Here is a 40,542-nt window from a genome sequence, read left to right on the forward strand (position 1 = left end):
CGCGAGAACGCGTACACACCCGGACCGTCGTCCGCGTACCGCTCCTCCTGCACACCGTCACGCAGAGCCGGGTGACGCTTCGTCAGTTCCGAAAGAGAAGCGATCGTCTTGTACAGCGGATGCGCCGGGTCGTACGCGTCCGAGGCATGCGTACGCTCCGTACCGATCTGGTCGTCGTCCAGGTACTCCGGAACCTTCGACGCGAACAGCGTCTGCCGAGCGTACACATCGTCCGCCGATCCGGTGAAGCCCTGCTCGTCACCCGCGTAGATCACCGGATTGCCACGGGACAGGAACATCAGCTCGTGTGCGAACCGGTCCCTGCGCAGCAGCTCCGCGTCGCCCGCACCCGGGTTGTCCTGACTGACGAACCCCCCGATGCGCCCCATGTCGTGACTGCCCAGGAAGGTCACCTCGCCGTAGGCGTTGGCCTTGTCCGTGGTGTAGCGGTGGTCCTGGGCCAGGACGTGCGTGAGGTCGCGCGCGGGACCGCCGCGCGACGCGTAGTTGCGGAGCGCGGCCTGCAGCGGGAAGTCCAGGGTGGCGTCGAGCCTGCCCTTGATCAGGTAGGGCGCCATGACGACGGGGTCGGCCGAGAATGCCTCCGCGAAGATGAAGAAGTCCCGCTTCCCCCGCCGGGCCGCGTAGGCGTCCAGCGCCGTGGCCCACTGCGTCCAGAAGGCCATGTTGACGTTCTTCGCCGTGTCGACGCGGAAGCCGTCGACGCCGAAGTCCTTGACCCACGTCTCGTATATCCGCCGCATGCCCTCGACGACCTCGGGCCGTTCGGTCCACAGGTCGTCGTTGCCCTTGAAGTCGCCGTACAGGGCGCTCTCACCGGCGAAGGTGGAGTCGCCCCGGTTGTGGTACATCGTGGGATCGTTGAGCCACGCCGGCACCTTGGCGTCGTGTTCGCCGGGGCGGGGGCGCGGCGTGTACGGGAAGCCGTCCTCGTCGACCTCAGGCATGCCGGAGCTGTCGTCGAAAGGGCGGCCCTCGGCGTCCAGATAGGGGAACGCTCCCTTGGAGCGGTAGCCGTACGTCTTCTCCGCGTAGTCGACTGTGTCGGCGGTGTGGTTGGTGATGACGTCGAAGAAGACCTTCATGCCCTTGGCGTGGGCCTTGTCGACGAGTTCCGCCAGTTCGGCGTTGGTGCCGAAGTGCGGGTCGACCCGGGTGAAGTCGGTGATGGAGTAGCCGTGGTAGCTGGCCATCTCGGTGCCGCTCATCGTCTGCACCGGCCGGTTCTTGAAGACCGGGGCCATCCACAGGGCGGTGGTGCCGAGGCCCTTGATGTAGTCGAGCTTCTCGATCAGGCCCCTCAGATCACCCCCCTGGTAGAAGTTCTTGTCGGTCGGGTCGTAGCCGGTCTGCGAGCGGCCGCCGGTCAGGCCGCCCTCGTCGTTGGAGGTGGTCCCGTTGGCGAAGCGGTCGGGCAGCACCAGGTAGAACTGCTCGCGCGACGGGGCCGGGCGCGCCGGTGTGCGGGCGAGCGCGTGATCGGACGGCGGTCGCGGGGTCGCGGCGTCCGCGGACGGGGTAGTGGACGGAAGGGCCGGCAGCACGGACAGGAACAGTGCGACGGCCGACAATCGGGCGGTTGTGCGCCGGGCCGGTAAACCGGTCATGGGGCGTTTCTTCTCCTCGCCGGTCGAACGGGATGGGCTGCCTCGTGCGCGCGGCGGGCGCCGGCGCGGACAAGGCGGGCCGCCCGGTCCACCCTCGGGGCGGACCGGGCGGACCGGGCGGTCCTTCGGTCGGCGAGACGAGCGTTTCCCTGGTTCAGCTGCGCCAGGTGTCGCTCAGCAGTGTCTTGCCGCTGGTCGGGACGGTGGCGGTGCGGTTGGCGCCGCCCTCCCAGGTGACCTTGCCGGAGGCGTCCTTGCGGAGGTACTTGTACTCGAAGGAGGTGCCGGCGGGGAGGGCGACGTCGAGCTTCCACACGGGGTAGCTCGCCGGGTCGAGCTTGAGTGCGGCGGCGGGGTTCCAGCTGCCGAGCGCGGCGTTGTTGCCGGTGACGTAGAGGTTCTCGCCCCAGGCGGTGGTGGCGTCGACGCTGAACGAGGCGCCGGCCTTGGTCTCGGGGTCCGGGTTCGGGCCGGGGCCGGTGTCGGAGCAGTTGGTCGCCCCCGTGTGCAGGGCGAGGGCCGTGTTGCCGCCGAGGGTCGCGGTGAACTGCCCGGAGCCGTTCACGGTGACGGCCTTGCCGCTCTGGACGTCGCAGTAGGTGCCGGAGGGCAGCGATGTCTGGAAGGTGTTGGTCAGCGAGCCGGACTCGTGGTTGATCACGACGTAGGCCTTGCTGCCCCGGCCGAAGGCGATGGCGTTGTTTCCATTGTCCCACCAGTTGGTCACGCCCGCGCTGCCGGCGGTGTTGCGGAACTTGACCATGCTCGCGATCTCGCGCCAGGCGTGCTGGCACTTCCACCCGCCGGTGTAGCAGGCGTCGACCTGGCCGTTGTTGGGTCCGCCCGCGTCGCGGTCGCTGAACTCGTAGCCCGACTGGACGTCGGGCGAGCCGTAGGGCCATGCGAGGCTGAAGACCTGGGCGAGCGTGTAGTTGGCACCGTCCTTGTAGGACAGCGTCGAGCCGTTGCGCTCGGTGTCGTGGTTGGCGACGAAGGTGGCGGCCCTGCCACTGGAGATGTATCCCCAGGCCTCGCCGAAGTTCTTCAGGTACGCCAGCTTCTCCCCGGAGAAGATCCGCTTCAGGTCCCTGCCGTAGCCGAACTCCTGGACATCGCCCACACCGGTGTACTCGCCCGGCTGTACGGCCTCGCCGGCGGCCCCGATGGTCTCCAGCTTCATGTAGACGCCGGGGTTGCTGAGGCGGCTCTTGATGTTGGCGAGGTCGTCGACGGCGATGTGCTTGGCCGCGTCGACGCGGAAGCCGTCCGCTCCGAGGGAGAGCAGGTCGTTCATGTACCCGGCGATCGTCTTGCGGACGTATTCCTCACCGGTGTCCAGATCGGGCAGGCCCGAAAGCTCGCAGTGCTGGACGTTCCAGCGGTCCCCGTAGTTGTCGATGTCTCTCGTGCAGTCGTCCAGGTCGGACTTGGAGTACAGGCCGGGGTAGTCGTACTTGCTGTAGGGGGAGCCCGCGGTTCCGGTGCCGGCGCTGTTGGCCATGTGGTTGATGACCGTGTCGACGACGACCTTGACGCCGGCGGCGTGGCAGGTGCCGATCATGTTCTTGAAGGCGGCGCGGTCGCCCAGCCTCGTGCCGATCTTGTAGCTGACGGGCTGGTACGCGGTCCACCACTGCGGGCCCTGGACCCGCTCGTTCGGCGGCGACACCTGCACGTACCCGTACCCGGCCGGCCCGAGGTCGTCGGTGCAGGCCTTGGCGACGGAGTTGAAGTTCCACTCGAACATCACAGCGGTGACGTCCTTGTCGCCGGGCGGGTCCGCCTGCGCGGTACCGGGTGCCGTGACGACCACAGCGGCTCCCGCCACGAGGGCGAGTGCAGTGGCCACGGTCTTGTTGGCCATAGTTCCTCCTGATCCACCTGATGCGGATGAGAGGCCTTCACGCAGCAACGCGCCTTGCCCGGCAGGCCTGTGGGGGGTCTTGCTGAAACGCGTCAGCAAGTTGTTGCGATCGAGACCGTACGAGCCCCCTCACCATCGGTCAACCCTTCTCGACAGGACTCCTGCTTCTCCCGCTGGAAACCGCAACATCACTGACACTGAGGCGAATTGGTCCTCTGCAACGACTTTCGCAAGCGTTTCAGAGGTGTTACGTTCAATCACCGTCCGGTCCGGCGTTCCGGAGGCTCCGACATCTGTCCGGGCCCACGCGCCCGGCCCGTCGGACCGGACCCCAGCCGGGGCTCCGCAGCCTTCACGCCGCCCCGCAGCCCCGACCAGGGCCGGCTGCGGAGCCTCTCCCCGGGCCGGTGCGCTCATCCGCAGCGCCGCGCCGTGGAACCGCGCACGACCAGCTCCGGCTGGAAGACGAACTCGGTCCGCTGCACGGGGGTTCCGCCGACCTCCTCCAGCAGCGCCCCCACCGCCGCGGTCGCCATCGCCTGCACCGGCTGGCGCACGGTGGTGAGCGGTGGGTCGGTGAACGGGATCAGCGGCGAGTCGTCGAACCCGATCACCGAGACGTCGTGCGGAACCGTCAGGCCCAGTTCACGCACCGCGCGGATCGCCCCCAGGGCCATCAGATCACTGCCGCAGACCAGGCCGGTGCACCCCCTGTCCAGCAGCGCCGCCGCGGCCGCGTGGCCTCCCTCCACCGTGAACAGGGTGCGCTCGATGTGCGCTTCGGCCTCCCCCGCCCGCATCCCGCAGAAGGAGCGCACGGCCGCGAGGAAGCCCTCGGCCTTGCGCCGCGACGGCACGAAACGGGTGGGGCCGACGGCCAGTCCGACCCTCGTGTGCCCCAGGTCGGCCAGGTGCCGCACCGCCATCCGTACCGCGGACCGGTCGTCGGACGACACGAAGGACGCCGTGATCCGCTCGTTGTAGCCGTTCACCAGGACGAACGGCGTTCCTCGGGAGGCGAGTTTGTGGTACCGGACCGGGTCGGCCGTCGTGTCCGCGTGCAGCCCGGACAGGAAGACGATGCCCGTGACACCCCGGTCCTCCATCTGCTCCACCAGTTCGTCCTCGGTGGACCCGCCGGGCATCTGCGTGCACAGCACGGGCGTATAGCCGTGCCCGGCCAGCACCTGCTCGATGACCTGGGCGAAAGCCGGGAAGATCGGGTTCGTGAGCTCCGGGATCACCAGCCCGACCAGACCGGCGCTGCGCTGGCGCAGCCGTACGGGCCGCTCGTAGCCGAGTACGTCGAGTGCGGCCACCACCCGCCGCCGGGTGGCGGGGGCGACGCCGGGTTTCCCGTTGAGCACGCGGCTCGCCGTGGCTTCGCTCACCCCGGCCTGCGCGGCGATGTCGGTGAGCCGCGGGGTGCCGTGCTCGGCACCCCGCGTCAGGGAGAGCGTCACACCGTCCACCAGACGGTGCTGTCCGCGGGAAGCTCGGCCGCGTCGCCCTCGGTCACCGGCTCGCGGCTGCTGAGCAGCGGCCGCCCCTGCGGGGTCCACCGCACCGGCGCACCGGTCAGGTTGACGGTGCAGACCAGGTCGCCGTCCCGGGCCCGGCCGTCCGGGTCCCGCGCGGTACGGCGGAAGGCGAGCACACCCTCGGGGGCCTCCAGCCACTCGACTGCGTCGCCGGCGCCCAGGGCGGGGTGCTCCCGGCGCAGTGCCAGGGCCCTGCGGTAGAGCTCCAGCGTCGAGCCGGGGTCACCTGACTGCGCCTCGACCGACAGGTGCCTCCAGCTCTCCGGCTGCGGCAGCCAGCTCGGTCCGCCCGCCACGGGTCCGAAGCCGTACGGCGCCTCGGTCCCCGACCACGGGACAGGTACCCGGCAGCCGTCCCGCAGCCCGTCCTGCCCGTTGTCGCGGAAGAACGAGGGGTCCTGCCGCACCTCGTCCGGCAGGTCGGTCACCTCCGGCAGGCCGAGTTCCTCACCCTGGTAGAGGTAGGCGGACCCGGGCAGGGCCAGCATCAGCAGCGTCGCCGCGCGGGCCCGGCACGCCCCCTGCTCGGGACTGTCCACGGCGAGACGTGTGGTGTGCCGGACGACGTCGTGGTTGGACAGCACCCAGGTGCTGGGCGCGCCCACCGGACGCATGGCGTCGAGACTTTCGTCGATGGCCCGGCGCAGGGCGCCGGCGTCCCAGCCGGCTCCCAGGTAGTGGAAGTTGAACGCCTGGTGCAGCTCGTCCGCCCGCAGGTAGTTGGCCGTGCGCTCGGCGCTCGGTGTCCATGCCTCGGCGACGCCGATGCGCTCTCCCGGGTACTCGTCCAGGATCCTGCGCCAGGACCGGTAGATCTCGTGCACACCGTCCTGGTCGAAGAAGGGCAGTGACTGGGTGCCCAGCAGCTGCAGCTGCCCGGTGCGCCCCATGTCCGGCAGCCCCGCGGCCTTGACCAGGCCGTGGGCGACGTCGACGCGGAAGCCGTCGACGCCCATGTCGAGCCAGTAGCGCAGGACGGAGCGGAACTCGTCCCGCACGGCCGGGTTGTCCCAGTTGAAGTCGGGCTGCTCGGGAGCGAAGAGGTGGAGGTACCACTCCCCCGGTGTGCCGTCCGGGTTCTTCGTGCGCGTCCAGGCGGGGCCGCCGAAGATGGACTCCCAGTCGTTGGGCGGAGCCTCACCGGCGGTCCCGCGTCCCGGCCGGAAGTGGAAGCGGTCGCGCAGCGGGGAGCCGGGGCCCTCACGTAAGGCGCGCTGGAACCAGTCGTGCTGGTCCGAACAGTGGTTGGGGACCACGTCCACGATCACGCGCAGTCCCAGGGCGTGCGCGTCGCGGATCAGTTCGTCGGCGTCGAGCAGCGTGCCGAACACGGGGTCGACGGCCCGGTAGTCGGCGACGTCGTAACCGCCGTCGGCCTGGGGCGAGACGTAGAAGGGGCTGAGCCAGACGGCGTCGACGCCGAGGTCCCTCAGGTACGGCAACCGGGAGCGGATGCCCTGGAGGTCGCCCACCCCGTCGCCGTCGCTGTCGGCGAAGCTGCGGGGGTAGACCTGGTAGATCACGGCGTCCCGCCACCAGCCCGGGCGCTCGCCGGGACCGGAGGGTCGGGTACGGGTGCCGGGTTCGGCAAGGTACTGGGTCATGGTTCTCCTGCCTGCGTTGGGGGACGGTCAGGACTTGGTGGCGCCTGCGGTCAGGCCGGAGACGAGGTGCCGCTGGACGAGTCCGAAGACGATCGCGGCGGGGACCGCGATGATCACTGCGGCCGCGGTGAGCGCGCCCCAGTCGCTCGTGTACTGGTTGACGAACGTCTGGAGGCCTCCGGCGAGCGTGAGGTTCTCCTCGCCGGTCATGAAGGCGGACGCGTAGGCCACTTCGGCCCAGCCGGTGATGAAGGTGTAGAAGGCGGTGACGGCGAGCCCCGGCTTCGCCAGGGGCAGCACCAGCCGCCAGAACGTGCCGAACGGGTTGAGTCCGTCGACGCGGCCGGCCTCGTCGATCTCGACCGGGATGCCGTCGAAGTAGCCCTTCATCATCCAGGCGCAGAACGGCACGGCGACGGTGAGATAGGTGACGACCAGTCCGATCGGCTGGTTGAGCAGCCCGAGGCCGGCGAGCAGGTTGTACAGCGGCACGATGAGCACCGCGACCGGGAACATCTGGGTGAGCAGGAGCATCCACATCAAGGGCCGCATGCCGGGGAAGCGGAAACGGCTCACCGCGTAGCCGGTGGTGGCGGAGATGAAGACGCCGATCAACGTGGTCAGTCCGACGACGATCAGTGAGTTCTGCAGCCAGGACAGGAAGTCGGTGTCGCGGACGACATGGCTGTAGTTGCCGAACGTGAAGTCCTTGACGAGCGAGGTGTCGAACGCCTCGGTCTTCGGCTTGAAGGAGGTGACCAGCAGCCACAGCGGGGGGAAGACCGCGACGACGGAGGCGGTCAGCATGGTCAGGTGCAGTCCGAGCGAGGCCAGCGGACCGCGCTCGCCGCGCCTGCGCGCGGGGGACGGGGGCTCGGTGCCCGTGGGGGTGCGCGTGATCGTGTCGGTCACCAGGTGTCTCCCTGCTTGCGCAGTGCGCGGCGGTAGGCCGCGGTGACGAGTGCCAGGAGGAGCAGGATCAGCACGCCCCAGGCGGCGGACGTGGAGTAGTCCCGCGGGCTGATGACGAAGGACAGGCGGTAGGCGTACGTCACCAGGATCTCGGTGGCGTCGCCCGGGCCGCCCCGGGTCAGCAGGAAGATCACCGGGAACATGTTGAAGGTCCAGATGGTGCTGAGCAGGACGACCGTGCTCGAAACGGACCGCAGCCCGGGCAGGGTGATGTGGCGGAAGCGCTGCCAGGGGCTCGCCCCGTCCATCTCCGCGGCCTCGTAGAGGTCTCCGGGGATGGACTGCAGGCCACCGAGGAGGGCGATGAGCATGAACGGCACGCCCACCCAGACGTTCACCGCGATGACGGAGATCTTCGCCCAGGTGGGGTCGTTCAGCCAGGAGATCCGGTCGAACCCGGCGCCGGTGAGCAGTTCGTTGAACAGGCCGCTGCGTTCGTTGAACAGCAGGCGCCAGGTGAACACGGAGACGAACGCCGGTACCGCCCAGGGCAGGACCAGGGCCGTGCGGTACAGGGTGCGGCCCTTGAAGGTGCGGTTGAGCATGACGGCCAGGGCCAGCCCGAGGGCGAAGGAGAGCGCCACACAGCTGACCGTCCACACCACGGTCCAGCCGAGCCGGTCCCAGAAGACCCCGTCACTGAGGATCGCCCGGTAGTTGGCGAGTCCGACGTGTTCGTACGTCGCGGGGATGTGGTTGACGCCGATGGTGCGCTCGACGTTGGCCTCGTTGGCGTCGGTGAAGGACAGCCAGACGCCGCGCGCGAGGGGGTATCCGATGATCACGCCGATCACGGCCACCACGGGGGCGACCATGCTCCAGGCGTACCAGTGGGTGGCCAGAGCCCTGCGCAGACGTCCCGGGGTCCTGGGGTTCTTGTGGCCGGTGCGGTGGGCCCGGCCACGGGCACCCTGGGTGCCCGCGGCCTTCGTCACCGAGTGGCCGGTCTCGACAGCCATGGGTCGTCGGTCCGCCTTCCCGTGGCCTACTTGTAGTCCTTGAGCAGCTTGCGGTAGGCGTCGCCGGTGCTCGACGCCGCCTTGTCCGGGCTGGTCTTGCCGGCCAGCACGTTGGCCATCTGCAGCCGGATGGGCTCGAAGAGGGCGTTGCCCTGGGCGATCCACGGCCGCTCCACGGCCTTGTCGACCGCCGGCTTGAAGAACTTCACCATCTCGTTGTCCGCGACGGCCGGAACCTTGTAGACGGAGGTGCGGGTGGGGAGCAGGCTCAACTTCTCGGTGGTCTCCTGCTGCACCTCGGCGGAGCTCATGTACTTCACGAAGGCGTAGGAGGCGTCGAGGTTCTTCGAGCCGGCGTACACCGACAGGTTCCACCCGCCCTGAGGTGATCCCTGGCCGGCGCTGCCGGCCGGGACGGGGGCCACTCCGAGGTTGGCGGGATCCTTGAACCGGGCTCCCGCCCTGACGTCCTCGATGGCCCACGGGCCGTTGAGCATCATGGCGGCCTTGCCCGACTTGAAGGCGTTCTGCATGTTGTTCCAGCCGTCGGACGCGTCCGTGATGGCCGCTTCGCTGTCCAGGAGGTCCTTGAGGACCCGGTACGCCTTCACACCGGGCTCGTCGTCGATGGTGACGGTCTTGTTCTTCTCGTCGACCAGGTCGCCGCCCTCACCGTAGAGGTAGGGCAGGAACCAGTACGGGTCGTCGCCTCTCAGGTAGAGGCCGGTCGCGCCGGTCTTCTCCTTGATCCTGGCGGCGGCCGTCTTCAGCTCGGCGACGGAGGCGGGTGCCTGGACGCCGGCCTTCTTCAGCAGTTCCTTGTTGTAGAAGAGCGCCAGGGTGTCGATCACCTGCGGGACCGCGTAGGTCTTCCCCTCGTACCTGGTGCTGGCCGCGGCCTGCGGAAGGTAGTCCGACGCGTCGTCGAGGGCGGCCGTGCCGTCGAGCGGGGCGAGGTAGCCGATGCTGGCGAAGTCCGCGACCCAGGCCACCTCCGTGCGCATCACGTCCGGGGCACCGGAGTTGCCGCCCGCCGCGTTCTTGAACTTGGCGTTCGCCTCGCCGAACGGCACGTTGACGTACTTGACGTCGACCTTCGGGTGTTCCTTCTCGAAACGTTCCGCGAGGGCCTGGTACGTCGCCTTCTCCGCCTCGTTGGAGGTGTCCCAGAAGGTGACGGTTCCCGACAGCTCCCCGCCGCCCCCGCCGGCACCGTTCCGGCCGTCGTCGTCCCCGCCACATGCCGAAGCCGTCATGGCCAGAGCCGCGACCAGCGCGGTGGCCGCAATGCCACGCCGCATTGTGAACTCCCCTGATTCTTCCCGGAATTGGGCGGAGGCATCGGGGCCTCACGCCAACCGCTCCTACGCGGCGCCGGGGTTGCCAGGAACGTAACAGGGGCGAAAGGAGGGCGAAAGACGTTGCGGCAATTTGCTGCAAGCAGTTTCAGCCATTGTGCGGGCGACGGACAGGCGTACTGCGCAGCCCCGTCGTTCTCCCCACGCAGTGGGCACAGCGGCGGCCGGCGGGTAAAGTGCCCTGCCATGACCATGCGGCTCGCCGACATCGCAGCCCAGGCGGGCGTCAGCAAGGCCACGGTCAGCCGCGTGCTCAACGGTGCGCGCGGTGTGGCCACGGACACCCGCGACTCCGTGCTCGCCGCACTCGACACGCTGGGGTACGAGTACCCGTCACGGCAGCGCCGTGCGGAGCTGGTCGGCCTGATCACACCGGAGCTGGACAATCCCGTCTTCCCCGCGCTGGCCGAAGTGATGGGGCAGGCGCTCACGCGTCGGGGGTACACGCCCGTCCTGGCCACGCAGACGCCAGGGGGTTCGACCGAGGACGAACTCACCGAGATGCTCGTGAGCCGCGGGGCGGCCGGCATCGTCTTCGTCTCCGGGCTGCACGCCGACACCACCGCCGACACCGGACGCTACGACCGGCTGCGCCAGCAGCGAGTGCCCTTCGTGCTCGTCAACGGGTTCTCACCCCGCATCGAGGCGCCCTTCGTCTCCCCGGACGACCGGGCCGCCATGCGTCTGGCCGTGGCGCATCTGGCCGAGCTGGGACACGAGCGCATCGGGCTCGCGCTCGGGCCGGAGCGCTTCGTGCCGGTCCAGCGCAAGATCGAGGGCTTCCGCGCCGGTCTGCACGAGCACCTGGGGCTGGCTGCGCAGGAGGCCGGGGAACTGATCCAGCACTCGCTGTTCTCTCTGGAAGGCGGCCAGGCAGCGACGTCCGCACTGATCGACAAGGGATGCACGGCCGTCGTCTGCGCCAGCGACATGATGGCCCTCGGCGCCGTCCGGGCCGCGCGCCAGAGGGGCCTCGCGGTTCCCGGTGACCTCTCGGTCGTCGGCTTCGACGACTCGCCGCTCATCGCCTTCACCGACCCTCCGCTGACCACGATCCGACAGCCCGTCAAGGCGATGGGGCAGATCGCCGTGGACGCGTTGCTGGAGGAGATGTCCGGAACGCCGCCGCCGCGCACCGAGTTCGTCCTCATGCCGGAACTGGTGGTCCGGGGGTCCACCGCCGCCGGTCCGCGGGACGGCCGGCGCTGACCCGCCGGCCACCACCCGGGTCCGGCGCTGCGTCATGCGGACGCGAGCAGCGGACGCCACCAGTCCGCGTGGCGCTCGTACCACTGGGCGGTCTCGGCCAGGGCGTCCGCGAAGTCGGTGCGGGGCCGGTATCCGAGTTCGGCGGTGATCTTGCCGTGGTCGACCGCGTAGCGCCGGTCGTGCCCCTTGCGGTCCTCGACGTGTTCGATCCGCTCCGGGCCCGCGCCGCACAGCGCGAGCAGCCGGTGCGTGAGCTCCAGGTTGGACAGCGAGGTGCCGCCCCCGATGTTGTAGGCCTCCCCCGGCCGGCCCGACACGCGGACGAGCTCGACAGCCCGGACGTGGTCGTCGACGTACAGCCAGTCGCGCTCGTACCGTCCGTCGCCGTAGAGCGGGACGGTGCCGCCGGACAGGATGCGGGCCAGGAAGCGCGGGATGAGCTTCTCCGGGTGCTGGTGGGGCCCGAAGTTGTTCGAGCAGCGGGTCACCCGGACGTCCAGTCCGTGCGTGCGGTGGTGGGCCAGGGCGATCAGGTCCGAGGCCGCCTTCGACGCCGCGTACGGCGAGGTGGGCCGCAGGGGATCGCTCTCCTTGGCGGCGCCCTGGGGGAGGGAGCCGTACACCTCGTCGGTGGAGACGTGCACGAAGGTGCGCACCCCGTGGCGGAGCGCGGCGTCGAGCAGCACCTGGGTGCCCAGCACATTGGTGCGGGTGAAGGCACCGCCGTCGGCGATGGAACGGTCGACGTGCGACTCCGCGGCGAAGTGCACGATCTGGTCGTGGCGTCCGGCCAGCGCGTCCACCAGGGACGCGTCGCACACGTCGCCCTGGACGAAGGTGAGGTCGGGGTGGTCGCGCACCGCGTGGAGGTTCGCGAGGCTGCCGGCGTAGGTGAGCTTGTCGAGGACGGTCACCGCCGTGCCCCCGGGTCCTCGGGGCGACAGGAGGTGGCGGACGTAGGCGGAGCCGATGAAACCCGCCCCGCCGGTGACGAGGATCGCTGCGTTCATGAGGTGAGGTACACCTTGCTGTGGTCGCCGATCACCAGACGGTGAGCTCGCGGATGACGGGGGGCCGGGCCCACGACGGCGCCGCGGCCGATGAGGGACCCCTCGATGCGGGACGCCCCCTCGACCTGCGCGCCGCGCAGCAGGACGGAGTACTCGATGGCACTGTCCTCGACCCGGCACTCCTCCCCGATGGAGGTGTACGGGCCGACGCTGGAGTTGCTGACGACGGCGCCCGCGCCGATGACCACCGGGCCGACGACGCGTGACCCGCGCACGACCGCGCCCTCGGCCACCCGGACCCGGCCGATCAGCGTGCTGTGCGCGTCGACCTTGCCCTCGATCCGGCCCTCCAGCCCGTCGAGGACGTGGCGGTTGACCTCCAGCATGTCCTCCGCGCTGCCGGTGTCGCGCCAGGGCCGGGTGGTGGTCTCGGCGCGCACGCGCAGCCCATGGTCGACCATCCACTGCACGGCGTGGGTGATCTCCAGCTCGCCGCGTGCGGAGGGGGCGATGGCGCGCACCGCCTCGTGCACGGCCGGGCTGAAGGCGTACACGCCGATGAGGGCGAGCGCGCTGCGCGGAGTGTCGGGCTTCTCCTCCAGGCGCAGCACGTTCCCGTCGGTGTCGACCTCCGCGACTCCGAACGCGGAAGGGTCCGCGACGGGGGTCAGCAGCAGCCGGGCCGCCGCGGCATCGGCGGCGGCGAGACGCACGAAGTCGGTGACCCCCTGTGGGAGGTAGTTGTCGCCCAGGTACAGCAGGAAGTAGTCGTCGCCGAGGAAGTCGCGGGCGATGCGCACCGCGTGCGCGAGGCCGAGCGGTCGGGACTGTTGCAGATAGGTGATGCGTAACCCGAACTCGGTACCGTCACCGGTCAGTTCGCGGATCTCACGGCCGTGCGACCCCACGACGACGCCGACTTCCCGGATGCCCGCCGCGGCGAGGGAGTCCAGCGCGTGGAACAGCACGGGTCTGTTGGCGATCGGGAGCAGCTGCTTGGCGCCGGTGTGCGTGAACGGCCTCAGTCTGCTGCCGGTTCCACCTGCCAAAACCAGGGCCTTCACCTCGGCCTCCGCGGCGGCGGGCTGGTCTGGGGGCGTTTTCTCACAGGTCTCTCCTCGCATGAGAGGCGTGGCGTCGCCGTGGGCACACCGACTCAAGCAGACTGCCGCGACCGCTCGCAACAACTTTCTGAAACGAACCGCAAAGCCTTGCAGCCATCTGCGTTCAAGTGTTTGACTCAAGCCGAACCGCCAACCGTGGTGTGTCACACCGCAGTTCGCCGGCGATCGCGTACAGCCGGTCCGACGAGCAGGGACAGCGATGACAGGTTTACGGCAGACCCAGCACCTGGCACGGGAGGCCCGGCACCTGGCGCCGGGCGCTTCCGAGGAAGCCGTCCACGGACGCCGGGTGTTCGCCGAGGGGGACGGTCCCGTGCTGACCGACCTCGACGGCAACCAGTACCTCGACTTCGCCGCCGGCACCCTCACCCAGTCCCTGGGCCACGGGCACCCGGAGGTGGTCGAGGCGCTCACCGCCCAGGCCCAGCGTCTGTGGAACGTCCACGACAGCGCCACTCCGGGCCGTGCCGGCCTGCTGGACCTGCTCGCCAGGCTGCTGCCCGAGCGGCTCGACACCTACGCGTTCTTCTCCACCGGCGCCGAGGTGGTCGAGGCCGCACTGCGGGTCGTCCAGGCGACCGCGCCGCCGGGACGCAACCGGATCGGCGCCCTGCGGCACGGCTTCCACGGCAAGACGATGGGCGCCCGGATGCTCGTGCACTGGGACATCGGCCACCAGGCGTTCAGCGGCAACAGCGTGCTGGGCTACAGCCCGTACTGCTACCGCTGCCCCCTGGGACTGGAGTACCCGTCGTGCGACGTGCGCTGCGCGACGCTGGTGCGCCGGCACATCGCCGAGAAGCCCAACGTCTCCGCGCTGGTCTTCGAACCCGTCCTCGGCGCGGCGGGGGTCATCGTGCCGCCACCGGGTTACTGGGAACGCGTCGCGGACGCCTGCCGGGAGGGCGGCGTCCTGCTCGTCGCGGACGAGGTGCTCACCGGCGGCGGACGCACGGGGGCCTTCCTCGCCAGTGACCTCTTCGGCGTCGAACCGGACCTGGCGATGCTGTCCAAGGGCACCGCGAGCGGGTTCCCCTTCGCCGTGCTCGCCGGCCGTGCGGAGCTGCTGCGCAGGCCGGAAGCGGCCACCTCGGGGGCGTACGCCTCGACGTACGCGAGCAACCCGCTGGGCATCGCCGCCGCCCGTGCCACGCTCGAGGTCGTCGAGCGCGACCGGCTGATCGACCGGGTACGCGTCCTCGGCGAGATCATGGAGGACCGGCTGCGCGTCCTGGAGTCCCGCTTCGGCCGGCTGGGCCAGGTACGCGGCCTCGGCCTGCTGTGGGGCCTGGAGTTCGTCACCGACCCCGCCACCCGCACCCCCGCACCGGAGACGGCCCGGGCCGTCTACACCACAGCCCTCGACCTGGGGCTGCGCACCTCCCTCGGAGGCCACATCCTGCGCCTGGCACCGCCGTTCACACTCGACGAGGCCCTGCTCGAGGAGGGTCTGCGGCTGTTGGAGAAGGCCCTCGAGCGGGTGATCGCGTGATCGTGGCGGAGCGACTCGTCAAGGAGTTCCGGCTGGCCGAACGCAAACCCGGCCTGCTCGGCAGCCTCTCCACCCTCCTCACCCGCCGCCACCGAGTGGTGCGCGCGGTCGACGACGTCTCCTTCGAGATACCGGCCGGCACCAAGACCGCCTACATCGGCGCCAACGGGGCCGGCAAGTCGACCACGATCAAGATGCTGACCGGCATCATGACCCCCACCTCCGGCCGTTGCACGGTCGCCGGGCTGGAGCCGTACCGGCACCGGCAGCGCAACGCCCGCACCATCGGCGTCGTCTTCGGCCAGCGCAGCCAGCTGTGGTGGGACCTGTCGGTGCCGGACTCCTTCCGCATCCTGCGCCGCATCTACGACGTCCCCGAGCCGGTCTACCGGCGCAACCTGGACCTGTTCCGAGAGCTCCTCGACATCGACGCGCTGGGTTCGACACCCGTACGGCAGCTGAGCCTCGGCCAGCGCATGCGCGCCGAGATCGCGGCGAGTCTGCTGCACGACCCCGCCGTCCTGTTCTGGGACGAGCCCACCATCGGCCTCGACATGGTGCTCAAGGACGCGGTGCGCCACCTGGTCAACCGCGCCCACCGGGAGCTGGGCACCACCGTGGTGCTCACCAGCCACGACATCGCCGACATCGCCGCGATCTGCGACAGCGCCCTGGTCGTCGACCACGGGCGGGTCGTCCATCAGGGGACCCTGAAGGACCTGCTGCGCACCGCCGACCACCGCTCGGTCGTCTTCGACCACCGGGACGGCACCGCGGCCGGTGGCGTCCGCGCCCGCATCGAGGCCGGTCTGCCGGGCGTGCTCGCCACACCGGACGACGGCGGCCGCATCCGCGTCGACTACCCGGCCGGCCGCTACACCTCCCGGCAGGTCCTCACCTTCCTCCTGGACCACTTCGACCTCGCCGACTGGTACGCCCCCGAACCCGGCCTGGAGGACGTGCTCCGCAGGATCTACGGCCGTGCACGCGTTCCCGGCGGCACACCCGACGGGACCGGTCGCGCACCCGACGGTGCCGCATGACCGCCCGCCTGCGCCGCTACACGCCGTTCGCCACCAGCGGCCTGCAGTCCCTGCTGCAGTACCGCTCGATGTTCGCGATGACCGCGGTGACCGCGGCCGCCGGCGCGGCGGTGACCGTCTTCCTGTGGCGCGCCGTGTACGCGGGCACCCCCGGCCGCGGACCCGGCGGCTTCACCGTGGAGGACATCACCACCTACCTGCTGGTGGCCCAGATCCTGCAGGTGCTGCACACCAACCGGGTGGACGACGAGGTGGCGGCCGAGGTGTACCGGGGGGACGTGGCGGTCATGCTGGTGCGCCCCGTCAGCTACCCGGTGATGCGGTTCTTCGCCTGTCTGCCCGTGGTGGGGGCCAACGCCGTCCTGGTCGGCCTGCCGGTCCTCGGCCTGTTCGCACTGCTCGTCCCGCTCACCGCGCCCCGGCCGGCGGACCTGCTGCTGTTCGCCGTCTCCACCGCCCTGTCGGTGCTGCTGGCGTTCTGCGTGAACCTGCTGACCGGCATGACCGGTTTCCTCACCACCAACACCTGGGGCGTGCGGATGGTCAAGCAGAGCGTCGTCGCCTTCTTCGCCGGACAGCTCGTGCCCCTCGCGCTGATGCCGGGTCCGCTGGCCGCGCTCGCGAAGGCCCTTCCCTTCCGCGGCATGGTCGACGGTCCGCTGACCCTGCTGCTCGGCCGCTACGACGGCTGGACGGACGCCGCCGGAGTGCTCCTCCAGCAGGCGGCCTGGGCGGCCGGGCTGTCGCTGCTGTGCGCCGCGTTGTGGCGCGCCGCCCTGGGACGGCTGGAGGTGCTCGGCGGATGACGCGCACCATGACGCGGTACCTGCGACTGGCCTGGTTCCTGGGCGGGGTGGGCCTGCACAGGCTGGCCGCGTACCGCACGGACTTCGTGCTCGGCGCCGGCGCCTTCCTGGTGCGGGTCGGCATCCAGACGGCGGTCGTCGGCCTCGTCTTCCGGCAGGTCCCCGCCGTGGGCGGCTGGTCGTACCACGAGGTGCTGTTCCTGCTGGGGTTCTCCCTGCTGCCGCGCGGGCTCGATCACCTCTTCACCGACCAGTTGTGGGAACTGGGCCGCAAACTGGTCCAGCGCGGGGAGTTCTACCGCTACCTCGTCAGGCCGGTCGACCCACTGTTCTCCCTGCTGTCGGAGCGCTTCTTCCACCCCGACGGACTCGGCGAACTCGTCGTCGGAGCCGTCCTGGTGGGATACGCGGGAAGCGAGCTCGGCCTGTCGCTCAGCCCCGTGCAGTGGGTGCTGGCGCCTCTGCTGGTGCTGTGCGGGGCGCTGCTGCACACCTCGGTGAAGCTGTTCTTCGCCTCCCTGACCTTCTGGACGGTGACGAGCATGCCCGCGATGTACGCGGCCAGCCAGGTGTCGGAGTTCTCCGCCTACCCCCTGGACATCTATCACCCCTCGCTGAAGGCCCTGCTCACCTGGGTCCTGCCCTTCGCCTTCACCGCCTATGTGCCCTGCGTCTACCTGCTGACCGGCGGGACCGGCCTGCTCGGCTGGCTGCCCGTGGTGACCGCCGGCGCGCTGGCCCTCGCGCTGACCGTCTGGCGCCGCGGCGTCAACCGCTACGAGATGACCGGAAGTTGAGCCTGGCATGATGAGAAACGACGATCTGGGCCCCTTACTGCGGACCGCCCCGTGGATGCCCGAGGACGGCCGGCGGGCCGAGCGCTTCGAGTGCGTCGACCACGCGGACCTCGGCGCCACCGCCCGCCTGCTGGTCGTGGCCGCCGTCGGCGGGCCGGCGTCCGGACGGCGCTACTTCGTGCCGGTGCGGTCCACACCCACAGGGCACGGCGCCGAAGAGGCGCACGGCAGCCTCGAGTTCGACTCCGCCGTGCTGGACGCGGTCTGCGCCGGCAGCTCGTTGCCCACCGCCCGCGGCGGCCGGGTCCTCTTCCGCGGCGCGGGACTCACGGCGCGCTCGGTGCGCCGGCTGCCGTTCCAACGGGGCTGGTCCTCCAACGTGCTGTCCCTGGTGGAGAACGACGGGACGGCCTACGTCCACAAGACCTACCGGCGGCTGGACGAGACCGTCCGGGAGCCGGAACTGCTGCGGCTGATGAACGGGACCGGCCGCACCCCCGACTGGGCGGGCGACTACACCTACGTCGACCCCACGGACGGCACCCACCGCCCGCTGGGCGTGTTCTACCGGTACGCCCCCGGAGACGGGATCGACCTGCCGCTGCGGCACAGCATGCGGTCCCTGTGGCCGAAGGTGACCGGCGGACGGGCCCCCGGCTCACTCGACGACGTCGTGCGGGAACACCTGCGCCCGCTCGCGGACAACCTGCGCGACGCCGGGAGCTTCCTGGCCGGCTTCCACCGCGACCTGGCCGGCCGGCTCGGCCGCGGTCCCGTGCCCCCGTACCCGGTACGGGAGATACTGGCCCGGGCCACCGCCCGCACGGACGCACTGGCCTCGGCGGACATCGACCTGCCCGAGGCCCCGCGCAGAGCCGCCTTCACGGCCCTGCGGCAGGAGACCGCCGCGTTGCAAAGCGCCTTCGACGCCGCCCCGGCGGGGTTCCCCTCGGGGCCGTGCCACGGCGACCTGCATCTGTCCCACGTGCTGTGCCGGCCGCGCGACGACGGAGGCTGGTCGATGAACGTCATCGACATGTCCACCCCCGCCCTCGGTCCCGGCGAGGCGGGCTGGGCCGCGCAGTCGCCGGTCCAGGACCTGGTCGCCGTCCAGCGCGCTCTGGAGTACTTCACCGCCGACGAGGCGGCCTTCGAGAGCGCGCGGCGTCTCGGCGTCGACTCCATGGAGACGATGCGGGGCGCGCTGGACGGCGCCGGCGACCGGCCGCCCGGGCAGCGCGCCGTGCTGCGCCCGGTCTTCCACGCCGCCGACGTCTGGCGGGCGCACGTACTGCGGCTGCTCCTCGGACGGACGGCGAACGACCCCCTGCGCCGGCTGCTGTACCTGGGGCGGCTGCTGCACGAACTCGCCTACAACACCGACCACGCCCGCCCCTATCACGCGGCGATCGACCTGCGCCACGCCCTCGCGCTCGGCGCCCACACACCGGCCCCGGCCCTTCCAGCAAGGACGTGAACGTGACCGAGCCTCCGATGCACATCATCGAGACCTACTTCGAATGCTGCGGCTTCGACCACACCTTCCTGCAGGGCGGCACCTCGGTGTACCTGTGGAACCTCTCCCGGGAGTTCGCCGCCCGCGGGCACCGGGTCTCCCTCGTCACCCCCGCGCACGGCAGACTCGACGACCTGCGCGGCAGGTACGAGGTGGAGGACCTCGGCTACTCGGACGAGTACCGACTGCCGCTGGTCCTGGACCCGGACGTGTGGCGCGGCTTTCCCCCCGAGGTCGAGCTGCCCGTACGCACCACCGCGCACCGTATCCGCCTCGACGGTGTGGACCTGTACTTCCTGTCCAACGAGCACCTCGACCGGCTCCCGGACACCTTCTACCCGCCGTACTCCGCCAAGGGCCGGGACCTGGTCTTCTTCAAGCCGCTGGTCTTCCAGGTGGACAGCGTGCGCTTCCTGCGCCACTGGTTCGGCGGGGAGCGGGCGATCGTCCACGCCCACGAGCCCTTCTACCACTACCTGCTGCCGGCCGCGCTGCGCGACGACCCGACGAAGCACGTCGTCAGCACGGTGCAGAGCAACATGCCGATCACCAAGAAGGTCTACGCGCCCGAGGTCCGGCGCCTGCTCGAGCTCCTGGGCACACCGGACGGCCTGCCGCGGGAGCAGCACCCGCCGGCCGAGCCGGACCTCGAAGCGGTGCGCCAGTACCAGCAACTGACCCATCTGCACTACGAGTACCCGCCGGACCACGTGGCCGTCTACCAGTTGGTCCTGGAGAACGCCGACCTGATCGACTTCCTCTCGCCCGGCCAGCTCGACTTCTACGCCTCCTTCCGGGACACGCCCTTCGAGGCGCTCTTCGCGCACCTGCCCCTGGCGCAGGCCGTGAAGGAGAACGCGCACAAGATGTTCGTCGGGGGCTGCGCCATATCCGACCAGTGGCTCGCCTGGGACGTGGGGGAGGTGGACCGGTCGGCGGTGCTCGAAGGGCTGGGACTGGATCCCGCGCTGCCGACGTTCTTCCACAACGCCCGCTATGCCCTGCACCACAAGGGCCAGCTGGAACTGATGCGCGCCGTCGACCGGGTGCTGGGCGACGGCCTGGCCGCGAACTTCGTCGTGCGCTGCATCTCCGGCGCCCCGCTCGACGACCCCTACTTCCGCGAGGTCGCCGAACGGCACCGGGGCCGGCTGCACCTGGAGTCGGAGCGGGTGGACGAGCGGCGGGTGTTCGAGTACGCGTCGGCCGCCGACTTCTGCCTGTTCCCCTCCAAGTTCGAGATGGACACCTTCCTCATCGCCCAGGGCGAGGCGATGGTGTGCGGGGCGGTGCCCATCGCGACGGCGCAGGAGGGCATGGCGCACTTCCGGCACGCCCGGCCCGAGCCGGAGGCCACCGGCCTCGCCGTCAACCGCTCCTTCGCCGAGGACGACCCGCTGCTCACCGCCGCGCTCGCCGCGCGCATCCGGGAGGCGGTGGCGCTGTGGTCCGGCGACCCGGCCCGCCACCGCGAGCTGTCCCAGCGCGCGGCGGCGGTCGCCCGGCGGTTCACCTGGGAGCACTGCGCGGACCTGCATCTCGCCGCGTTCGGCCGCCTGTGGCGGGGCGAGCCGGCCGAGCTGCCCGCCGAACGCGCCCTGCGGCACGGCTGGTTCGACCTGCTGAAGGACGAGGAGATCACCGAGGAGGCGGCCCTCGCCCACGGCGACCCGGTCGCGTACGCGCGCCGCGCCCCCGTCGACGCCACGGTCGCCCGGCGGTTCTTCCACGCGGCCTGGGAGCGGGCCGACTTCGGCACGTGCGAACGGATCGTGGACCGCTACCCGACCGCGGTGACCGCCGAGGAGGTGCGCGCCCTGCGGGAGCGGTGCTCGGCCGGCGGCGACGGCGGGCTGGTGTACCGGCTGCCGCACGCCGAGCGGGTGGAGCTGGTGACCCCGGCCCCGCGTGGCCCGGCGGCCCGGGCGCTGCCAGGGGTGCGGGAGCTGCGCCGTACCGCGCCCGGCGTGTTCGAGGGACCGCCGCCAAGGCCGGAGGCACGGCTGCTGCTGACGCTGTCCTCCGGCCGGGTCACCTGGGACGAGGCCCGTCATGGCTGAGCGGGGAGGGGTGCGCGCGGTGCTGCTGGCGGGCGGCGAGGGGCGGCGCATGGGGCCGCTGGGCGAGGGGCGCCTGAAGCCGCTCGTCCCGTACGGAGGCGCCTGCCGCCTGATCGACTTCAGTCTCGCCAACGCGCGCGACTCGGGGCTGGGGGAAGTACTGCTGCTGTCCCAGTACGAGGAACGCCGGCTGATGGACGACCTGCACCGGGTGTGGAACCGCGATTCGGACTTCCGGGTGCACTTCGGTCCGTACGACGACGCCTACCGGGCGGCGGGCGCCGGACTCCCCCGCGAGCTGCCCGCACGTACCTGGCCGGCCGAGCGCGGTACCGCGGACGCCCTGATCCGCAAGGCCGGGCACGTCTTCGGTGGTGGCCGCGAGCAGGTCCTGGTGCTGCACGCGGACCACGTCTACCGCTTCGACTACCGGCCGTTGATCGCGGAGCACCGGGCCTCCGGCGCCGCCCTGACCGTCGCCTACCAGCGGATCGAGCGGCGCTGGGTCCACCTGTTCGGGATGGTCCGCTTCGACCGGGCGGGCCGGCTCACCGAGTTCACGGAGAAGCCGGCCGAACCGACCAGCGACCTGGTGTTCGCCGCGTTCTGCGTCTTCGACGCCGCGGTGCTGCAGCGCTACCTGGAGAAGCTGGACGGCACCGGCTGGCAGCACGACATCAGCCGGGACGTCATCCCCGCGATGCTCGCGGGCGGCGAGGACATCCGCGGTCACGAGGTCGCCGGCCACTGGGAGGACATCGGCACCGTCGAGCGCTACCACCGGGCGCACCTGATGCTCGCGGCCGGCGGGCCGCGGGCCGGGCTCCCGGTCGAGCGGATGCCCAGGACCGTCCGGCCCGGGGTGGACCGGGGCTGGGTGGCCGACTCCTCGGGCGTGGTCGCCTCGTTGGTCCCTGCGGACCTGGTCAACGACGGCCGGGTGGAGCACAGCGTGCTCTTCCCCGGCGTCACCGTCGGGGCGGGCGCCCGGGTCCGGCGCAGCGTGCTGCTGCCCGGTGCCACGGTCGGTCCCGGTCGGGACATCGACTCGGCGGTGGTCCTGGAGAACGGACAGGTGCAGCAGGTCGCGGACGCCGCGGCCGTCACGGAAGGAACCCGTACATGAACCCGTCCCCCTACGACGTCCTGGTGGTCGGCGGAGCCGGCGTGGACACCGTCGTCCGCGTCGAGAAACTGGAGGTCCCCCCGGGTGACTCGCTGCACGTGCCGCCGGTGTACGACTACGTGGCGCACACCGGCAACGGCGTGGCGCTCGGCTGGCACGCCCTGGGCCTCACCACCAAGTTCATCGACTTCCTCGGCGACGATCCCCAGGGGCACGCCGTGCTCGCCGCGTACGCCGGGCACGGTCTGGACTTCGGCCACGTGGTGTCCCCGCACGGCACCCCGCGCGGCGTCAACCTGGTCGACGCGCAGGGCCGCCGCTTCTCCTTCTACGACTCCCGGCACCCCGCGGACCTGCGGCTGCCGCGCGCCTTCTACCTGCCCCACCTGGAGCGGGCACGCCATGTCCACCTCTCCATCGTGGGGCACAACCGCGACCTGTACGAGGACGTCCACCGGCTCGGGGTGACCAGCTCCACCGACCTGCACGACTGGGACGGGCTCAACCCCCACCACCGCACCTACGCCCTCGCCTCCGACTACGTCTTCATGAGCGCCGCGGCCGTCCACGACCGGCTTCCGGAAGTCCTGCACGGCATCGTCGACGAGGGCCGGGCCCGCTTCGTCGTGGCCACCGACGGCGCGGACGGCTGCCACGTGCTCGTGCGGGGCGAGGCGGAGGTGCGCCACTTCCCGGCCGTGCGGCCGGAGCGGCCCGTCGTCGATTCCAACGGGGCCGGCGACGCCTTCGTCACCGCCTTCCTCCACGCCCACTTCGAAGGGCTGCCGGTGGAGGAGTGTGTCCTGGCCGGATCGGTGTCCGGGGCCTTCGCCTGCTGTGCCGCCGGCACCCACACCGAGTTCATCGACCTGCCCGGCCTGCGCGCGGCCTGCGCCCGCGCGCAGGCCGCGGCGGAGTGAAGGAGCCCCGCGCGTGCACATCGTCACCTTCTCCTTCGAGTGCGGCGGCTTCGACAACCGGCTGATGCGCGGCGGGCTGTCCCCGCTCGTGTGGAACCTGTCCCGCGAGTACGCCGCACGCGGCCACCGCGTCTCGCTGGTCACGCCCGCGCACGGTCACCTCCGGGCCCTGCGGGAGCGGTTCGACGTACGGGAGCTCGACTACCGCGACGAGCACACGGTGCCGCTCGTGCTCGACCCCAAGACGTGGCCCGGCCGGCCCGCCGAGACCGGTCTCGCCCTCGACACCCGCGCCCACCTGTTACGCCTGGACGGCGTGGACGTCTACCTGCTGTCCGACGCCTTCCTGGACCTGCTGCCGGACCGGCTCTATCCGCCTCCGGCCTCCGAGGGCCGGGACCTGGCATACCTCAAGCCGCTGGTCTTCCAGGTCGGCGGTCTGCGCTTCGTCCAGCGCCACCTGGCGGACGGCCCGACGGTCGTGCACGGCTTCGAGCCCTACTACCACTACCTGCTGCCCGCGGTCCTCGCCGGCGACGACCGGTACCGGACGGTGAGCACGGTCGCCGCGAACGCCCCCGTCACGCAGAAGGTGTACCGGCCGCAGGTGGAACGGCTGCTGGAGCTCTTCGGGGTCCGCGGACCGGACCTCGACGCGCTGGACGGGCCACCTCCCGCCGAGGACTCCCCCCTGGCCGTCATGGCCCGGGCACTGGCCGGCACCCGTATGCACGCCGAGTACGGGCCGGACCACGTCGGTGTGTTCCCGCTGATCGCCGACCGCGCGGATCTGGTCGACTTCGTGTCCCCCGGTCAACGCGACCACTACGTCACCTGGCAGGACACGCCGCTCGAAGCCCTGTTCCAGTCGTTGCCCGTGGCGCGGCGGCTGCGGGAACGGCCGGACCGGCTGCTGGCCGGCGGCTGCGGCATCGCGGACAGCTGGCTGGCGCGCGATCCGCAGGCCGTGGACCGGGCCGCGGTGCGCCGGTCGCTCGGCCTGACGGGCACCGGTCCGGTCTTCTACCACGCCGCCCGCTACGCGGTGCACCACAAGGGCCAGCTGGAGCTGATGCGGGCCGTGGAGGAGGTGCTGGCCGCAGATCCGGAGGTGGGTTTCGTGATCCGCTGCTCGACCGGGGGCGGCGGTGACGTGCCGGCGGCGGTCGCGAACGCCGCGTTCCAGCGGCTCGCCGACCGCTTTCCGGGACAACTCCACCTGGAATGGCGGCTCGCCGACGAGGACACGTTGTTCGAGCAGGCGGCGAGCGCCGACTTCTGCGTGTATCCGTCCAAGTTCGAACTGGACGGCTTCCTCATCGCCCAGGCCGAGGCGATGGCCTGCGGGGCGGTACCGATCGCCACCGCCCAGCGGGTGACCTCCCACTTCGGGCACGGGCGGCCCCTCGACGACCCGGACGCGACGGGGTTCTCCGTGCCGGGTTCCTTCCGCGACGACGACCCGGGGCTGGCCCGGGCCCTGGCCGAGCGAATACGCGAGGCCGTGACGGTCTTCCGCACGGCACCCGACACCTACGCCCGGCTCTCGGGCAACGCCCGGCGCCTGGGCCGCTCGTTCACCTGGGCCCGCAGCGCGGACCTGCGCCTGGCCGCCTACGAGCGTCTGCTGCGCGGCGAGCGCGCACGGCCGCCGGCCGGCGAACTGGTCGAGCGGGGCTGGCTGGAGGCGCTGCCGTCCGCCGCCCATGCCGAGCATCGTGAGCTGATCACGCGGGCGGCGACGGAACGCGGTGACGCCACCGCCCTCACCCGCGCTCTCGGGTGCGGCGTCGACGACCTCGGAGCGGACGACTGGGAGCGGTTGTTCGCCTCGGCCGACCGCCGGGGGGACTTCGCCCGCTGTGCCGAACTGGCCCGGCGGGCGGGCCTGCCGGACCTGTGGGCCCGGCAGGCGGACCGCTTCCGGCTCGCCGCGGCTCCGGACGGCACGTGGCGCGTGCGGTACGCGCACGCCGAGGCGGAACGGGTCGAGCTGGTGGTCGAGGCGCCCGCGGCGGCCACGCCGCGCCCGGAGCCGGTTCGCACAATGCCGTCGGCGCCGCGTCCTCCGCTGGAGTCGGTCACCGAGGCCCTCGCCTCCGACGAGCCGGATCCCGCCCCCGGCGGTGCCCTGCTGCGGCCGCTCGCCGGCGGCGACGGCGTGTTCACGGCGACACTGGACGGGCCGCCCGTCGGAGGACACGCCGTCGCCATGGTGACCCTGCGCTCCGGCCGGGTGGTCTGGGACACCGTGCCGACCCGCGCCCCCGCGTTCCGGCTGGTGGCGACCGATCTCGACGGCACGCTGCTGCGCAGCGACCTGACCGTGTCGGCGCGCACCCGCCGGGCGCTGGAACGGGTCGCCTCGTCCGGCGCCCACCACCTGGTGGTCACCGGACGCCCCGCGGTGGCCTGCAGGCAGCTCCTGAACGCCCTCGGCTACCGGGGTCTGGCCGTCTGCGGCCAGGGCGCGCAGCTGTACGACGCCGGTGCGGACCGCCTGCTGTCCTCGGTGTCCCTGGACCGTGATCTCGCCCGCGGCGTCGTCGCGAAGGTCGAGGCCGAGCTGGGCCGGGTCGAGCTCGGCGTCGTCACCTCGCCGCCGGAGAGCCGGTTCAAGGTGACCCCCGGCTTCGGGGAGCGGGTCCGTCACGGCTGGGACGTGACGACCGACCCGGGCCGGCTGTGGGCGGCGCCCATCGACAAGCTGATCCTGCACCACCCGCACGTCGACGAGGACCGGCTGGCCGCCGTCGCGCAACGGCTGACGGGCGGTGAGGTGACCGTCGTGCACTCGGTCAAGGGCATGGTGGAGGTCCTGCCCGCGGGCACCGACAAGGGCACCGGTGTGGCCCGGGCCGCCGAACTGCTGGGCTTCACCGGCGCCGACACCGTCGCCTTCGGCGACATGCCCAACGACATCCCGCTGCTGGCCTGGGCCGCTCACGGCGTGGCGGTCGCCAATGCCCACCACGACCTGCGGGCCATGGCCGACGAGGTCGCCCCGGGCAACGACGAGGACGGGGTCGCCGTCGTCCTCGAACGCCTCTTCGCGCCGGAAGGGGGACGTCCGTGACCCGCCCCACCGCGCCCGGCGCGTCCCTGCGGGACCTGGCCCGCGCGCACGGCGTGAGCACCGAGTACGTCACCGACCGCGGTGGCCGCGTCACCGTGGCCGCGGACACCCTGGTCGCGGTCCTGGCCGCGTGCGGCGTGGACGCGAGCACCCCGGACGCCACCCGGCGGGCCCTGGCCGCCCGGTGGGCGGCGGACGCCGACAGGCTGCTTCCGCGCTGCGTGGTCGTCCGTGCCGGATCGGCCGCGAGGCTGCGGCTGCCGCCCGGCGCCGAGGCCCGCGTCGTCCTGGAGGGCGGTGGCGAGAGCGGCCCCGGGGACCCGCTGCCGCCGGGCGCGCACGTCCTGCGGGCCGTCGCGGGCCGGCGGCGGGCGTCCGCTCCGCTGCTGTCGGTGCCCGAGCGTATCCCCGTGCCCGAGCGGCGCGGCTGGGGCTTCCTGGTCCAGCTGTACTCGGTGCTCTCCCGCAGGTCCTGGGGCATGGGCGACCTGGCCGACCTCGCGGAGCTGGCCTCCTGGTCCGGCCGCGCGCTGGGCGCCGGCTTCGTCCAACTGGGGCCGCTGCACGCGGTGGAACCGGGCCCACTGCCCGACCCGTCGCCGTACCGGCCGAGTTCGCGGCGGTTCGCTGACCCGATGCACGTCCGGGTGGAGGAGGTGCCGGAGTACCGGTACCTCGACCGGGAGGCCCGTCGCGCGGTGGACTCCTGCGCCGCCCGGGCGCGGGCCCTCAACGAGCGCGTGCTGAACGGCGGGACGCTGATCGACCGGGAGGCGGTGCGTGCGCTCAAGTTCGAGGCGCTGCGCCATGTGTACCGGGTGCCGGCCCCGCCCGGCCGCCGTGCGGCTCTGGAGGCGTTCACCGCCCGCGAGGGCGGGGACCTGACGGACTTCGCCACCTGGTCCGCGCTGGCCGAGGTGCACGGCGGCGCCTGGCGGTCGTGGCCCGAGGGGCTGCGCGACCCGCGGTCGCCGCGGGTGGCCGAGGCGCGCGAGGAACTGGCGGAAGCCGTCGCGTTCCACCGCTGGCTGGCGTGGATCACCGACGAGCAGCTCGCCGCCGCGCAGCGCGCGGCGAAAGACGCGGGCATGGACATCGGCCTGGTGCACGACCTGGCGGTGGGCGTCGCCCCCGAGGGGGCCGACGCCTGGGCGCTGCGGCACTGCCTGGCCGGCGGGATGAGCGTCGGGGCACCGCCGGACGACTTCAATCCGCTCGGTCAGGACTGGGGCCAGCCGCCCTGGAGGCCGGACGCGCTGGCCGCCGAGGGGTACCGGCCGCTGGCCGGGCTGCTGCGCGCCGGCATGCGGCACGCGGGGGCCCTGCGGGTCGACCACGTCATGGGGTTGTTCCGGCTGTGGTGGGTGCCCGAGGGCCGGCCCCCGTCCGAGGGCACCTACGTCCGCTACGACGCGGAGGCCATGCTCGGCGTGCTGCTCCTGGAGGCCCACCGGGCCGGGGTGGCGGTGATCGGCGAGGACCTCGGCACGGTGGAGCGCGGCGTCCGCGAGGAGCTGGCCGCGCGCGGCGTGCTCGGCACGTCGGTGCAGCGCTTCGAGTACCTGGGCGGTTCCGAGGGACGGCACGGTCCGCTGCCGCCGCGGCAGTGGCGCCGGAACTGCCTGGCCACGCTGACCACCCACGACCTGCCGACGACCGCCGCGTGGCTGAGCGGCGAACACGTCGACCTGCGGGCCCGGCTGGGACTGCTGACCCGCCCGGAACCGGAGGAGAGGGCGCAGGCGGCGACCGAACGGGACGGCTGGCTGGCGGAACTGCGCCGGCAGGGCCTGCTGCCCGACGCCGACGGCGAGCTGGTCGCCCTGCACCGTTTCCTGACCCGCACCCCGTCCACCCTGCTCGGGGTCTGGCTGCCGGACGCCACCGGCGACCGCAGACCCCAGAACCTGCCCGGTACCGCCGACGTGCACCCCAACTGGAGGCTGCCGGTGGCGGACGGGCACGGCCGGCCGGTGCCCTTGGAGGACCTGCCCGGCCATCCCCATGTACAGGCCGTCGCCCGCGTGTTCGCCGACGGCGGCGAACCGCACGGAACGAAGACCGAGGAGAGAGATGTCAGGCCAGGCCCTTGATCGGCTCGAGGGAGTCCGTGAGGACTCCGAAGGCTTCGACCTGCTGGCGCCGGACGGCACGCGCTACCGCGTGGACGTCACCGACGGAGTGTTCGACCCCCGCAACCCACTCCTCGCGGGCCATGTGGCGGGACGGCGCGTGGTGGCCTTCGTCGGCCCCACGGTGGACCGTCTCTACGGCGACCGGCTGCGCGCCTACCTCGGCGCCCGGCTGGAGCCGGGCAGCTGGAGCGTCCACACCATCGACAGCGGTGAACGGAACAAGACCCTCGCGTCGGTGGAGCGGGTGTGCGCCCTCGCCAAGGCGTCCGGCCTCGACCGGCACGGGGTGATGCTCGCCGTGGGCGGCGGGATCGTCGCGGACGTCGTGGGCTTCGCGGCCTCGATGTACGCCCGCGGCATCCGCTACATCAAGGTCAACACCACCCTGGTGGGGCAGGTGGACGTGGGCGTCGGGGTGAAGACCGGCGTCAACGCCCTGGATTCCAAGAACATGTTCGGCGCCTACCACCCCGCGCACGCCTCGCTCAACGATCCCGCCCTGCTGGCCACACTTCCGGCCCGGGAGATCCGCTGCGGCCTCGCGGAGATCGTGAAGATGGCCGTGATCCTCGACTCCGACCTCTTCCGGGCGCTGGAGAAGCACCCCGACGCCTTCCAGCGTTCCTCCGACGGTGCGCTGGAGACGTACGTGCTGCGCACCTCGATGCGGCTGATGATGGAGGAGCTCTGCCCCAACCTCCGCGAGCACGACCTCGCCCGGCTCGTCGACTTCGGGCACACCTTCAGCCCGGTGATCGAGACGGCCGGCGGCCACCGCCTGGAACACGGCGAGGCGGTCGCCGTCGACATGGCCCTGACGGCGCATGTGGCCCGGCTGCTGGGGCTCCTCGACGCGGAGAGCTGCGCGCGCCTGGTGACGCTGCTGCGCCGCATCGGCCTCCCCGTGTTCGACCCGGCCACCTGCACACCGGAGCTGATGACGCAGGCCCTGCACGCCTCCTGGCAGCGGCGGGGGCGCAGACTGAACCTCGTCGTGCCGACCGGCGTCGGCAAGGCGGACTTCGTGGAGCGGCTGGAGGACCTGCCCGCCGACGTGCTGCGGGCCGCCCTGGACGCGCTGGCGAGCGACGGGGGCACGGAGTGACCGCCCGCGACGTGGTGAACCTCGACACGCTCCTGCGCGGCAAGGAGCACGACCACGGCGGGCTGGGCACGATTCTCGCGCACCGCCTGTTCGCCCGCGCCGAGGGCGGCGTGGGAGCGGAGTTCGTCGACATCGCCGTGCTGCCGCCCGGCACGTCCATAGGGCGCCACCGGCACGCCCGGGACCGTGAGACGTACGTCGTGCTCAGCGGCAGCGGGTTGATGTACCGGGACGGCACCGAGTTCCGCGTCGGTGCCGGGGACGTCGTCGTCAACCGGCCGTACGGCGAGCACGGCCTCGTCAACGACTCGGCCGCCGATCTGTGGCTTCTGGTCTTCGAGGAGGAGCTCCGTGACCATCCCGTGGTCTGACCCTCTCGCCGCCGGTCCGGCGCACCGCGCGGACCCCTGGCGGCCCCACGACGTCTTCACCGTGCTCGACGTGGGAGGCACGACGCTGCGGACCGGGAGCTACGACCCGGTGACGGCGGCCGTCTCCCGCGTGCGCCGGGTGCCGGTCGAGGGCATGGCCCGTCATCCGGGGGACCCGGTGGCCGGTCTGCAGCGCCGCGTCGTGGACCAGATCGTCCACGAGGTCGGCCGGCACGCCGCGGCAACGGCGCCGCGCGCCGTCGGCGTGGCCTTCGCCGGGCCGATCTCCGCCGGCGGTCTGGTGCTGGCCGCTCCCACGGTGTGGGGGCGGCGCGGTGACCCGCTGCCGCTGGGGCAGCTCCTGACGGAACGGACCGGCGTGCCGGTCGTGGTGGTCAACGACCTGACCGCCGCGGCCTGGCGCTACGCGGCGACCGAGACGGAGCCGTTCTGTCTGATCACCGTCAGTTCCGGCATCGGCAACAAGGTCTTCCGAGGCGGGGAGGTGCTGCTGGACGCGGACGGACACGGGGGCGAACTCGGGCACTGGGTGTGTGATCCGTCCCCGGGGGCGCCGCTGTGCGACTGCGGTGCTCGCGGCCATCTCGGTGCCGTCGCCTCCGGGCGGGGGGTGCTCGCCGCGGTCCGCCGTGCGGCGGACGCCGACCCGGCCGGCTTCGCCCGGTCCCGGCTGGCCGCGCGCTGCGGCGGCCGCGTGCCCGGCATCGACAACCCGTCCGTCGCGGCCGCGGTGCGGGAGGGCGACGCGTTCACGACGCGGGTGCTGCGCGGCACCCTCACGCATCTCGCGCAGGCGATCGGTGCCGTCTTCACCTCCGTGGGGGTGTGCCGGTACATCGTGATGGGCGGCTTCGCCCTGGCGGTCGGCGAACGCTACCGGGAGCTGCTGGTGGGCGAGTTGGTGAGACTTGGGTGCTTCGGCCTGGACGCGGACGCGGTCGACGCCATGGTGTCCCTCGGTGAACCGGACGACGACCACGGCCTGATCGGTGCCGGCAGACTGCTGGCCGACCGGATGTCCCGGCCGTCCCCGGCGGGTGCCCGATGAGCGCCGTGGGCACCCTCGTCGTGGGCAGCGGTTTCGTCGGCACGGGCATCGCGCGACGGCTGGCGGCGGCCGGTGAGCCGGTCACCGTCACCTCGCGCCGCCGCCCCGAGCGCCTCCCGGACCTCCCGGGGATCCGGTGGCAGGCCCTGGACGCCACCGATTCCGCGGCGTGCGGCCGGCTCGTGGCCCGGCTGAACCCGCGGAGCATCGTCCTCGTGCACGGCCCGTCCGACGTCACGTGGTGCGAGGAGCACCCGGACCCGGCCGTCGCGGCGCACACCGCAGCTGCCGCCCACTTCGCCGCGCTGGCCGGGGACGCGAGGCTGCTGATGATCTCCACCGACAACGTCTTCGACGGGTCCCGGCCCGACAACCCCGAGGACGCCCCGGTCTCCCCGGCCAATGCCTACGGCCGTGCGAAGCTGCGGGCGGAACGGATGGTGCTTCGCGCGGCGGCGGACGCGGTGGTGCTGCGGGTCAGCCTCGTCTACGGGCACGAGCGCGCGGACGCGGGCAAATGGCTCAACTTCTTCGCCGCGTGCGCGCACCGGCTGCGGCGCGGCGAGCAGGTCAGGGTGCCACGGGACCAGTGGACGACCCCGGTGCTGGTGGACGACGTCGCGGAGGTGACGGCGGCCCTGCTGGGCGCCGACGCGCCCCTCCCGCCGGTCCTCCATCTGGGTGGGCCGGACCGCGTGAGCCGTGCCGCCTGGGCCGCGGTCGTCGCCGAGACGCTGGGGGCGCCCGCGCACCTGGTCGTGCCGGTGCCGCGGGCGGCCACACGGTACGCCTCCCGACCGGAGAACGCGTGCCTGACCGGCTCCCGTCTGGCTCGGCTGCCGGCCACCGGGGCGATCACCGTCCGGGGCGTGCGGGAGGGCGCCCGGTACCTGGCCCCGGCGTTCACGGCGGCACGCTGAGCCCCGGTGGCCTTCCCCGCTCGTGGTCGGGGGCAGGGCGGTGCGGACACCCTTTACGGGTCTGTCATGTACGAGTAACCTCCGGGTGGCTGCAAGGTGTTGCTGCAAGTTTCCGAGATGCGGCGCATCACAGGCACGGGCGCAGGAGGCCTCGAGGCGCGTCAGGGTCTCCGGGGCGTCCGCACGACAACCGGCCCTCCCCACCGCATCCTGGAGACGCGCATGAGACGCCGCCGCTCCCTCGCCCGCCCCTGGGCGGCAGGAGTTCTCGCCGCAGGCATCCTCGTCCTGCCCCTGACCACTCCCACCACGTCCGAGGCCGCCGCAGCGCCGGCCTCCCCGACCGCCGCCTCGGCCACCGTCTTCTACTACACGAAGACGAAGAACTGGACGGACCACTATCTCCACTACGCCCCCGACGGCGGAAGCTGGACGACCGCCCCCGGCACGCGCATGGAAGCCGCCTGCACGGACTGGGTGAAGCTCACCGTCGACCTGGGATCCGCCGCAGGGCTGAAGGCCACCTTCAACAACGGCAAGAGTGTCTGGGACAACAACGGCGGCCAGGACTACGCCCTGGGCACCGGGAACATCACGGTCAAGGACGGCGTGGTGGCGCACAGCGACCCCTGCGCCGGGACCGGAGGACCCGGCAACGAGGCGACCGTCTACTACTCGACCCAGACCCTCGGCTGGACCACCGCCAACCTGCACTACCAGCCCGCCGGCGGCTCCTGGAGCGCCGTGCCCGGCGTGGGCATGGAGGCCGCCTGCGCCGGCTGGTGGAAGCGGACGGTCGGCCTGGGCTCCGCGACCTCGCTCAAGACTGCCTTCAACAACGGCAACGGGGTCTGGGACAACAACAACGGCTCGGACTACACCCTGGCCTCCGGGACCAGCACGGTGAAGAACAACACCGTCACCACGAACGCGGAGGACCCGTGCGCCGCCGGGGAACCCGACACCGAGGCGCCCACCGTCCCGGCCGGCGTCCGGGCGAGCGCGACCGACACCTCCGTGGTCCTGTCCTGGAACGCCGCCACCGACGACACCGGCGTGACCAAGTACCAGGTCACCCGGACCGGCGGCACCAAGGGCACCACGGTCACCGACGTGACCTCCACCGTGCACTCGGACACCGGCCTGGAGGAGAACACCACCTACACCTACACGGTCAAGGCCGTGGACGCGGCCGGCAACGCCTCGGCCGCCTCCGCCCCGGCTTCGGCCACCACCGGGAAGAAGCCGCCGGCGCCTCCCACGGGCGCACCGCTGGGCACGGACCCGCGCAAGGACCCGATCTACTTCGTCATGACCGCCCGCTTCAACGACGGCGACAGCTCCAACAACCGCGGTGGCAACCAGCACGTCAAGTCCGGCAACGCGGCGAACAACGACCCCATGTTCCGCGGTGACTTCAAGGGCCTGGTCGAGCGGCTCGACTACATCAAGGCCCTCGGCTTCTCCGCGGTCTGGATCACGCCGGTCGTCCTCAACCGCTCCGACTACGACTACCACGGCTACCACGGCTACGACTTCTACAGGGTCGACGCCCGCCTGGAGTCGGCCGGCGCGACCTACCAGGACCTGATCAACGCGGCCCACGCCAAGGGCATGAAGATCTACCAGGACGTCGTCTACAACCACAGCTCCCGCTGGGGCGCCAAGGGCCTGTTCACGCCGACCGTGTACGGCGTGCGGGACAACCAGTGGAGCTGGCTCTACGACGAGAAGAACGCGGGCTTCGAGTACGACGGTCTGACCGTCGAGACCAAGTCCGGCAAGTCGTACTACAACGGCGACCTCTGGTCGACCGCCGAACCGACCGGCAACACCTGCCTGAACTGGGGCAAACCCACCGGGACCAAGAGCCCCGAGGGTTACACGATCTACAACTGCCAGTGGCCGAACCCCACATCGGGCATGTTCCCCAAGGCGTACTACCACAACTGCTGGATCGGCAACTGGGAGGGCGAGGACTCCCGCTCCTGCTGGCTGCACGACGACCTCGCCGACTTCAACACCGAGTCGGCACCCGTGCAGAACTACCTGATCGGCGCCTACAACAAGTACATCGACATGGGTGTCGACGGCTTCCGCGTCGACACGGCCGTCCACATCCCCCGCGTCACCTGGAACCGCCGCTTCCTGCCGGCCATCCATGAGCGCGTCACCCAGAAGTTCGGGGCCGAGGCCGCGAAGAACTTCTTCGTCTTCGGCGAGGTCGCCGCCTTCGTCAACGACAAGTGGAACCGGGGCTCGGTCAACCACTCGGCGCAGTTCTACACCTGGAAGGAGCGCAAGGAGTACAGCGCCGACGACGGCAAGGCGGCACTCGAACAGTACGACTACGAGAACGGCCAGGGCACAAGCAACCAGCCGACCTCGAACAACGCCTTCCTGGACGGCAACACCTACCACGCGCCCGACCACAGCAAGTTCTCCGGCATGAACATCATCGACATGCGCATGCACATGAACTTCGGTGACGCGTACAACGCCTTCGGCAACGGCAAGGACTCCGACGACAGCGTCAACGACGCCACTTACAACGTCGTCTACGTCGACAGCCACGACTACGGACCCAACAAGAGCAACGAACGCTACACGGGCGGCACCGACGCGTGGGCCGAGAACATGTCCCTGATGTGGACCTTCCGCGGCATCCCCACCCTCTACTACGGCTCGGAGATCGAGTTCCAGAAGGGCAAGAAGATCGACTGCGGCCCTACCTGCCCCCTCGCCACGACGGGACGCGCCTACTACGGCGACCACCTGGCCGGCTCTGTCACGGCCTCCGGCTTCGGCACGGTGGAGTCCGCGAGCGGCAAGGTCGCCACCACCCTGGACCAACCGCTGGTGAAGCACCTGCAGCGACTGAACCAGATCCGCCGGGCCGTCCCGGCCCTCCAAATGGGTCAGTACTCCACGGAGGGCATCTCCGGCGGCATGGCCTTCAAGCGCCGGTACACCGACGGCGGCACCGACAGCTTCGCGCTGGTCGCCGTGACCGACGGCGCCACCTACACCGGCATCCCCAACGGCACCTACCGGGACGCGGTCACCGGCGACACCCGCACCGTCTCCGACGGCAGGCTCACCGTCGGGGCGCCCGGAAAGGGCAACCTCCGCGTCTACGTCCTCGACGGCCCCGGCAAGATCGGGACGGGAGGCCCCTACCTGAAGTAGGAACCTCCCGGTCGAGCCGGCGGATCACCGGGCGGAGCCGCCCCACCCACCCGGCCGGAAGACGAAAGCACCGTTCCGAGGTGCCCACCGCGATCCAGCGGCGGGCACCTCGCCGCACACCACCCATCAGCTCGACGGACGCGGGAAGGGTTCCGGCCTCCGGCAGCGGTGTCCACGTCCGGCTCTCCCGCGAGGCGGAGTTCCAGCACGGGTGGAGGATCATCGCTCAACTGGGGACGGAGCCAGAGCCTCGGCGTCCCGCTCGTCCGCCGTGGCGGCATGGGCCGGGACAAAGACATGGCCGATCCTCTGGGCAACGCGGCTTACGGACGCCGACCAGACCAGGGCCACTCCTACGTGGCGTCTGACGCGACCATGCAGCGCAATGCGCGGTACGCGGCGGCCGTCCGGCGGGAGGCCCTTGGGGACACTCCTCGCTCTCCCTGTTCGTTTCCAGGAGCCCGCTTCTCCTCAGGCTCCCCCCGAGGTGACCCATGCGTGTGCTGCTCGTCCATCCCAGCGCCCTGATGTACTCCGAGATCTTCCTGCGGCTGGAGCCCCTCGGCCTGGAAAGGGTGGCCGGCGCCGCCCTGGAGGCCGGCCACGAGGTGCGGGTCGTGGACCTCCAGGTGCTGCCGGTGACACGGCTGCGCGACGAGATCCGGTCGTTCCTGCCCGAGGCCGTCGGCTTCTCACTGAACTACCTGGCGAACATCCCAGAGGCGATCGACCTGGCCGCGAAGGTGAAGCGAGAGGTTCCGGGCTGCTTCGTCTTCTTCGGCGGACACAGCGTCTCCTTCGTCGCGGAGGACGTACTGGAGCAGGCGGCCGGGGCGGTGGACGCGGTGGTCCGGGGCGAGGGCGAGCCGGCGATCACCCCACTGCTGGAGGCGGTGCGCGACGGCGGGGTGGGCGGCGTCCCGGGCATCATCACCGCCGCCGGACGCGGACCCGCGCCGCTGATGATGCACGGCATCGACACGCCGCTCCCCGCCCGCGACCTGATGCGCAACCGCCGCCGCTACTTCATCGGCGAGCTGGACCCGTGCGCCTCCGTCGAGTTCACGCGCGGCTGCCCCTGGGACTGCTCGTTCTGCTCCGCCTGGACGTTCTACGGCCGCAGCTACCGGAAGGCCTCCCCCGAGGCGGCGGCCGAGGACCTGGCGCGGATCCGGGAACCGAACGTGTTCATCGTCGACGACGTGGCCTTCATCAAACCGGACCACGGCAACGCCATCGCCGCCGAGGTGGAGCGGCGCGGCATCCGCAAGCAGTACTACCTGGAGACACGCAGCGACGTGCTGCTGCGCCACCCCGAGGTCTTCGAAAGGTGGGCACGGCTGGGCCTGCGCTACATGTTCCTGGGCATGGAGGCCATCGACGCGGAGGGACTGGACCTGTTCCGCAAGCGGATCAGCCCTGACGAGAACCTCCGCGCCCTGGAAACGGCCCGCCGCATGGGCATCCAGGTCGCCATCAACCTGATCGTCGATCCCGGCTGGGACGAGGAGCGCTTCCGGGTGGTGCGGGAGTTCGCACTCTCGGTCCCGGAGATCGTCCACTTCACCGTGATGACGCCCTACCCCGGCACGGAGATCTGGCACACCGAGTCACGCAGGCTCACCACCCGCGACTACCGGCTCTTCGACATCCAGCACGCCGTGGTGCCCACCACGCTGCCGCTGGCACGGTTCTACGAGGAACTGGTCCGCACGCAGGCCGTGATCAACCGCAAGCACCTGGGCCTGCGCACCGCCTTCGGCGCCGCTCGTATCCTGGGGCGCAACCTGCTGCACGGGCAGACGAACTTCGCGCGCATGCTGTGGAAGTTCAACCAGGTCTACAACCCCAGCCGCCAACTGGCCGACCACGCCCGGCCGGTGCGCTACGAACTTCCCCTGCCGCAGCCGGTCGACGTCGGCGACCGGCGCCGGCTGTACGTGCACACCCGTGGCGGCGTCCAGGGCGCGACCGCCCGCCGGACGGACGACTGACCGACGAATGGTCCGGGTACCCAGGGGCCCGATCGATGTCGCCGACCTGACCGAGCGGGTAGAGAGCGACGGCTTGGTCCGCCGGAACGCGGCCACGTCCTGTCCGGGAACCCTGGCGGCGCCGGGCGAGGCACTCGTGCACTGCGAGGAGAGGGCCCCGCCCTGCGCTTCGGCGAGGGCCGCCGCCGGCTCGGCGGCGGCCCTCGCGGGCATCGGCGGTCTCTTCGTGGCCGGCCTCGTCAGGCGCGGGTCCAGCGCTGGTTGCTCCCGCCGCCGCAGGCGTACAGCTGGATCTGCGTCCCGTTGGCGGTGCCGGCGCCGACCGCGTCGAGGCAGCGGCCCGACTGGACGCCGACGATGGTGCCGTCGGAGTTCAGGCGCCACTTCTGGTTGTCGCCACCCCAGCAGCTGTAGATCTGCACCTTGGAGCCGTTGCCGGTGCCGGCGGCGTCCAGGCACTTGTCGCCGTAGACCCTGAGCTCACCGGAGCTGGTCAGCGTCCACTGCTGGTTGGTGCGGCCGTTGCAGTCGTAGAGCTGGACCTGCGTGCCGTCGGTGGTGCCGGCGTTGGGCACGTCCAGGCAGCGGCCCGAACCGACGCCCTTGATCGCGGCGCCGTCACCGGGCTCCGGGTCCGGGTCGCCGCCGGAGCCGCCGTTGAGGGCGTTCAGCACGGCGGTGTACGCCGCCTTCTTGCTGCCGTCGTTGTTGAACAGCAGCGGCGTGTCCCCCGACCGCCAGGAGTCGCTGTCGCGCACGCCCCAGACGGTGATGCCGAGGCAGCGCGAGACGGCCAGGCAGTCGTTGACCACGTTGGCGTAGGTCGTGGACGAGGCGCCCTGGATGTCGAGTTCGGTGATGGCCACGTCGACGCCGAGGGCGGCGAAGCTCTGCAGGGTGGTGCGGAAGTTGCTGTTGTAGGGGCTGCCGCTGTTGAAGTGCGACTGGAAGCCGACGCAGTCGATCGGCACGCCGCGCTGCTTGAAGTCCCGGACCATGGAGTACATGGCCTGGGTCTTGGCCCAGGTCCAGTTCTCGACGTTGTAGTCGTTGTAGCAGAGCTTGGCCGACGGGTCGGCGGCGCGCGCGGTGCGGAAGGCGACCTCGATCCAGTCGTTGCCGGTGCGCTGCAGGTTGGAGTCGCGCCGGGCTCCCGAACTGCCGTCGGCGAAGGCCTCGTTCACGACGTCCCACTGGGCGATCTTGCCCTTGTAGTGGGCCATCACGCCGTTGATGTGGTCGGTCATCGCCTGGCGCAGCGCGCTGCCGCTGAGGCTCTGCATCCAGCCGGGCTGCTGGGAGTGCCAGGCCAGGGTGTGCCCGCGCACCTGCTTGCCGTTCTGCACCGCCCAGTTGTAGACGCGGTCGGCGGCTTGGAAGTTGAACTGGCCCCGCTGCGGTTCGGTGGCGTCGATCTTCATCTCGTTCTCGGCCGTCACCATGTTGAACTCACGGCCCGCGATCGACGTGTACGTCGAGTCGCTCAGTCTGCCGGAGGCGATGGCGGTGCCGAAGTAGCGGCCGCTCTGCGCCGCCGCGGCGCCGAGCGTGCTCTCGGCGGCGTGTGCGGTCGTCGGTGCGACGACTGCGCCGACCACACCGAGGGCGCCGGCGACCAGCGTCGGTAACAGGATGCGGATCTTCCGTCGGAGGACGGGTCTGGGAAGTGCGTAGGAGCCCACTGCTGTGCCTCCAAGGCAGGAATGACGGATCACCGGACACTGCGGTCGCGGGATTCGTTCGAAATCTCGTACTACGGTCGGTTCACCAGACAGGATGATTGAGGCTTGACGGTGACTCGTCAACCCTCTCGGGCAGGGAAAGTTGCCGGACTTCTATCGAAACTTTCGATACTCACCTTGCGTGGCCAAAACCTCGGGTCGACCAGCCATACCGCAGTTGCGCCAAGGCCAGAGGGAGAAATCATTAGCGGGCAGATCGGCAACAGGCCTTGACCGGAGCACCCTGCCTTCCTAGCTTGTGCCGTCACAGAATCGGATTAGCTTCGAAAGTTTCGAACCCGTCCTTGCCTCGGCGTGGCTACCGCTCCGTGTACATCGGCGTCACCTCACCCCCCGAACCTCACCCCCCAAGGAGGCCCTCCATGCGGTTTCGCCACCTGTCCCCGATCCGTCCGAGACGCTTACTCGGCGTCCTCGCGCCCCTGCTGCTGGTGGCCGCCTTCCTCGGTGCCCAGCCCGCCGAGGCCGCGACCGTCGACCCCAACGCCTCGTACGTACTGGTCAACCGCAACAGCGGCAAAGCCCTTGACGTCTACAACCTGGCGACCGACGACGGCGCCCGCATCACCCAGTGGACCAGGAACGACCAGGCCCAGCAGCAGTGGCAGTTCGTCGATTCCGGGGACGGCTACTACCGCATCAAGTCCCGCCACTCGGGCAAGGTGCTGGACGTCCACAACTGGTCCACCGCGAACGGTGGCCCGATCGTCCAGTGGGCCGACCTGAACGCCACCAACCAGCAGTGGCGGCTGGCCGACAGCCCGGACGGCTACGTGCGGATCATCTCGCGCCACAGCAACAAGGCCCTCGAAGTGCAAGGGGGCTCCACCGCCGACAACGCGAACGTCGTCCAGTACGACGACTGGGGCGGCGCCAACCAGCAGTGGCAGCTCGTCAAGGTCGGCGCCGGCACCCCCGGCTCGTGCGAACTCCCGTCGGCCTACCGCTGGACCTCCACGGGCGCGCTGGCGCAGCCCAAGCAGGGGTGGGTCTCGCTCAAGGACTTCACCGTCGCCCCGTACAACGGCAGGCAACTCGTCTACGCGACCACGCACGACACGGGGACGAGGTGGGGTTCGATGAACTTCGGCCTGTTCACCAACTGGTCGGAGATGGCCTCGGCCGGGCAGAACACGATGTCCGGTTCCACGGTCGCACCCACGCTGTTCTACTTCGCGCCGAAGAACATCTGGGTCCTCGCCTACCAGTGGGGCGGGACCGCCTTCTCCTACCGGACGTCGAGCGACCCCACCAATCCGAACGGCTGGTCGTCCGAGCAGGTGCTCTTCTCCGGAAGCATCTCCGGCTCCGGAACCGGACCCATCGACCAGACACTCATCGGTGACGGCACGAACATGTACCTGTTCTTCGCCGGCGACAACGGCAGGATCTACCGGGCCGCCATGCCGATCGGGAACTTCCCCGGAAGCTTCGGCTCTGCCTCGACCGTGGTCATGAGCGACACGACCAACAACCTGTTCGAAGCCCCGCAGGTCTACAAGCTGCAGGGCCAGAACCGCTACCTCATGATCGTCGAGGCGATCGGCTCGCAGGGCCGGTACTTCCGCTCGTTCACGGCCACCAGCCTGAACGGCTCATGGACACCCCAGGCCGCGACCGAGAGCAACCCGTTCGCCGGCAAGGCCAACAGCGGCGCCACCTGGACCAACGACATCAGCCATGGCGAACTGATCCGCACCAGCCCGGATCAGACCATGACCGTCGATCCCTGCAATCTGCAGTTGCTCTACCAGGGACGCAGCCCCAGCTCCGGTGGCGACTACGGCCTCCTGCCCTACCGTCCGGGTCTGCTGACCCTGCGGCGCTGACGGCACGACAGGGTCCGGCTCCGAGGGGAGTCCGGCGTGGGGGGGGGGGGGGGGGGGCCGGGGCCCCCCCCCCGGGCCGGGCC

At 71.2% G+C, this 40,542-nt stretch carries 28 protein-coding genes; 18 read left to right on the forward strand and 10 right to left on the reverse strand.

The window, feature by feature from the left end:
• The 7 genes from ACFWJB_RS32260 to ACFWJB_RS32290 form a co-directional block, all read right to left on the reverse strand.
• Positions 1-1,628, reverse strand: a 1,628-nt coding sequence (locus ACFWJB_RS32260) for an alpha-amylase family glycosyl hydrolase (RefSeq protein WP_386926657.1), incomplete at its 3' end; no start/stop codon positions are given.
• Positions 1,629-1,782: 154 nt separating this feature from the next.
• Positions 1,783-3,492 carry a carbohydrate-binding module family 20 domain-containing protein gene (locus ACFWJB_RS32265; RefSeq protein ID WP_386926659.1) on the reverse strand — a complete coding sequence of 570 codons (1,710 nt, stop codon included), beginning with the start codon at positions 3,490-3,492 and terminating at the stop codon, positions 1,783-1,785.
• A 413-nt stretch (positions 3,493-3,905) separates the two neighbouring features.
• Positions 3,906-4,964, reverse strand: coding sequence for a LacI family DNA-binding transcriptional regulator (locus ACFWJB_RS32270; protein ID WP_386926661.1), 1,059 nt, complete (start codon positions 4,962-4,964; stop codon positions 3,906-3,908).
• Positions 4,952-6,637, reverse strand: a complete 1,686-nt coding sequence (locus ACFWJB_RS32275) for a glycoside hydrolase family 13 protein (protein ID WP_386926663.1) — start codon at positions 6,635-6,637, stop codon at positions 4,952-4,954. Before ACFWJB_RS32275 ends, ACFWJB_RS32270 begins: the two co-directional genes overlap by 13 nt.
• Positions 6,638-6,664: 27 nt before the next feature.
• Positions 6,665-7,444: a sugar ABC transporter permease gene (locus ACFWJB_RS32280; RefSeq protein ID WP_385464274.1), complete on the reverse strand. Its 780-nt coding sequence runs from the start codon at positions 7,442-7,444 to the stop codon at positions 6,665-6,667.
• Positions 7,445-7,545: 101 nt separating this feature from the next.
• Entirely contained in the window at positions 7,546-8,568 is a 1,023-nt protein-coding gene (locus ACFWJB_RS32285; protein ID WP_386926665.1) for a carbohydrate ABC transporter permease, read from the reverse strand.
• 26 nt (positions 8,569-8,594) lie between these two features.
• Positions 8,595-9,869 carry an extracellular solute-binding protein gene (locus ACFWJB_RS32290; protein WP_386926667.1) on the reverse strand — a complete coding sequence of 425 codons (1,275 nt, stop codon included), beginning with the start codon at positions 9,867-9,869 and terminating at the stop codon, positions 8,595-8,597.
• A 243-nt stretch (positions 9,870-10,112) separates the two neighbouring features.
• Between ACFWJB_RS32290 and ACFWJB_RS32295 the strand changes: the two genes are divergently transcribed.
• Complete coding sequence (locus ACFWJB_RS32295) at positions 10,113-11,135, forward strand: LacI family DNA-binding transcriptional regulator (RefSeq protein WP_386926669.1); 1,023 nt, start codon at positions 10,113-10,115, stop codon at positions 11,133-11,135.
• Between the two features lie 32 nt (positions 11,136-11,167).
• Here ACFWJB_RS32295 and rfbB read toward each other — a convergent pair whose 3' ends face one another.
• Together rfbB and ACFWJB_RS32305 are read right to left on the reverse strand one after the other, a co-directional pair.
• Positions 11,168-12,145, reverse strand: coding sequence for a dTDP-glucose 4,6-dehydratase (rfbB, locus tag ACFWJB_RS32300; RefSeq protein WP_385464217.1), 978 nt, complete (start codon positions 12,143-12,145; stop codon positions 11,168-11,170).
• Entirely contained in the window at positions 12,142-13,209 is a 1,068-nt protein-coding gene (locus ACFWJB_RS32305; protein ID WP_385464220.1) for a glucose-1-phosphate thymidylyltransferase, read from the reverse strand. The genes rfbB and ACFWJB_RS32305 overlap by 4 nt, the downstream gene beginning before the upstream one ends.
• A 259-nt stretch (positions 13,210-13,468) precedes the next feature.
• Between ACFWJB_RS32305 and ACFWJB_RS32310 the strand changes: the two genes are divergently transcribed.
• From ACFWJB_RS32310 to hpnR, 16 genes are all read left to right on the forward strand, one after another.
• On the forward strand, positions 13,469-14,761 hold the full coding sequence (locus ACFWJB_RS32310) for an aspartate aminotransferase family protein (protein WP_386926672.1): 1,293 nt from the start codon (positions 13,469-13,471) through the stop codon (positions 14,759-14,761).
• A gap of 2 nt (positions 14,762-14,763) precedes the next feature.
• Positions 14,764-15,804, forward strand: a complete 1,041-nt coding sequence (locus ACFWJB_RS32315) for an ATP-binding cassette domain-containing protein (RefSeq protein ID WP_386926674.1) — start codon at positions 14,764-14,766, stop codon at positions 15,802-15,804.
• Positions 15,801-16,610, forward strand: a complete 810-nt coding sequence (locus tag ACFWJB_RS32320; protein ID WP_386926676.1) for an ABC transporter permease — start codon at positions 15,801-15,803, stop codon at positions 16,608-16,610. Before ACFWJB_RS32315 ends, ACFWJB_RS32320 begins: the two co-directional genes overlap by 4 nt.
• A complete protein-coding gene (locus ACFWJB_RS32325; protein ID WP_386926678.1) occupies positions 16,607-17,407 on the forward strand; it encodes an ABC transporter permease in 801 nt (266 codons plus the stop codon). Before ACFWJB_RS32320 ends, ACFWJB_RS32325 begins: the two co-directional genes overlap by 4 nt.
• Positions 17,408-17,417: 10 nt before the next feature.
• Entirely contained in the window at positions 17,418-18,884 is a 1,467-nt protein-coding gene (locus tag ACFWJB_RS32330) for a phosphotransferase (RefSeq protein WP_385464234.1), read from the forward strand.
• A gap of 2 nt (positions 18,885-18,886) precedes the next feature.
• Positions 18,887-20,983 carry a glycosyltransferase gene (locus ACFWJB_RS32335; protein ID WP_386926680.1) on the forward strand — a complete coding sequence of 699 codons (2,097 nt, stop codon included), beginning with the start codon at positions 18,887-18,889 and terminating at the stop codon, positions 20,981-20,983.
• Entirely contained in the window at positions 20,976-22,109 is a 1,134-nt protein-coding gene (locus ACFWJB_RS32340) for a sugar phosphate nucleotidyltransferase (RefSeq protein WP_386926682.1), read from the forward strand. Before ACFWJB_RS32335 ends, ACFWJB_RS32340 begins: the two co-directional genes overlap by 8 nt.
• Positions 22,106-23,029: a carbohydrate kinase family protein gene (locus tag ACFWJB_RS32345; RefSeq protein WP_386926684.1), complete on the forward strand. Its 924-nt coding sequence runs from the start codon at positions 22,106-22,108 to the stop codon at positions 23,027-23,029. Before ACFWJB_RS32340 ends, ACFWJB_RS32345 begins: the two co-directional genes overlap by 4 nt.
• Before the next feature lie 13 nt (positions 23,030-23,042).
• Positions 23,043-26,105: an HAD hydrolase family protein gene (locus ACFWJB_RS32350; RefSeq protein WP_386926686.1), complete on the forward strand. Its 3,063-nt coding sequence runs from the start codon at positions 23,043-23,045 to the stop codon at positions 26,103-26,105.
• Positions 26,102-28,198, forward strand: a complete 2,097-nt coding sequence (gene malQ, locus ACFWJB_RS32355; protein WP_386926688.1) for a 4-alpha-glucanotransferase — start codon at positions 26,102-26,104, stop codon at positions 28,196-28,198. The genes ACFWJB_RS32350 and malQ overlap by 4 nt, the downstream gene beginning before the upstream one ends.
• A complete protein-coding gene (locus ACFWJB_RS32360) occupies positions 28,179-29,345 on the forward strand; it encodes a sedoheptulose 7-phosphate cyclase (RefSeq protein WP_386926690.1) in 1,167 nt (388 codons plus the stop codon). The genes malQ and ACFWJB_RS32360 overlap by 20 nt, the downstream gene beginning before the upstream one ends.
• Positions 29,342-29,716, forward strand: a complete 375-nt coding sequence (locus tag ACFWJB_RS32365; RefSeq protein WP_386926692.1) for a cupin domain-containing protein — start codon at positions 29,342-29,344, stop codon at positions 29,714-29,716. The genes ACFWJB_RS32360 and ACFWJB_RS32365 overlap by 4 nt, the downstream gene beginning before the upstream one ends.
• Complete coding sequence (locus ACFWJB_RS32370; protein WP_385464261.1) at positions 29,697-30,785, forward strand: ROK family protein; 1,089 nt, start codon at positions 29,697-29,699, stop codon at positions 30,783-30,785. The genes ACFWJB_RS32365 and ACFWJB_RS32370 overlap by 20 nt, the downstream gene beginning before the upstream one ends.
• The gene (locus ACFWJB_RS32375; RefSeq protein ID WP_386926695.1) at positions 30,782-31,705 is read left to right on the forward strand and encodes an SDR family oxidoreductase; all 924 of its coding nucleotides are present in this window, start codon (positions 30,782-30,784) and stop codon (positions 31,703-31,705) included. Before ACFWJB_RS32370 ends, ACFWJB_RS32375 begins: the two co-directional genes overlap by 4 nt.
• Positions 31,706-31,927: 222 nt before the next feature.
• Positions 31,928-34,894 carry a carbohydrate binding domain-containing protein gene (locus ACFWJB_RS32380; protein WP_385464267.1) on the forward strand — a complete coding sequence of 989 codons (2,967 nt, stop codon included), beginning with the start codon at positions 31,928-31,930 and terminating at the stop codon, positions 34,892-34,894.
• A gap of 494 nt (positions 34,895-35,388) precedes the next feature.
• Positions 35,389-36,888 (forward strand): hopanoid C-3 methylase HpnR, encoded by a 1,500-nt coding sequence (gene hpnR, locus ACFWJB_RS32385; protein WP_385464270.1) that lies wholly within the window; start codon positions 35,389-35,391, stop codon positions 36,886-36,888.
• A gap of 239 nt (positions 36,889-37,127) precedes the next feature.
• On the opposite strand, the gene ACFWJB_RS32390 is transcribed toward hpnR, so the two are convergent.
• A complete protein-coding gene (locus ACFWJB_RS32390; protein ID WP_385471555.1) occupies positions 37,128-38,570 on the reverse strand; it encodes an endo-1,4-beta-xylanase in 1,443 nt (480 codons plus the stop codon).
• Between the two features lie 422 nt (positions 38,571-38,992).
• Here ACFWJB_RS32390 and ACFWJB_RS32395 point away from each other — a divergent pair, with 422 nt between their 5' ends.
• Complete coding sequence (locus ACFWJB_RS32395; RefSeq protein WP_385471553.1) at positions 38,993-40,459, forward strand: non-reducing end alpha-L-arabinofuranosidase family hydrolase; 1,467 nt, start codon at positions 38,993-38,995, stop codon at positions 40,457-40,459.
• Positions 40,460-40,542: the final 83 nt, after the last annotated feature.

Source organism: Streptomyces sp. NPDC127100 (genome assembly GCF_042724095.1).
Lineage (GTDB): Bacteria > Actinomycetota > Actinomycetes > Streptomycetales > Streptomycetaceae > Streptomyces.

Excerpts from the sequence above, each read along its gene's own strand:
- ACFWJB_RS32265 (WP_386926659.1), bottom strand. The coding sequence starts at position 3,492 with ATGGCCAACAAGACCGTGGCCACTGCACTCGCCCTCGTGGCGGGAGCC.
- ACFWJB_RS32275 (WP_386926663.1), bottom strand. The coding sequence starts at position 6,637 with ATGACCCAGTACCTTGCCGAACCCGGCACCCGTACCCGACCCTCCGGT.
- ACFWJB_RS32280 (WP_385464274.1), bottom strand. The coding sequence starts at position 7,444 with ATGCTGACCGCCTCCGTCGTCGCGGTCTTCCCCCCGCTGTGGCTGCTG.
- ACFWJB_RS32285 (WP_386926665.1), bottom strand. The coding sequence starts at position 8,568 with ATGGCTGTCGAGACCGGCCACTCGGTGACGAAGGCCGCGGGCACCCAG.
- ACFWJB_RS32290 (WP_386926667.1), bottom strand. The coding sequence starts at position 9,869 with ATGCGGCGTGGCATTGCGGCCACCGCGCTGGTCGCGGCTCTGGCCATG.
- ACFWJB_RS32295 (WP_386926669.1), top strand. The coding sequence starts at position 10,113 with ATGACCATGCGGCTCGCCGACATCGCAGCCCAGGCGGGCGTCAGCAAG.
- rfbB (WP_385464217.1), bottom strand. The coding sequence starts at position 12,145 with ATGAACGCAGCGATCCTCGTCACCGGCGGGGCGGGTTTCATCGGCTCC.
- ACFWJB_RS32310 (WP_386926672.1), top strand. The coding sequence starts at position 13,469 with ATGACAGGTTTACGGCAGACCCAGCACCTGGCACGGGAGGCCCGGCAC.
- ACFWJB_RS32320 (WP_386926676.1), top strand. The coding sequence starts at position 15,801 with ATGACCGCCCGCCTGCGCCGCTACACGCCGTTCGCCACCAGCGGCCTG.
- ACFWJB_RS32325 (WP_386926678.1), top strand. The coding sequence starts at position 16,607 with ATGACGCGCACCATGACGCGGTACCTGCGACTGGCCTGGTTCCTGGGC.
- ACFWJB_RS32330 (WP_385464234.1), top strand. The coding sequence starts at position 17,418 with ATGAGAAACGACGATCTGGGCCCCTTACTGCGGACCGCCCCGTGGATG.
- ACFWJB_RS32340 (WP_386926682.1), top strand. The coding sequence starts at position 20,976 with ATGGCTGAGCGGGGAGGGGTGCGCGCGGTGCTGCTGGCGGGCGGCGAG.
- ACFWJB_RS32345 (WP_386926684.1), top strand. The coding sequence starts at position 22,106 with ATGAACCCGTCCCCCTACGACGTCCTGGTGGTCGGCGGAGCCGGCGTG.
- ACFWJB_RS32360 (WP_386926690.1), top strand. The coding sequence starts at position 28,179 with ATGTCAGGCCAGGCCCTTGATCGGCTCGAGGGAGTCCGTGAGGACTCC.
- ACFWJB_RS32375 (WP_386926695.1), top strand. The coding sequence starts at position 30,782 with ATGAGCGCCGTGGGCACCCTCGTCGTGGGCAGCGGTTTCGTCGGCACG.
- ACFWJB_RS32380 (WP_385464267.1), top strand. The coding sequence starts at position 31,928 with ATGAGACGCCGCCGCTCCCTCGCCCGCCCCTGGGCGGCAGGAGTTCTC.
- hpnR (WP_385464270.1), top strand. The coding sequence starts at position 35,389 with ATGCGTGTGCTGCTCGTCCATCCCAGCGCCCTGATGTACTCCGAGATC.
- ACFWJB_RS32395 (WP_385471553.1), top strand. The coding sequence starts at position 38,993 with ATGCGGTTTCGCCACCTGTCCCCGATCCGTCCGAGACGCTTACTCGGC.